This window comes from Pseudomonas rubra (assembly GCF_028656935.1).
Classification (GTDB): Bacteria; Pseudomonadota; Gammaproteobacteria; order Pseudomonadales; family Pseudomonadaceae; genus Aquipseudomonas; species Aquipseudomonas rubra.
Genome location: NZ_JAMDGZ010000025.1, coordinates 1 through 57,671, shown reverse-complemented (window position 1 = coordinate 57,671; position 57,671 = coordinate 1). Strand labels below are relative to the sequence as shown.

Genomic DNA, 57,671 nt, shown 5'->3' with positions numbered 1-57,671 from the left:
GGCCATCACCGACCTGGTTCGGGAGCTGACTGCGGATGAGCGCAGCAGTCTCGACACTTTGCCAAGTCATTGAGTCGTGATGATTTTTTGTGAATTAGTGGTTGTAACTTGGCTTGATGCCGGTACAATGGCGCGGCTCATCACCAGATGAGCTGCGTTATGGTGGCCCCATCGGTCCCCCCGCATTGATTACCCGTCAACCTGGTCAGATCCGGAAGGAAGCAGCCACAGCGGGAACATCGAGTGCCGGGGTGTGGCTGGTGGGGTTGCCACCCATCTCCAAGTCCTTGAGTCCTCAAGGCATTGTCAAAAAATTCTTGAAGTACGCAAGCGTTCAGGTAAACGATACCTGTATGGCTTCCCTGTGCATGCCGCTTTGTCCAAATCCACGGATTGTGGGCCTGCTCGCGCTTCAGGGCGGTGTGACCTGAAGCGGTAGTACTCTTGTAGCGCAGTCAGTGCCCGTCGTCATCCTAAGCTCCTGAGCCTTTCTCGTTCAGGAGTAGCCCCATGACAGAGTCCCCCACCGTTCAGGATGCCGCTACAGCGGACGACACCACGACGGATTTCTCCGCTGCCAATCACAACCTGGCATTCATTCGTGAGCGACTGCGGGTCGCCTTGCACGGCGCGGACACGGCATTGTTGAAACAGCTGTCCGACAGCCTCTTCAATAGCTTGCAAAGCCATGCCCGGCGCCGGGCGTTTCTTGAGCGGCTTGAGCCCCTGCAGGTGTTCGTCGAGCCCCGTTTCAACAAGGCGCTGGCGGCGCATTTCGGTGCCAGGCTGGATGCGCAGGCGGATGTCTGGTCGCAGTCCCACCTGAGTCTCAAGAGCTTCAGCTTTGCCGTGCGCCAGCCGGTATTCAAGCGAACCTTCAGCTCGCAAAGCCTGTTGCAGGCCGCCTTGCATAATTTCAGCGAGGCGGATGGCGCCCAGGACAGCGAGTTGTCGCAAAAGGCACGCTTGTTGCGCCAAGGCTGGCCGCTCGAGGCCGTGAGCGCGGCGGAGTTCGTGTTGTTCTGCCGGCAGTTGGATTTGGGCGGGCAGTATCAGAAGCATATCGATGCGCTGTTCAAGCCTGGGGGCGAGGCAGAGGTGGCGTCGGTCACACGCAAGTTGTTCACCGATTGCGACCGTTACGGTTTGCAAGTCGATGCGCATCTGGCGTTGATGAACAAACGCATCAGCGATGCCATGCATACCTGCATGATGGAGGTGTGTGCTGGCAAGCCAGGCATCACCTTCCAGGCGTTGCCCTTGCGGTTACGCTGCCTGGCGCTGGAGGGTATCAAGCTGCCGGGGATCGGCGTGTTTGAGTTCGCCTTCACCCCGCTCGGGCCGCTGGCCGCCGCGCAGTCGCCCTGGACCCGGTTGCTGGTGCATATCCCCAATGACCCGCAGTCGCCCTTGAAGGAGTACGACAGCTGGCAAGCGTTTGCCAAAGATCTGCTGCACAAGCTGGCGGATCATGAGTACCGGCGGTTCTTCCTCAACTTCGCACGTAAACGCGACCAGCCTGGGTTGTTGCGGCACCTGCAAGGCGCGCGGTTCATCATTGAAGACGATGGCATGCAGCTGCGGTTTGCACCTGACCTGTCACTGGATTCGAGCTTGCGTACGCAGGACTACTTCAATGACGTCTTTGCCCAGCGTCTGGCACAGTTGCAGGACGATGGGCGTTTCTGTGCAGTCCCGACCGCAGAGCAGGACAGGGCGCAACGTCGGGCTGCCCTGGAGCAGGCAGTGGAAATCGGCCTGGATATCCTCAGTGTCGGCGCCTTGTTTATGCCTGGCTTGGGCGAGGTGCTGTTCGGGGTGACAGTGGCCCAGTTGATGAGCCAGGTGTTTACCGGCGTCGAAGACTGGGCCGAAGGCGACCACTACGAGGCCGCTCACTGCTTGTCCCAGGTGGCGGCGGAGCTGGCCGGGCTGGCGGCAGGTGCGCTGGTGGTCAGTTCGGCTGCGGCGCTGGTTCGGCGTTCGGCATTGTTCCAACGCTTGTTGCAGGTCCAGGTCGGTGACCGCGCCTATCTCTGCCAGCCTGACCTGCAGCCCTATGCTTGCAACCTGCATGCGCAAGAGCTGGGCGCGGCGGACAGTCGTGGCATCTACCGGCTGGAAGGCGAGCAGTTCATCAATGTACAGGGTCGTTACTACAACCTGTACAAGGATGAACAAACCGGCGGTTTGCGCCTGCGTCATCCCTCGCGCGACAAGGCCTGGGCGCCGCCGATGCTGGACAACGGCCAGGGTGGCTGGTGGGCGGCCTGCGAACGCCCGCGGCAGTGGCCTGGCGGGGCCACCTTGTTTCGTCGCGCAGGGCCGGTGGCCGAGGGCTTGAGTGATCAGGAGATCGAAGCGCTCATGGCCATTGCCGGACGCGATGATGCACATTTACGGCAACTGTTCGAACGGCGTCGCCCCTTCGATGGCGACCTGCTTGATGCCTGTGCACGCTTGCGCTGGTATCGCCGCCTGCAGCACTTCAACGCCGACCTTGCGACTACGGCCGAGGCCGTGGATGTCGAACTGGTCAGGGGCTTGATGCAAGCGATGCATGAGGGGCGTGCGGCGCGCACGTTCGAGCTGGTCGAACACTTGGCCGAGCAAACGTCGCAGCGCGTGCAGTTGCTCAAGGCTAATGTCGAGCGTGACGGCCTGCTGGCGAGCCTGTTGGCGGTGCTGGATGAGCGTGAGCGAACGCTGCTGATGCCCACTGTCGATGCTGCCGGACGGACAGCGCAGCAATTGGGTTTCAGCATGAGCGACTGGTTGGGCAGTCACTGGCAGCTGTTCTTCGACCGTTGCCTGGAAGGTGAGGCCAGCACTGCTCCCGGCGTGCTGCGCAGCTTCTTTCCCGGGCTGTCGGCGCCGCGGGCGGCGGCACTGGAGGCATCGCTGGATGCACCCGAGTTCAAGCGCCTGAACAGTGACCGGCGTCTGCCGCTGCGCCTGGGCGAGCTGGCGCGCACCGGGTTGCGTGATCAGCGCCTGGGCCGGGCATTGGAAGGCTTCTTCTGGCCGCGCCTGGCCAATGAGGATAACCATCGCTTGTTGCTGCACTTTCTTGCGCTGGACCCGCGCTGGCCATGGGCATTGAAGCTGACGCTCGACGGCACGGCTGATGGTGCCACCCAGCTGTTGCGGCGTGGCGATCTGTTCGTCTCTGCGGGTACTCCGGCTGCCCGGCCCAAAAGCCTCTTGGACCTTGCCCTGGAACTGGGTGGCATGACCGCGCCGCAAGGGGTGGAAAATCTGCGTCGGCAGTTGGGGCTGCAGGCCGCTGCTCAGCGCCAGACCAGTCGTAATGTACTGGCCATCGGTGAGCGCAAATGGTGGACACCATTGCAACGATTCGACGATGGACGATTGGGTTATGCACTGAGTGGCAACGGCATACCGCTGGGAGGTAGTGGTGATGTCAGCGAGCTGATTCTGGAGCTGTACCCAGACTTCACCGAGCGGGATATCAGTGCCTTTATCCAGCCTTACGCGACACGTCCTCGGGCGCTGCATACCTTGCTGGCAACGCGAAGAAGCCAGTTGCTGCGCTTGCGTGAGTCGTTGGCGCGCTGGCAGGCGCAGCCCGGTACCGTGCGCCAGGGTGCCTATCGACAGGCATTCGCCGAACGTCTGGAGGATGTCTGGCGACGCCGGGGGCGCTCGATCAATACGGCCTTCGGTCAGCACCTGGGTTATTCGTTGTCGCTGTCAGGCTTGCATGTTGGTGAATTGCCCAGCCTGGCGGGGGTGGACCTCAGTCATGTCGTCGAACTCGATTTGTCGGATATGAACCTGGCCACGAGCATCGATGGTTTTATCCAGAAGTTGCCACGTTTGCGTATGCTCGACCTGTCCAACAACCACTTTACTGAGCTGGCGCCGGGGCTTGAACAGCTAGTGGCGTTGCGCAACCTGCGCCTGCGCAACAATGGTGGCGGCTTGAATGTAACCGGGGTGATGCAATTGCAGCGCATGAGCATGCTCGAAACCCTGGACCTGACCGGGACGTCCCTGGCGCAAGCGCCGGACTTCAGTCTGCTGGTGCAATTGCACCGCGTGCAGTTGCGCTATACGGCGTTGCGCGAAGTACCGGCGGGTATGCGCGACTTGCCACAACTGCGCAGCATCGATCTGCGCGACAATCAAATCACTACGCTGCCAGCGACCTATTTGGAGGAGCCTGGCGCGTTCCTGCGCAGTATCAGTCTCGACAACAATCCCTTGGCCGCGGGCACTTTCCGGGAGTTTTTGCGTTTGCAGGCCATGGAGTCGGTGCCGGCAGGTTCAGGGCGTCAGGGCTCTCTGAGCGAGCAGTTCTGGATCGCCCCGGTGGCTTTGCATCCCCGGGCTCGGGAGCATTGGCACTTGCTCGAGCAGGAGCCTGGCAGCCAGGCGCTGTTCCGCTTGCTCGACCAGTTGTCCACCACGGACCAGGCGCTGGATTACACCGAGGCGCTGCGTGCCCGGGTCAGGGCACTGCTGCAAGCGGCGGTCGATCATGGCCTGGGTCGCGAGTTGATGATCATAGCGGCTGAGCCGGTGTTGTCAGGGCAAAGCCCGCTGCGCAGTTTCGTGAGCCTGGAAAACCGCGTGCTGGCGTTGCGCGCCCTGCATGAGGGTATTCAAAGTGGCGCGCCAACCGCATTGCTGACCTTTTCCCGAGCCTGGTTCAGGCAGCGGCGCCTGGATGCATTCGTTCGCCAGCAGGTGCAGGCCAGTGCCGCGCTACGCCAGGCGGGTGAAGATGTCACCCTGGCCTATCGACATCAGTTGCATGATCGCCTCGACCTGCCGGGCACGCGTCTGGTCGACCGCCTCGAGGGCCTGGTGCTGGACAGCGCGCAGTTGACCCGCGCCATCGAACATGTGCGGGCGGCCACCGATGAGCAGTTCGTTGAGTTCCTGGCGCAACAGGACTACTGGATCATGTACATCCTGCAAACCCGCCAGCATAACCTCAATGATCTGGAAGCCAGATTCCAGGCCAGGCTTAGCCTCGAGCGTGCGAATTGGGCCGGTTTGCCTGCGCCGCAACGCGCGGAGTTGGAGCTTGTGCAGCAGCAGCGCCAGGCGGATGCCGAATGGCAACTGCTCAGGCGCCTGACCCGTGAAGCCCTGGGCTTGCCTGGCCTACCGTCGCGCGGGTCGGCCTGAGAGGGCGGCTGGCAAGGGCGGGGTGCAATTTTGCCCCCGCTCCGCTAGCATTAGCCCTTTCCAGCTTGCCAGGCGCGACGGTTTTCGATGAGTTATCAGGTTCTTGCACGTAAATGGCGTCCGCGCTCGTTCCGCGAAATGGTCGGCCAGGCCCATGTGCTCAAGGCCTTGATCAACGCGCTGGACAACCAGCGCCTGCACCACGCCTACCTGTTTACCGGTACCCGCGGGGTGGGCAAGACCACCATTGCGCGGATCATCGCCAAGTGCCTCAACTGCGAAACCGGCATCACCTCGACCCCGTGCGGTACCTGCTCGGTATGCCGGGAGATTGACGAGGGGCGCTTCGTCGACCTGATCGAGATCGACGCCGCCAGCCGCACCAAGGTCGAAGACACCCGCGAGTTGCTCGACAATGTGCAATATGCACCGAGCCGTGGACGCTTCAAGGTCTACCTGATCGACGAAGTGCACATGCTCTCCAGCCACTCGTTCAACGCCTTGCTCAAAACCCTGGAAGAGCCGCCGCCCTACGTCAAGTTCATCCTTGCCACCACTGATCCGCAGAAGTTGCCAGCGACCATCCTCTCGCGTTGCCTGCAGTTCTCCCTGAAAAACATGACCCCTGAGCGGGTGGTCGAGCACTTGAGTCATGTGCTCGGCGCTGAAAACGTTCCGTTCGAGGACGACGCCCTGTGGCTGCTGGGCCGTGCGGCCGACGGTTCCATGCGCGACGCCATGAGCCTGACCGACCAGGCCATTGCATTCGGTGAAGGCAAGGTGCTGGCTGCCGATGTGCGGGCGATGCTCGGCACGCTCGATCATGGCCAGGTCTACGGTGTGCTCCAGGCACTGCTGGAGGGGGATGCACGGGCCTTGCTCGAAGCCGTTCGGCATCTTGCCGAGCAGGGGCCGGACTGGAGCGGGGTGCTGGCTGAGATGCTCAACGTGCTGCACCGCGTGGCCATTGCCCAGGCGTTGCCGGAGGCCGTCGACAACGGCCAGGGCGATCGTGACCGGGTCCTTGCCCTGGCCCAGGCATTGCCGGCCGAAGATGTGCAGTTCTACTACCAGATGGGCCTGATCGGTCGACGTGACCTGCCCTTGGCACCGGATCCGCGTGGCGGCTTTGAAATGGTCCTGCTGCGCATGCTGGCGTTCCGGCCCGCCGATACCGACGATGCGCCCAAACCACTGCTAAAGCCGGTGGGGATCAGCCAGGCCACAGCTGATTCTGCAAGCGCAGTGGCAGCAGCCTCCGAGGCCGCGCCGGTCGTGGCGGTTGCGGTGCCAGCGCCAGTGGTTGCCGAGCCAGAGCCCGTTGCAGAGCCTGAGCCCGAGCCCGCAGAGGCCCAGGCGCCCGAGCCGGTGGTCGATCTGCCCTGGAACGATCCCGCCGCCGACGAGGCAGAGGTCGAGCCGGCGATGGATGCCGTCGAACCGCCGCCCGAACTCGCCGCAACGCCCGCGCCAATTCAGAAGGTTGCGCCACCGGACCTGCCTGCGCCCGACGATGGCATCGGCTACAGCCCGGCCGGCATGGACCGCGACGACGAACCACCGCTGGATGAAGACTATTACGAGCCGGAAATGGACCCGGCCAGCTACAGTTATCTGGATGAGCTGGCCATTGAACATGCCCATGAGGTCGATGCGCCGCCGGCCGAGCCGTTGCCTGCTGCGCAACCGGCCACGGGCCTTGCGCTGAAATGGCTGGAATTGTTCCCGCAGTTGCCGATTTCCGGGATGACCGGCAGTATCGCCGCCAACTGCACGCTGATCAGCGCCGAGGGCGATGATTGGCTGCTGCACCTGGATCCGGCCCACAGCGCCCTGTTCAATGCCACCCAACAGCGGCGCCTGAACGATGCATTGAACCAGCACCTGGGCCGTACGCTCAAACTGAGCATCGAGCTGATTCGTCCGGAGCAGGAGACCCCAGCCCAGGCTGCGGCGCGCAAGCGTGCCGAGCGTCAGGGCCAGGCCGAAGCCTCGATCCAGGATGATCCGTTGATCCAGCAGATGATCCAGCAGTTCGGCGCCATGGTCCGCCACGATACAATCGAACCTGTCGATGTCCAGGTTCCAATGACCGAATAACACCAGTGGCCCGGGCCAGGCCCGCGCTGCACCCCGTAACGTAATACTTGAGGTGATCCCCATGATGAAAGGTGGCATGGCCGGCCTGATGAAGCAGGCCCAGCAAATGCAGGAAAAAATGGCCAAGATGCAGGAAGAACTGGCCAACGCCGAAGTGACCGGCCAATCCGGTGCCGGCCTGGTCAGCGTGGTAATGACCGGTCGTCACGACGTCAAGCGCATCAGCCTGGACGACAGCATGATGCAGGAAGACAAGGAAGTGCTTGAAGACCTGATCGCCGCCGCTGTCAACGACGCGGTGCGCAAGGTCGAAGCCAATAGCCAGGAAAAAATGGGCGGCATGACCGCCGGCATGCAGCTGCCGCCGGGCTTCAAAATGCCGTTCTGAAGCGCTGCTTCAGTGAAAATGCCAGGCTTGTGCCTGGCATTTTTTTGCCCGTGTTTTCAGTTGTAGGTCATGGTGAAGCTGGCCTGGCCCTGGGCGTTACCGGGCCGAACCTGCGAGCCGGTCTGGATGAACCGGGCGCGCAAGGGGATGTTGAAGCTGGACGTGCCGACAGCGACTGTCCCGGCGTGCTGCTGTTGACCGAGGAAAATCACATTGTTATCGGCCTTCAGTACCTGAATGCCGATGCCGCTTGACTGAGAGCCTGGCGCCAGGCTGAGGATGCTGGAATTGTTGTTCGCCGCATGGATGTCCCTGAGGGTGTAGTTGACGGAAAGTCGCCCACCCGATCCTCCACCTGAGCAGTTCAGGCGAATATTGAAGGGAACAGGGGCGGTGGTTTTGTTGACCTGATTGAAAAACTGTTGAGCGTGGCTGCCCAGTGCTACTCGAGGGTTCTGCGAGTCTGGGGCCACGCTACAGGTTGGATTGGGCGTGACGATCTGTACTTGGGTATTGGGAAGTATCAGGGTTTCCGGTATCAGGTTGGCCAGAGTTCCATGTGCCAATTGGGAGGGTAAACGGATACTGCCGCCTGAGACTGTGCCGGTCTTGATCAGGCTGAGGGTAAAGCTTGGCGTGTAGGAGCTGTTGCCGCCTCTGGGAGTGGTGCCATTGAATCTGGGCCAGCTCATGTATTCGTAGTCCCCACCCTCGATCAGCACGCGAATACCGATGCCGGGTGCCGTTGTCTGATAGATGTAACCATTGTGCCGGTTGATCGGGTTGGAGAAACCCAGGGAGTAGGGCACGCGTGACGCACAGTTCAGCGTCATGAGAGCACCGCTTTGCCTGCGCTCGAAGAGCACGCTGCCAATTGCGGCGTTTGCCGGAACGCTCAGTTGCGTAGGCAGGTTGATGCTCACCAGCTGGGGGCGGGAACTGCCGGTATAGCGACAGGTTGTTTTACTGTCATCGGCATGGGCCTGTTGCAGGGTGGTGATGACCGGAAGGGCCAGTGCTACCCGGAGAAGTCGTTCAGCAGTCGTGCACTTATTCATTGGCGTCAGGCTCCCTGCCTTGGGAAGATTCACAGGTGGCTGCGGCAGTGCGCAGGCCTGAGGGTGAGTGCTGCGTCAGGCTGTAGGTAGCAGTACAGCTCTGTTGCGGGCTGTTTCCCCAGCTTACCCCGAGAGTGCCGCGCTCCTTCAGCCCGCGTACGAACGCTTGGCTACCCTGGCCGACGATGCCTAGTTCAATCCCGTCTTCATCCTTCACGACACTACCAAAAGCAATTGCCCGGCCATCTGGTTTGAGCAGGTGGATCACGGCGGAACGCCCTGAGACGGTCTGAAACTCCAGCAGGGGGATAGCGCCTGCCCGTGGTACGGTCTGTTGTACCGTGCCCTGTAGTTCTATATCGGTCGACAGTCCCTTGGGATCGAGCTCGACCCTGTTGCTTCGATACGGTGTCAGGCTTGGTATTACCGCGTAGCCGTGGCGGTCGACAGTGGCTGCCGTGAACGAGCTAAGTCGGGCGCCAGTGGCATGCTCAGCTCTGGCCAGGCCAAATGTTTCGCCCAGAGGCTGGGACAGCGTGATACCGCCCTCATGGGCGACAACGGCGCCACGGGCACCGAATGAGCTCTGTGCGAGGTTTTTGCCGTGGCTGAGGGAGCCGCTTAATTCCGCGACCGGGCTGCGGTAAAGCAAGTTGCCGCTCAGGTTGCTGTTGCCTTCGCCATGATGGCGGTCGTGGCTGGCGGTCACGCCGTAGCTCAGTCGATTCTCTGTGTCGGCAATGCCGCTCAAGGTGGTCTGCATCTGGCTGTGGCCCTGCTGGCTGCGTGAGGCACTGGTGTTGAGGGTTTTGGACCGATCGGGCCCCAGTGGCAGGGAGAAGGTCAGGTTGAGAACATTGTCGCGCCGACCGGAGGCGCTGCGCTCCCTCGCGGCTGACAGCCCATAAGTCAGACGTTTGAAGTGGTTGCTGTAGCCCAGTGAGTAGTTGACGTCGGTGCCGGAGTAGTTCCAGTAACGCGTTGCCGAGGTTGTCAGGTGCACTTGGCCATAGCGCTCAGCCAGGGGCTGGCCGAGGGTCAGCGCACTGCGGCTGCGTTGATGGAGAAAGTCCAGGCTGTGGCTCGTGCCGCGCCAGTATTGGCGGTTGAGAAAGGCGTCTTCGAGATTGAAGTAACCTTGGGTGGAATAGCGGTGAGTGGCCAGGGCGACTTGCGTATCGGTAGCGTTCAGGGTCTTGGCATAGCTCACGCGCAGGCTTTGGCCCTGTTGGCTGCCCAGTCCTGGTAGATGGGTACGAGCCTGGGTGACATCCAGGCCGAAGGCACCCAGGCTGGTGTTCAGTGCTCCTCCCAGCAGGAGCGCGCCGTAACCGGAGGCGAAAGTAAGACCGCTGTAGGAACTGAGCAGATTGTTCAGGCCATACTGCCAGTTGCCTTCAACGAATACCGGCTCGCTCACCAGAAGTGGGTTCTGCAGGGTGCCGAAGGTTGTACTGTAGCGTTGCTGCCCAGGGCGCAATGACAGCGGCACAGCGGTATAGGGAACCGAGAAGCTGCGCACCTGACCATCGGCTTCGGTAATCTCGACGCCGAGGTCACCGCCGTAACCTGTGGCTTGCAGGTCGTCGATCTCGAATGCGCCAGGTGCGACGGTGGACTCGTGCAAAATGACCCCGCGCTGGCGCACCACTACCCGCGCATTGCTGTTGGCAACGCCTCGGACCACCGGAGCAAAACCGCTTTGCGAGTGGGGTAGCATACGGTCATCACTGGCCAGGCGCGCCCCTATGAAGCTGACCGAATTGAAAAGATCGCCCGGCGTGTAGGTCTCTCCCAGGGTCAGTTGTGATGACCAGGGGGTGATGTCCCGCTGCGCATAGCTGGAATGGCTCTGGTAGTGTTGTAGGCCCTGGTTGCTCCAGCTCAGGGCACCATCATGGCGCAGGCGCCAGTTGCCGAGGTTGACCCCGCTGTTCAGGCCCAAGTATCCCTGGGTTTGTAGTTTCTCCTGTTGGTTGCGGGGTTTGAGGTTGTAGACGTTCAGGTTGTAGCCAATGAAGCCTGCGGAGACGCCGCTGTCCCATTGGCCAGGGTCGACATAGTCGAGGCTGGCGCGTTTGAGCCAGATTTGTGGAATGCTCAGGGAGAGCTGCTGGCGGCTGAAGTCGAACTCACTGAAGGCATCGGCCAGTATGGCCTCGATGTGCAGGCAATGGCCGCTCGCTAATTGCACAACGTGTTCGCTGGCAAGTCGGTCGGTGGCAATGCCCAGCCTGTGCAGCAAGGCTTGGTCAAAACAGGCGAAAGCATCCTGGCCTGCCCCTTGGCTTTCGAAAGCAACATCCAGGCGGCCTTGCCATTGCTGGTTGATGAACACTTCAACGTTGTGCGCGCCAGCGGCAACGATGTTGCGCTTCTCGAAGCGCGACAGGTCAACCGCCAAGGCGGTGCCGTTGCTGAGAAACGCCGATTCAAATTGTATTGCCAATGGTTCCGGTGTCTCGGCCATGGCTAACGGCGGCAGGCTGACGAAGCTGAGCGAACCCAGGAATATAGTGGTTCGCCCACGGGTCAACCCGCCCGGGAAGTCAAAAAGTGGGCAAGTGCGAGTCATGGGGGTCTGTAATATTAAACAGTAATAAAAGCGCGCCGCAGTCAGTAGCGTGCCCGCGCGGTGGTCGCGGGGAGTTCAACCGCCGGGCGCATAGGGTTCAAAGGGGTTTTGAATAAACCGCAGTAGCAGCATTGTCTTCGCCGGCACCGTGATCATTGATGCTGGTGAAGTTCACCTTGATGGGGCTGGTTGGCGGTGTTTTCAGTTGTTCCGATGCACTGAAAGTTTCACTGGCAAAGGGCGCGATATGACCACTTCCAAATGCCAGCTTATGGCCGTTGGAATCAATTTCAATATGACCGATATTGACGAAGTAAGCAGTGGGGTTGTCTGCTTTCAATGTCCATTTGTCGTTGCTTCTAACTAACGTCCAATTGATGGCGTTGGCTGATTCGTTAACATGACCTGGTAATTTGGCTGGACGATAGAGCACTTTGATGCGGGAGCGAAAGGCAAATTGCAAGTAATTCTCGCCCTCTGCCTTGGGAGGAACTTCGAGTAGGTTGAACCAGTACAGGGTCTCGCGATCTTGCGCCATTTTCGTGCCATTGTGCAGCAGGCGGACGGTCTGTCCCTTGCCGCCCTCGATACGGGCTATGGCAGGCGTGACGATGAACGGTACCTGGATGGTCTCCGGGGTTGCCTTGCTGTCCCCGTCGTCGAGCCAGGCTTGAACCAGGGTCGGATTCTTTGCCTTGTTTTCCAGGCCAATGGTGGCTTCACCTTGTTCGGCTGGAAAGATGATGCGGGTGTTGGAGATGACAACACTGGCTTGAACGGTGGCGATGCAGCTCAGCCAGGTCACTGCCAGGAGTAACAGTTTGGTGATTGAGGTCATGTGCAATCAGTCGCGTGAGGGCCGTCGAGAGGAGTGGGGCAGCTGCCGGGGCTGCTGCCCGCATGGCTTAGATGTAGCGGATCAGGTATTCCACCCGGGTAGCGATTGGCCCGGCGCTGGCTGTGCCGGTGGCGTAGTAGTGGGCCGAGTAGTTGAAGGTGGCTGCGCCGTTGGCCAACTGGACAGGGATGGTGTTCTGCTCACCCTGTGGCCGGCCGATATGGATTGCACCATTGTTGGCGTTGCGCAGCTGTACCTGGACGTTGGCGGCACCACCGGCATCGGCTTTCAAGCGGCCGCTGGCAGGGTCGACGCTGCTGCCGGTGAGGAACTCGATGTCGATACGCCCGGCAGGTGGGTTGCACCCGGTCAGCCTGATCTGAAATGCACTCCCCAGGTAGGTGTTGCCCGCGGAGCCCAGGTCATCGGTGCGCGCCGGGCGCATGGGGACGGTAAAGTTGTTGGCGCCAGAACCGCCGTTAATCGTGCACGTCTGAGCAAACACGTTGCCGGTGAACTCGATGCGGCCGTCTGAAGCCTGGGCGGTAGTTGTAATGCCTGCAAGCAGTGACAGGGCAAGTACTGCGCCAAGTTTGGATGTGATCATGTGGGTACCGTATAGCGATGTTTAATGGGTGTTTGAGTAATCCGGTTTGGCTTTCAAGTAAACAACCCGTAAAAGTTGTAGAGGTTGAAAGTGCGGTGATTATGGGGCTGGGCGCACGGTTTTAATGTAGGAGCGCCTCGGTGAGAAACTGTGGCTTGAATTGTCAGTGTTTGTAGGAATAAAGGAGCGTATTAACGGTTGTTGTAATACCGTGTTGATGCTAATGCCGGTGCTTGAGCGGTAGCTTATATCCAGGCGTGTTTTTGCTGGGAAGTGCAGAATGTAAAGGCAGCATGGGCATGGGTTTGACGCTGGCCCATGGGGGGGGTATAAACCGCCTTTATTTGCATCCAGGCCTTTTTCCATGAGCTTCAGCCCACTTATCCGCCAGTTGATCGACGCACTGCGCATTCTGCCCGGCGTTGGCCAGAAAACCGCCCAACGCATGGCCTTGCAGCTACTTGAGCGCGACCGCAGTGGCGGTACCAGGCTGGCTCAGGCCTTGAGTCAGGCCATGGAAGGTGTTGGGCATTGCCGCCAGTGCCGGACCCTGACCGAGCAGGCACTCTGCCCGCAATGTTCGGACCCGCGTCGGGACGATACCCTGCTGTGCGTGGTGGAAGGGCCGATGGATGTCTATGCCGTGGAGCAGACGGGCTATCGTGGCCGCTACTTTGTGCTCAAGGGGCACCTGTCGCCGCTCGATGGCTTGGGTCCGGACGCCATTGGCATCCCGCAGTTGATGGCGAGGATCCAGGAGCAGGGCAGCTTTACCGAAGTGATCCTGGCCACCAACCCGACGGTGGAAGGTGAGGCGACCGCCCATTACATCGCCCAGTTGCTGGCCGACAAAGGTCTGGTCGCTTCGCGAATTGCTCATGGTGTGCCGCTGGGTGGTGAGCTGGAACTGGTCGATGGCGGCACCCTGGCGCACTCGTTCGCCGGGCGCAAACCAATCTCGCTGTAACCATCGAACTTCAATCGCGGGGCAAGCCCGCTCCTACCTGTCCGGTGGGAGCGGGCTTGCCCCGCGATGCTTTCAATACTCGCTCAGCGAAAACCCGGTCAGGCAAAAGGTCGGCACACCGGCCTCATTCAGCCGCTGTGAACCACCCAACTCCGGCAGGTCGATGATTGCCGCCGCCTCGAACACCTGCGCACCCATGCGCCGTACCAGGTTGGTAGCGGCCAGCAAGGTACCCCCGGTGGCGATCAGGTCGTCGAAAATCAGTACCGAATCACCTTCACAGAGGCTGTCGGCGTGCACTTCGAGGAAGGCTTCGCCGTACTCGGTCTGGTAGCCTTCGGCGAGCACGTCGGCCGGTAGCTTGCCTTGCTTGCGAAACAGGATCAGTGGCTTGTTCAGCTGGTGGGCGATGATCGAGCCGATCAGAAAGCCGCGCGCATCCATGGCAGCGATATGGCTGAAGTCGGTTTCGACATAGCGTTCGATAAAGGCATTGGCGACATGGCGCAGGCCCCGCGGTGACTGGAACAGCGGGGTGATGTCGCGAAAGATAACGCCCGGCTTGGGGAAGTCCGGTACCGGGCGGATCAGGGCTTTGAGGTCGAAAGTGGCGCTGGGCATGAGGCGAGTATCCTGAAAAACCAATGCCCGCCAGTATACCTGTTATGCGCAGGCTCAGCTGTCCAGCGAGCCGCCGGCCAGGGCGCACAGCTGGATCGGGTCAAGGATGTGGATCTCCTTGCCCTCGGCCTGGATCAGGCCGTTTTGCTGGAAGCGGGTGAACACCCGAGACACGGTTTCGACCGCCAGGCCCAGGTAGTTGCCGATCTCGTTGCGCGACATGCTCAGGCGGAACTGGTTGGCCGAGTAACCGCGAGCACGGAAACGTGCCGAAAGGTTGACCAGGAAGGTGGCGATGCGCTCGTCCGCGGTCTTTTTCGACAGCAGTAGCATCATCTGCTGGTCGTCTCGGATCTCGCGGCTCATGACCCGCATCAGCTGGCGGCGCAGCTGTGGCAGTTGCACCGACAGCTCATCCAGGCGTTCGAAGGGGATTTCGCAAACTGAGGTGGTTTCCTGGGCCTGGGCCGACACCGGGTAGGCTTCGGTGTCCATGCCCGACAGGCCGACCAGTTCGCTGGGCAGGTGGAAGCCGGTGATCTGCTCCTCGCCACTGTCGCTGAGACTGAAGGTTTTCAGAGCGCCGGAACGCACCGCGTAGACCGAGCCGAAATTGTCGCCCTGGCGGAACAGGAACTCGCCTTTTTTCAGCGGACGCCCCCGTTTGACGATTTCATCCAGTGCATCCATGTCTTCCAAGTTCAATGACAAGGGCAGGCACAGCGGCGCCAGGCTGCAATCCTTGCAATGGGCCTGGTTGTGGGGGCGCAGTTTGACTGGCTCGGACATTTCTTCAATCCTTGTGGGAAAGCACACATAAGCCGTAAGGGTAACTCAGGGCAGGGTGTTTCGGCCAGCTTGTACGCTAGTGGCGTACGCTGGCGCCAGAAAAACCGCGATGTGCTTGAAGGTGCGCAGCCTGTGCGCTGTAGAGCCGTTCAGTGCTGTTTGGTCCCGGTTTCATTGGCCCAAACCCAGGTGCGCTGCGACAAAAAACCTCAGCAGTCAGATGACCCGGGAAAAGCGCTGGCGGTTGTGCAGGTCCAGATACGCGTCGAACACCATGCACACCGAGCGCACCAGCAAGCGTCCGGCGGGCAGCACCTTGATGCCCTCGTTGCTCAGTTCGATCAGTCCGTCCTTGTGCATCGCTTGCAGGGCAGGCCACTGATCATTGAAGTAGCCACGAAAATCGATGGTGAAATCGCGCTCGAAGGTCTGGAAATCCAGTTCGAAGTGGCAGATCAACTGCTGGATCACCGCCCGGCGCAGTCGGTCGTCCTGGGTACAGATCAGCCCGCGGCTGGTGGCCAGCTGGGCGGTGGACAAGGTGTCCTGGTAGGTATTGAGGTCGCTGCTGTTCTGGCAATACAGGTCGCCGATCTGGCTGATGGCCGAGACGCCGAGGCCGATCAGGTCACAATGGCCATGGGTGGTATAGCCCTGGAAGTTGCGCTGCAGGGTCGACTCTTCCTGGGCAATTGCCAGCGCGTCATCGGGCAGGGCGAAGTGGTCCATGCCGATGTAGACGTAGCCGGCGGCGGTTAGCTGTTCGATGGTGTTGTGGAGCATTTCCAGTTTTGCAGCCGGGGCCGGCAACTCATTGCTGTCGATGCGTCGTTGCGGCAGGAAGCGTTCGGGCAGGTGGGCGTAGTTGAATACGGAAAGACGATCCGGCTGCAGCTTGATCACTTCTTCGACGGTGCGGGCAAAACCTTCCGGGGTCTGCTTGGGCAGGCCGTAGATCAAGTCAAGGTTGATCGAGCGAAACTGCAGGGTACGCGCCGCTTCGATGATCGCCCGGGTCTGCTCCAGGCTTTGCAGGCGGTTGATTGCCCGTTGCACCAGTGGATCGAGGTCTTGCACGCCCAGGCTGACGCGGTTGAAGCCCAGCTCGCGAAGCAGGCCCATGGTCGACCAGTCGGCCTCGCGTGGGTCGATCTCGATGCCATAGTCACCGGAGTCGTCATCGAGCAGATTGAAGTGCTGGCGCAGGTGGGCCATCAGCTGGCGCAGTTCTACGTGGCTGAGGAACGTCGGGGTGCCGCCGCCAAAGTGCAGTTGCTCGACGGTTTGCTTGGGGTCCAGGTGGCAGGCGATCAGCTGGATTTCCTGCTCCAGGCGTTGCAGGTAGGGCGCGGCGCGGCCCCGGTCCTTGGTGATGACCTTGTTGCAGGCGCAGTAGTAGCAGATGTTGGCGCAGAACGGCACATGCACGTAGATCGACAGCGGGCGTACGGCGCGACGGCTGTCACGCAGGGCGTGCAGCAGGTCGAAGGAGCCGACTTCGCTGTGCAGTTGCACCGCGGTCGGGTAGGAAGTGTAGCGTGGGCCGGCCAGGTCGTAGCGGTGAATCAGGTCGGAGTCCCAACGAAGAACGTCGAGCATGCGGGCAGTCCCCAGAAAGAGCAGCAGTGTCCGGAGTCTAGGGAGCGCGGGGCAACCCCGTGTTGATTTGTATCAACGCCGCTTCAGTGGCCCATCAGCCAGTGCTGGTGCGGGCCTGGCAGGGTCCACAGGCCGAACAGCATCACCAGCACGCCACCGGCGACGCGCACGCTGCGCTGGCGCAGCAAGGCGCTGGTGCGTTCGGCGGCAAGGCCGGTGGCCAGCAACACCGGCCAGGTGCCAAGACCGAAAGTCAGCATCAACAGCGCGCTGTCGGCGGCATTGCCCTGGCTCGCTGCCCAGAGCAGGGTGCTGTACACCAGGCCGCAGGGCAACCAGCCCCACAGTGTACCTAGCAGCAGTGCGCGAGGCAGGCTGGAGACCGGCAGCAGGCGGTTGGCCACGGGCTGGATATGCCGCCACAGGCCGCGCCCCAGGCCCTCAATGCGGGTCAGGCCGCTCCACCAGCCGGCCAGGTACAGGCCCATGCTGATCAGTAGCAGTGCGGCGAGCACGCGCATGGCGGTGGCCACCGGGCTGTTGGCGACTGCCCAGCCGGCGAGCCCGAGCAGCAAGCCGGCCAGGGCATAACTGAGGATGCGCCCCAGGTTGTAGGCCAGCAGCAGGCGAAAGCGGCGGCTACGTTGCTCTTTGGGGATGGCCAGGGTCAGGGCGCCCATCAGGCCGCCGCACATGCCCAGGCAGTGACCGCCGCCGAGCAGGCCGAGGATCAATGCCGAGCTGAGCAGGGGTAAAAGGTCAGTCACGGGGCGGCTTGCCGTTGTCGGGTTTCTTGCCGTCGGCCTCATCCATGGCGGCGGTGTGCTGCGGATCCTGGTCGTCGAAGAGGATGCTGTGCGCCGGGCCGTCGAGGTCGTCGTACTGGCCGCTGTCCACTGCCCAGAAGAAGATGTAGATGGCGATAGCGACGATCAGCAGGGCGGCCGGGATCATGATGTAAAGCGCGGGCATGGAGGCTCCTGGTCAGGCCGTCGCGGGATGCGCGGCGGGGGCTGGCGTGTAGTTGGCCGGCAGGCCGCTGGCGCGGGTCAGGCGCAGGGCATTGAGGACCACGATCAGCGAACTGACCGACATGCCGACCGCCGCCCAGATTGGCGTGATCCAGCCCAGCGCGGCAAACGGCAGCATGACGCCATTATACGCCGAGGCCCACAGCAGGTTCTCGATAATGATCCGCCGGGTGCGGCGGGCCAGGCTAAAGGCCTGCACCAGTGCTTCCAGGCGATTGGACAGCAGGACCGCATCGGCGCAGGTTTTGGCCAGGTCGGTGGCCGAGCCCATGGCGATGCTGATATCGGCGGCGGCCAGCACCGGCACATCGTTGACCCCGTCACCGAGCATCAGCACCTTGCGCCCTTGCTGCTGCAGGGCCTTGAGTTTTTCCAGCTTGTCGTCAGGGCGCAGGCCGCCGATGGCCTGGTCGATCTGCAACTCGGCAGCCACGCTGTGGACCATCGGCGAGCTGTCGCCGGACAGCAGCAGGGTGTGCCAGCCGCGGGCGCGGCAGGCGGCCAGGAGGTCGGCGGCGTCAGAGCGCAGACGGTCATCGAGGACGAACCAGGCCAGCGGGCCCTGCTGGTCACCGAGCAGCAGCCATTGCCCGGCTTCGTCGGGCATTGCCGGGGCGTTGGTGGCACTGAGGGCGCAGACGAAACCTGCCTCGCCGATGCGCAAGTGCTGCTGGCCAACCTTGCCTTCCAGGCCCAGGCCGGGTATCGCCTGAACCTCGTCGGCAGCCTGGCTGGCGCGGCCGAAGGCACGGGCAATGGGGTGTTCGGAGCGGTTCTCGAGGGCGGCGGCGAGCATCAGGCAGCGGTCGGCATCGCTATCGCGTAAGGGGCGGATCGCCCGTAGGGTCAGCCGGCCCTCGGTGAGGGTGCCGGTCTTGTCGAAGATCACCGTGTCGATCTGGTTCAGGCCTTCGAGCACATGACCACGGGTCAGCAGCAGGCCGAGTTTGTGCAGGGTGCCGGTGGCCGCAGTCAGCGCAGTCGGGGTGGCCAACGACAGGGCGCAGGGGCAGGTGGCAACCAGCATGGCCAGGACAATCCAGAACGCCCGCGACGGATCTATCTGCCACCACAGCAGGCCGATGGCCGCCGAGGCCACCAGGGTAAACAGCAGGAACCATTGCGAGGCGCGGTCGGCGATTTCCGCGAGGCGTGGTTTTTCCGACTGAGCCCGCTCCAGCAGGCGCACGATCGCCGACAGGCGCGTGTCCTGGCCCAGGGCCTGGACCTCGACGGTCAGTGCGCTCTCGACGTTGAGGGTGCCGGCAGTGACCGCGTCGCCAGCGCTGCGCGGTTGCGGCAGGTATTCACCGGTCAGCAGCGATTCGTCGATACTCGACTGGCCGCTGACGATACGCCCGTCGGCGGGGACTACATGCCCAGGCGGGATCAGCACGCAGTCCTTGAGGTGCAATTCACTGAGCAGGATGCGCTCGCTCTGCCCGGCGGCGCCCAGGCGCAGGCACGAGGCCGGCAGCAGGTTGACCAGTTGCGCGGTGGCAGCGGCAGTGCGCTCGCGGGCGCGGCGTTCAAGGTAACGTCCGGCCAGCAGGAACAGGGCAAACATGCCCACGGCGTCGAAGTACAGCTCGCCGCTGCCAGTGATCGCGGTCCAGATCCCGGCGCCATAGGCCAGGCCGATCGCCAGGGATACCGACACGTCCATGGTCAGGTGGCGGGTGCGCAGGTCGCGGGCGGCGCCACGGAAGAATGGCGCGCAACTGTAGAACACGATCGGTGTGGTCAGGAACAGCGCCACCCAGCGCAGGATGGTGTGCAGTTCGGGACTAAGGTCGATGTTGAATTCCGGCCAGGTGGCCATGGTCGCCATCATCGCCTGGAACCACAGCAGCCCGGCGACGCCGAGCTGGCGCAGGGCCGTGCGGTTCTCGCTGGCCAGCTGTTCGGCGGCGCGATCGGCCTGGTAGGGGTGGGCGGCGTAGCCGATATGGCGCAGTTCGGCGAGCAGTTTCGACAGCGCCAGCTCACTGTCGGCCCAGCTCACCTGCAGGCGGTGGTTGGACAGGTTCAGTCGCGCCTCGGCCACGGCCGGCAGGTTGCGCAGATGTTTCTCGATCAACCAGCCGCAGGCTGCGCAACTGATGCCTTCGATCAGCAGGGTGGTTTCGGCCAGCTCGCCGCTGTGCCGGACGAAGGGTTTTTGCACGTCGGCGCGGTCGTACAGGGCCAGTTCGTCGACCAGTTGCTGGGGCAGGGCATCGGGGTTGGCGCTGGCTTCGCTACGGTGCTGGTAATAGCTTTCCAGGTTGCCGGCGACGATGGCCTCGGCAACGGCCTGGCAGCCGGGGCAGCAAAACGCCCGTGGCTGGCCGAGCACCACGGCAGTGAAGTGGCTGCCGGCAGGTACGGGCAGGGCGCAGTGGTAGCAAGGCGTGGGGCTGGTCATGGTAGTCGTCGCAGGTTTTAGGGTGGCCAGCATCGCTGGCAAGCCAGCTCCCACAGGCTAAGTGCAACCTGTGGGAGCTGGCTTGCCAGCGATAGGGGCGACTCATTTATCGAGGTGTTCAGCCCCTTGCAGCGCCTCGTCACCGAGTACCAGGGTCTTGTCGTGGGCAACTTCTTCTTCCTCGAACAGGCGCCATACATGCTCATCCTGGCTGCCCAGCAGCTCGACGAAGCGCCGGCCTTCGACCTTGTCGCTGAGCTGGCCCAGGTAGCGCCCGGCTTCGCTGTCACTGCGGGTCAGGACGATCTTGCGGTCCTTCTGCGGCTGGGTCGGCGAGATCAGGTTCAGTTCCAGGGTCTGCGGCTGGCTGTTGCCGGTCAGGCGCAGGTCGACTTCACCGGTCAGCTCGTCCAGGTGCACGCTGGCCTTGAGGTTGAGGGTCTGGGCCAGCAGTTCGCGGTCCAGCGAGCGGTTGATACCTTTGCCGGCCTCGTAGTAGTTGTCGTTGACCAGGTTGTCGGGGTTGTTCACCGCGATGGTCACCATGGTCAGGCTGAGGGTCACCGAGGTGGCCAGCACCCCGATGATGATCCACGGCCAGAGGTGCTTGTACCAGGGGCTAGCGGCAGTTGCAGAAGGCATAGGCTCAGTCTCTTATCGAATTTGCGGGCCGATGAAGCGGCTCTTGGCTTCAACCTGGGAGGCGCTGTCGTCAGCGTCCTTGAGGGTGAAGATGACTTCGTTGGTGGTTGACGGCAGTTGCTCTGGGGCCATCGACAGCTGCACCGGCAGGCTGACGATATCACCGGCGGCGACGCGGATTTCCCGCGCGCCTTCAAGCTTGAGGTCTGGCAGGCCACCGGCTTCGAGCACGTAGACGTGGTCGCGCTGGTCCTTGTTCATGACCTTCAGGCTGTAGACGTTCTCGATCCGCCCCTGGGCGTTCTCGCGATAGAGCACGCGGTCCTTGCTGACGTCGAAACCGACCAGCGGGCGCAGGACAAAGGCGGTGGCCAGCAGGCCGATCATCGCCAGCAGGACCACGGCATAGCCGATCAGGCGCGGGCGCACCATGTGGGTTTTCTGCCCCGACAGGTTGTGCTCGGTGGTGTAGCTGATCAGGCCTTTGGGGTAGTTCATCTTGTCCATGATGGTGTCGCAGGCATCGATGCAGGCGGCGCAGCCGATGCACTCGATTTGCAGGCCGTCACGGATGTCGATACCGGTCGGGCAGACCTGGACGCACATAGTGCAGTCGATGCAGTCGCCCAGACCCTTGGCCTTGTAATCCATGTCCTTTTTGCGCGGTCCACGGGTCTCGCCGCGGCGCGGGTCGTAGGAGACGATCAGGGTGTCCTTGTCGAACATCACGCTCTGGAAGCGCGCGTAGGGGCACATGTATATACACACCTGCTCGCGCAGCCAGCCGGCGTTGCCGTAGGTGGCGAGGGTGAAGAAGCCGACCCAGAAGTACGCCCAGCCATCGGCCTGGCCGGTAAAGAACTCGATCACCAGTTCGCGGATCGGCGAGAAGTAGCCGACGAAGGTCATGCCGGTGACAAAACCGATGCTCAGCCACAGGCTGTGCTTGGCCAGCTTGCGCAGGAACTTGTTGGCGCTCATGGGCGCCTTGTCGAGTTTCATGCGCTGGTTGCGGTCACCTTCTGTGACTTTTTCGCACCACATGAAAATCCAGGTCCATACGCTTTGCGGGCAGGTATAGCCGCACCAGACGCGGCCAGCGTAGACCGTAATGAAAAACAGGCCGAAGGCGGCGACGATCAATAGGCCCGAGAGCAGGATGAAATCCTGGGGCCAGATGGTGGTACCGAAAATATAGAACTTGCGCTCCGGCAGGTTCCACCACACGGCCTGGTGGCCGCCCCAGTTCAGCCAGACCGTACCGAAATACAGCAGGAACAGGACGGCGCCGCCGACCATGCGCAGGTTGCGGAACACGCCGGTGAAGGCTCGGGTGTAGATCTTTTCTCGGGAGGCGTAGAGATCGACGCTGCTGTTGTCTTTACTGGCAGGCGGGGTGACGTCATGTACCGGAATCTGCTTGCTCATCATTGAGTCCCACGGCAGTGGAGAAGTGCCGCGGCCAGTACATGCCGGCCGCAGTCGAAAGCTTGCTGCTCTAGGGCGCATGATACGCCTGTCCTGCGGGTAGGGGGGAGGGGTGCGACCTTTGGCCGCGTTGGGGAATTGCGGGTAATAGTGTATTGGCCCATGTCAATTGACGCAGGTCATGGGTAGGGGCGGGTCTATAAAAAAGCCCCGTCAGGTTCACTGACGGGGCGTTTGCCAGCTGGGCGAATTACTTCGCTTGGGCGGCCTTCTCAGGCTGGTGCGACAGGCTGTAGACATAGGCCGCCAGCAGGTGGACCTTGTCGTTGCCCTGGATTGCTTCCTGGGCAGGCATCTGGCCCTGACGGCCGTAACGGATGGTCTGCTGCAGTTGCGCAAAACTCGAGCCGTAGATGAACGCGGTCGGGTGGGTCAGGTTCGGTGCGCCCATGGCCGGGGTGCCCTTGCCTTCAGGTCCGTGGCAGGCCACGCAGTTGGCGGCAAACAGCTTCTGGCCGTTGGCCGGGTCGGCCTTGGCATCTTTAGGCAGGGTGCGGCCATCGAGGTTGGTCAGCACGTAGGCTGCAACGTCGGCCACGCCTTGCTCGCCGATGACTTCGGCCCAGGCCGGCATCACCCCGTGACGACCGCCCATGATGGTGGCCTTGATGGTTTCCGGCTCGCCGCCCCAGCGCCAGTCGTTGTCGGTGAGGTTTGGGAAGCCGTAGGAGCCTTTGGCGTCGGAGCCATGGCACACCGCGCAGTTGGAGGCGAACAGGCGGCCACCCATTTTCAGCGCTTGAGGGTCTTTGGCCACTTCTTCAATGGGCATCGAGGCGAACTTGGCGAAGATCGGCCCGAACTTGGCGTCCGAGCGAGCCATTTCCTTTTCCCATTCGTGCACGCCGGTCCAGCCAGCTTCGCCGTTGGCGAACTCGGTTTTCTTGTCGCTGTCCAGGTATTGGTAGCCGGGCAGCAGGCCTTTCCAGTTACCCAGGCCCGGGTACAGCACCAGGTAGCCAAGGGCGAAAACGATGGTGCCGACGAACAGCATGAACCACCATTTTGGCAGCGGGTTGTCGTATTCCTCGATGCCGTCGTAGGCATGGCCCACGGTTTCTTCGGTGGTTTCGCTGCGCTGGCCCTTGCGGGTGGACAGCAGCAGCCAGGTCAGGGCGAAGATGGTGCCCAGACTCAAAACGGTGACGTACAGACTCCAGAAGGTAGTCATTCGTTGTTACTCCTAGACGCTTTCGCTTTCGCTTGCTCGACGTGCTTGCTGGCTTCGGGATCATCCGCGAAGGGCAGCAAGGTCGCTTCGTCGAACTCGGACTTGCGCCGAGAACTGAACACCCACAACGCCAGGCCGATAAAGGCCACCATCACCACGACGGTGCCCAGGCCACGAATCATCCCGATATCCATCAATGTCACCGTTTGCTTTTGATGATGGTGCCCAGGCCTTGCAGGTAGGCAACCAGAGCGTCCATTTCAGTCTTGCCCTTGACCGCGTCGCGGGCACCGGCGATGTCTTCATCGGTGTACGGCGTGCCGAGGGTACGCAGGACTTCCATCTTCTTCTTCGTGTCCTTGCCGTCGAGCTTGTTCTCCACCAGCCATGGGTAGGACGGCATCTTCGACTCGGGCACAACGTTGCGCGGGTTGTACAGGTGAGCACGGTGCCAATCGTCGGAGTAACGACCGCCAACACGGGCCAGGTCCGGGCCGGTACGCTTGGAACCCCAAAGGAACGGGTGGTCCCAGACGCTTTCACCGGCGACCGAGTAGTGTCCGTAACGTTCGGTTTCGGCGCGGAACGGACGGATCATCTGCGAGTGGCACTGTACGCAGCCTTCGCGGATGTAGATGTCGCGGCCTTCAAGTTCCAGCGCGGTACGCGGCTTCATGCCTTCGACCGGCTTGTTGGTGACGTCCTGGAAGAACAGCGGGACGATCTGGGTAAGGCCGCCGATGCTCACGGCGATGACCATGAAGAAGGCCATCAGGCCGATATTCTTCTCGACTGTTTCGTGCTTCATCAGTGAGCTCCAACTACAGCGATCTGAGCGGCGGCTTCAGCTTCGGCCGGCTTCGAGGCGCGTACGGTACGGAAAACGTTGTACGCCATCAGCAGCATGCCGGAGGCGAAGAACGCACCGCCCAAGGCACGGACGATAAAGCCCGGGTGGCTGGCTTGCAGGGCTTCGACGAAGGAGTAGGTGAGGGTGCCGTCATCGTTGATCGCACGCCACATCAGGCCCTGGGTGATGCCGTTGACCCACATCGAGGAGATGTACAGCACGGTGCCGATGGTCGCCAGCCAGAAGTGCGCGTTGATCAGGCCGGTGCTGTGCATCTGCTCGCGGCCATAGACCTTCGGAATCATGTGGTACAGAGCGCCGATCGAGATCATCGCAACCCAGCCCAAGGCGCCGGCGTGGACGTGGCCGATGGTCCAGTCGGTGTAGTGCGACAGCGAGTTGACGGTCTTGATCGCCATCATCGGGCCTTCGAAGGTCGACATGCCGTAGAACGCCAGGGAAACCACGAGGAAACGCAGGATCGGGTCGGTGCGCAGCTTATGCCAGGCGCCCGAGAGGGTCATCATGCCGTTGATCATGCCGCCCCAGCTTGGCGCCAGGAGAACGATCGACATGGCCATGCCCAGCGACTGTGCCCAGTCCGGCAGGGCGGTGTAGTGCAGGTGGTGAGGGCCGGCCCAGATATACAGGGTGATCAGCGCCCAGAAGTGCACGATCGACAGGCGATAGGAGTAGATCGGACGTTCGGCCTGTTTCGGCACGAAGTAGTACATCATGCCCAGAAAGCCGGTGGTCAGGAAGAAGCCCACGGCGTTGTGGCCATACCACCACTGGATCATCGCGTCAGTTGCGCCTGAGTACGCCGAGTAGGACTTGAACAGGCTGACCGGCAAGGAAGCGTGGTTGACGATGTGCAGCATCGCGGTCACCACGATGAAGGCACCGTAGAACCAGTTACCCACATAGATGTGCTTGGTCTTGCGCTTGACGATGGTGCCGAAGAACACCACACCGTAGGTGACCCAGACAATCGCCAGCAAAATGGCGATCGGCCATTCCAGCTCTGCGTATTCCTTGGTCGTGGTGTAACCCAGCGGCAAGGTGACCAGTGCGCCGACGATCACCGCTTGCCAGCCCCAGAAGGTGAAGGCCGCGAGGCTGTCGGAAATCAGTCGCGTCTGGCAGGTTCGCTGCACGACATAGTAGGAAGTGGCGAACAGTGCACAACCACCGAAGGCGAAAATCACCAGGTTGGTGTGCAAGGGGCGAAGGCGTCCGAAGCTCGTCCACGGCAGGTCCAGGTTCAGCTGGGGCCAGACCAGTTGCGAGGCGATGAAGACACCAAGCCCCATGCCAAGGATCCCCCAGACCACCGTCATGATGGCGAACTGGCGGACGACCTTATAGTTATAAGCAGTCGGACTGATTGCTGTGCTCATTCTAAGGTTCCACGGTTTGGGTGTTTTTATAGGGTAAAAATCGGCGCAAGTATGTATAAACCGTGTGGTTATTGCAACGCGATGGCGCCCGCGCCGATCCTTGCCAAAGCCTGTTCCACAGCGGTTTCGGGCCTTTGTGGCGGGCGAATTGTACACAATTAATTATTTTATATGTGTACGAAAAGTTTGTTTTTCGTCCAGGACAAAGACTTCTGCTGAGCCCTTGCTCAGTGCCGTTCATCACGCGCTTATCGGCGCTTGAGTCGGCCCCATCAGCCTTTGCGCAGAACCGCTGGCGAAAAATGCCCTAAAAAGGTGCAAACACACCGGCTATTTCAGTCGCTGTGGCAACAAGCTTAGTTGTGATCGAAGGGGGTGCAAGGCGCGGGCAGGGCGGGGTGCGACACTTGGTCGCAACAGGGAAGGGGAACCACCGCATCAGTGCTGATGCGGCGGTTTGAGTCAAGGCTCAGTTACCTCTTCATTTTACTTGGCAGACAGGGTTTCGCCTTGCGCTGCCTGGTCCTGGGACAAACTGTAGACATAGGCCGCCAGCAGGTGGACTTTGTCGTTGCCCTGAATCGCTTCCTGGGCAGGCATCTGGCCCTGACGGCCGTAACGGATGGTCTGCTGCAGTTGCGCGAAGCTCGAACCGTAGATGAACGCGGTTGGATGGGTCAGGTCCGGTGCGCCCATGGCCGGGGTGCCCTTGCCTTGCGGGCCATGGCAGGCAACGCAGTTGGTGGCGAAGAGTTTTTCACCGTTGGCCGCGTCGGCCTTGGCTTCTTTGGGCAGGCTGCGGCCATCGAGGTTGGTCAGCACGAACGCGGCGACGTCGGCCACGCCTTGCTCGCCAATCACATCGGCCCAGGCCGGCATCACCCCGTGACGACCGCTCATGATGGTGGCCTTGATGGTTTCCGGATCGCCGCCCCAACGCCAGTCCTTGTCGGTGAGGTTGGGGAAGCCGTAGGCGCCCTTGGCGTCGGAACCGTGGCAGACCGCGCAGTTGGAGGCGAACAGACGGCCGCCCATTTTCAGCGCCTGCGGGTCCTTGGCCACTTCTTCCACCGGCATGGCGGCGAATTTGGCGAAGATAGGTCCGAACTTGGCGTCAGCCTTGTTCATTTCCTTTTGCCATTCGTTGGTCTGGGTCCAGCCGTCTTCATAGCCCGGCAGGATGCCTTTCCAGTTGCCCAGGCCCGGGTAGAGGATCAGGTAGCCGACCGAAAACACCAAGGTGGCGACGAACAGCCAGAACCACCACTTGGGCAGCGGGTTGTCGTACTCCTCGATGCCATCGAAGCTGTGGCCCATGGTCTGGTCGGTGGTGCCTTTGGATTCGCCCTTGCGGGTGCCCAGCAGCAGCCAGGTCAGGCCGATCAGGCTACCGATGGTCAGTACGCTGATGTACGTACTCCAGAAGGTGGTCATTGCCCGTTACTCCTCGGTTCGGGTTCGTTGGCGACAGGTGCCAGACGCTCGTCGGCGAACGGCAAAAGGCTGGCTTCGGCGAATTCACGGTTACGCCGGCCGCTGAACACCCACAGCGACAGGCCAATGAAGGCAATGGCCACCAGCAGGGTGCCCAGGCCTCGCACTTGGCCGATATCCAGTGTGAAGTCCATGGCGCTTACCTCTTGTTCTTGATCGCGGTGCCGAGCACCTGCAGGTAGGCGACCAGCGCGTCCATTTCGGTCTTGCCCTTGATCGACTCCACTGCGCCGCTGATGTCGGCATCGGTGTACGGCACGCCGAGGGTGCGCATGGTGCGCAGCTTGGTCTCGGTGTGACTGCTGTCGACCGGGTTGGCAACCAGCCACGGATAGGCCGGCATCTTCGACTCGGGCACGACGTTGCGCGGGTTGTACAGATGCGCACGGTGCCAGTCATCGGAGTAGCGGCCGCCGACGCGGGCCAGGTCCGGGCCGGTACGCTTGGAACCCCAGAGGAACGGGTGGTCCCAAACACTTTCACCGGCGACCGAGTAGTGGCCGTAGCGCTCGGTTTCAGCGCGGAATGGACGGATCATCTGCGAGTGGCACTGCACACAGCCTTCGCGGATGTAGATGTCACGGCCTTCCAGCTGCAGCGCGGTGTAGGGCTTCATGCCTTCGACCGGCTTGTTGGTAACGTCCTGGAAGAACAGCGGGACGATCTGGGTCAGGCCGCCGATGCTGACGGCAAACACCATCAACAGCACCAGCAGGAAGACGTTCTTCTCGATTACTTCATGTTTCATCAGGGTCTCCTCAGGCCAGTTGCGCGGCGGCAGGGGCGGTCGCGGCCACCGGAGCACGCACGGTGCGCCAGGTGTTGTAGGCCATCAGCAGCATGCCGGTGAGGAAGATCGCCCCGCCGACGAAGCGCACGATGAAGCCAGGGTGGCTGGCCACCAGGGTTTCGACGAAGGAGTAGGTCAGCGTGCCGTCTTCGTTGACTGCGCGCCACATCAGGCCCTGGGCGATGCCGTTGACCCACATCGAAGCGATGTAGAGCACGGTGCCGATGGTCGCCAGCCAGAAGTGCGCGTTGATCAGGCCGAGGCTGTACATCTGCTCGCGACCGAAGACTTTCGGGATCATGTGGTACAGGGCGCCAATCGAAATCATCGCAACCCAGCCCAATGCGCCGGCGTGGACGTGACCGATGGTCCAGTCGGTGTAGTGCGACAGGGCGTTGACGGTCTTGATCGCCATCATCGGACCTTCGAAAGTCGACATGCCGTAGAACGCCAGGGAGACCACAAGGAAGCGCAGGATCGGGTCGCTGCGCAGCTTATGCCAGGCACCGGAGAGGGTCATCATGCCGTTGATCATGCCGCCCCAGCTGGGTGCCAGCAGGACCAGCGACATGATCATGCCCAGCGACTGTGCCCAGTCGGGGAGGGCGGTGTAGTGCAGGTGGTGAGGGCCGGCCCAGATGTACAGGGTGATCAGCGCCCAGAAGTGCACGATCGACAGGCGATAGGAATACACCGGACGTTCGGCTTGCTTGGGCACGAAGTAGTACATCATGCCGAGGAAGCCTGCGGTCAGGAAAAAGCCTACGGCGTTGTGGCCGTACCACCACTGGACCATAGCGTCAGTGGCGCCACCGTACAGCGAATAGGACTTGGTCAGGCTGACCGGGATTTCCAGGTTGTTGACGATATGCAGGATCGCCACGGTGATGATGAATGCACCGAAGAACCAGTTACCCACATAAATGTGCTTGGTGGTGCGCTTCATCAGGGTGCCGAAGAACACCACGGCATAGGCCACCCAGACAATGGTGATCAGGATGTCGATCGGCCATTCCAGTTCGGCGTACTCCTTGGTGCTGGTATAACCCAGCGGCAGGGTGATGGCAGCCAGCAGGATCACCAATTGCCAGGCCCAGAAGGTGAAAGCCGCCAGGCGTGGCGAGAACAGGGTGGTCTGGCAGGTACGCTGGACCGAATAGTAGGAAGCGGCGAACAGTGCGCAACCACCGAAGGCGAAGATCACCGCGTTGGTGTGCAGCGGTCGCAGGCGGCCGAAGCTGGTCCAGGGGAGGTCGAAGTTGAGCGAAGGCCAGACGAGTTGCGCGGCGAGAAAAACGCCGAGCCCCATCCCGACGATTCCCCACACCACCGTCATAATGGCGAATTGGCGGACCACCTTGTAGTTGTAGGCGGTACTGCTGGTTGTGTTCATGTATGGGTTCCCATCCACGGTTATAGGCAGACTAAACAGCGAGGCAAGCATGAGTAATGGGCAACTGGCCGGTATTGACGGGGATCAATGGGCGCGGCTGGTCGAAAGTTGTGGCTGGCTGTGGAATGCCCCGCAAAATCAGGGGGATGGCCAGCATTCGCGGTGCCTGATTCTGGCCCACGGCGCGGGTGCGCCGATGGACAGCGGGTTCATGGAAGAAATGGCCCAAAGGCTGGCAGCACAAGGGCTGGGCGTGTTGCGCTTCGAGTTTCCCTACATGGCCCAGCGCCGCCTCGATGGTGGCAAAAGGCCGCCAAACCCCCAGGCAAAGCTGCTGGAGTGCTGGCGCGAGGTGTATGCGCAGGTGCGACCATTGGTCACTGGGGGGCTGGCCATCGGCGGCAAGTCCATGGGCGGGCGCATGGCCAGTCTGTTGGCCGATGAGCTGGGTGCCGATGCGCTGGTGTGCCTGGGCTATCCGTTCTATGCCGCAGGCAAACCGGAAAAACCACGGGTGGCGCACCTGGCCGAACTGCAGACGCCGACCCTGATCGTTCAGGGGGAACGCGATGCCCTGGGCAATCGGCAGACGGTGGAGGGTTATGCGCTGTCGTCAGCGATCGAGCTGTACTGGCTGCCGGCGGGGGATCATGACTTGAAGCCGCTGAAGGCTTCCGGGTTCAGTCATGGCGATCATCTGGCGACGGCGGCGGACAGGATTGTGGCGTTTCTGAAGTAGCGGGGCTGCTATGCAGCCCATCGCTGGCAAGCCAGCTCCCACAAGGATTGCAGTGAACACCTGTGGGAGCGGGCTTGCCCCGCGATGAGTTCAGTTGCTTAGCCGCGATACTCGCACAGGTAAGCCGTATCAACCGCCACCTTGAGCTGGAACTTGCTGTTGGCCGGGACATTGAACTGGCTGCCGGCGCTGAAGGTTTCCCAGTTGTCGCTCTCAGGCAGCTTGACGGTCAGGGCGCCGGAGACCACGTGCATGATTTCGCGTTGAGCAGTACCGAACTCGTATTCGCCCGGGGCCATTACGCCAACAGTGGCCGGACCTTCAGCGGTACCGAAAGCAATCGACTTGACCGTGCCATCAAAGTACTCGTTGACTTTAAACATGGGCGACTCCTGGAAAAGGGGCTGAAAAGGCTGGCCAGTATGCCCAAGCCCCGGAGCGCCGTCATCCGCTTTCAGGCACCCTAGGCCGGCAGTGTCAGCGGCAGCAGGCGCGCGGTATTGCGGGCATCTTCCAGGGCCCGGTGCTGGCGGCCGCTGAACTGCAGGCCAGCCAGTTGCAAGGCGCCTCTGAGGCCCAGCGGGCGTTGCAACTGGCGGGCTTTGGCAAAGTGTTGCTTGAGGTTGATGTGCGGCAGGGTCTGCAGCAGGCTGGCGAGCTGATACTGTCGCCACTCCTGCAGCAGTTGCTTGTGGTCATAGTCGCCCCAGCTGACCCAGCCCTCCAGGTGCTGGGCATGATGCCCGAGCCAGCGCTCGAACTGTGCCCAGACCTCGGGCAAGGGGTGGGCTGTGTCGACATTGGCCTGGCTGATGTGGGTCAGTTCGCGGCAGAACGGGGTAAGTTGCGGGCGTCGCCGAGGGCGTACGAAACGCTGGAAATGACTCAGTTCACGGTCCTGGCGGTCGACCAGCACTGCACCGATTTCGATGATTTCCATATCCGTGACCGGCCAGCCGCCATCATCTGTGGTTGCTTCAAGGTCGATCACCAGCCAATGGCCCATAGTAGGCTCCCATGCAAGACTGCCAAGAGCGTAGCCAAACTCGGGCGCATCGGGTATCCCTGGCATTTTGCCTGTGCAGCTTGGCGCAACCGGCAGTTGTGCAACGCCCTGAAAACGCCTAGCTTAAGCGGATTCCGGTTTCAATCCGCAAAGAGTGTGTTGCTTTGAGTTCAACGCCCATGCCACAGAAGATGCCCTTGCTGTTCATGCTTGCCGTGATGGGGCTGGCGCCTTCGGCCTGGGCGGCAGCGGAAATCGAAGTCAAGGTCGGCGCGGCGCATTTCCCTCCCTACACCGTGCGCCCCGAACAGGGCGCCGACACTGGTCTGTTGCCACAGTTGATCGAGGCGCTCAATTCAACCCAGCAGCGCTATCGTTTCGTCCTCGTGCCGACCTCGATCCCCCGTCGTTTTGGCGACTTCCAGCAGGGGCGCACCGACATGGCGATCTTCGAGAACCCTGAGTGGGGATGGCAGCAGATTCCCCATCAAAGTGTCGATATGGGCCTGGAAGACGCCGAGGTCTTCGTTACCCATCGTCAGGCCGGACGCGGTCAGGAGTATTTCACTGACCTCAAGGGAAAGCGTCTGGCTTTATACAGCGGTTATCACTACGCCTTCGCCAATTTCAATCCTGACCCCAAGTACCTGGCCGACACTTACAGCGCGACCCTGACCTATTCACATGACAGCAACCTGCTGATGGTTCAGCGTGGCCGCGCTGATATCGCCCTGGTGACCCGTTCCTACTTCAGCGATTTCCTCGCGCGTAACCCGAAAAGCGCCGAACAATTGCTGGCATCCGACCGCGTCGATCAGGTCTACCATCATTACGCACTCCTGCGCCCTGGCGCGCCGATCGGCGGACCAGAATTTTCCAGGTTGTTGCAGTCCCTGCGCAACAAGGGCGAGTTGCTGAAAATCTTCCAGCCCTACCGCATCACGGTCAGCGCCCCCAAGCACGACTAAATTTGCCGATGCCGGCGACGTTCACAAGGGTGAGCCGAACATTCCCTTCGTGAGCCCAGATCATGCCATTCGATTCCGCTACGCCGACTTTGTCCTTGCCACGCTGGCGCAACCTTAGCGCCGATGAAGGGGAGTGCCACTTGAGCCTGGTGCTCGAGGGTAAGCCGTTGGCGCGTGTACGCCTGCAGCGCGGCGAAACCTTGCAGGTCGGGCTTGAAGAGGTTGATCGCGAGCGTGTGCCACAAGCCCTGTGGGCCGTCTGTTACTGGTTGTTCGCGCGCGATCCAGGCATTGCCCGCCTGACCTGGCAGCTCGATCAGCCGCCGCATTCAGCCTTGAGCAGCGGCCTGCTGGTCAGCGCAACGAAGTCGGGCGAGTACCTGTGCGAACGCAGTTTGTTCTGGCAGTTGCCCCAGCCCTGGCTTGGCCAGCCGTTCGAAGGGGTGTACCCGCAGCAGATGCAGATCAGTGATGGCAAGCGTCATCCCCGGCGTGCGCCCAAGCCCCGTGGTGAGGTGTACCGGCGTTTCGATGCGCGCCTGGGGGCCTGGATATCCTTGCGGACCCTGGAAATAGACCAGGACCTGGAGCGTTTCAACCGCTGGCAGAACAACCCGCGGGTGCTGAACTTCTGGCAGGAGGGCGGTAGCCTCGAGCAACATCGGGACTACCTGGGCAAGCTGCAAGCCGATCCGCACAACCTGACCTTGATCGGCTGTTTCGATGATCAGCCGTTCGCCTATTTCGAGGCGTATTGGGCCAAGGAAGACCGCATCGCGCCGTTCTATGCGGTGGATGATTACGATCGTGGCATTCACATGCTGGTCGGAGAAGAGCAGCACCGTGGCCCACACAAGGTGGCCAGTTGGCTGTCAGCTTTAGTGCACTACCTGTTTCTCGATGATCCGCGTACCCAGCGAGTGGTCGCCGAGCCACGGGCCGACAACGGCAAGATGATCGGCTACATGCACGACCAGTGCTTTCACTGCGAAAAGGAATTCGATTTTCCGCACAAGCGCGCGGCACTGATGATTCTGGGGCGGGAGCGGTTCTTCGAGGACTGCAAGCTGGTCTGATCCGCAAGCGGCAAGCGGCATCACAGCCCTCTTGCCGCTTGAAGCTTGCCGCGCTCAAGCCCTCTGGCTTGAGACCTTGCGACAATGTACCAGGGCATCGCGGATCATGAAGTTGACCAGGGTCGGCGAGACGCCCAGTTCCTTGGCGATGTCCTTTTGCGGTACGCCATGCAGGCGATACATTTCGAAGGCATAGCGGGTGCGCTGAGGCAGTTCGCCCAAGGCGTCGGCAATATGTTCAAGGGTGGCGAAGTTGATGTGCGTGGCTTCTGGCGAGGCGCCTTGAATGACCACATTCAGGCCCTCCTCTTCGCTGCCGGAATACTTCAGTTCCATCGCCTGTTTGCGGTAGTGGTCGATGGCCAGGTTGCGCACGATCTGGAACAGGTAGCTAAGCTGGGCCTTGAACGAGGAGGTGATCTGCGGCGCTGAACTGAGCCGGAAGAACGCATCCTGGACCACATCTTCGGCCCGTGAGCGACAGCCGGTGATACGAGCGGCAATCTTCACGAGGATGCTACGGTTGTCGACAAACGCCTGGAGTAACGGTGAATCGCACTTACTTGTGGATAGTTGTTCCGCCATGGAAATCACCTTATCTCTAAGAGGGAAGTGGAGCACTCCAAATCCGGAGGCTTCCTACGACGTGCGACAAATTATTCGTAATGATAATTATTGTCAAATGCGAAAGTTAATAAGACTCTATGCTTTTTGGTTCTAAGCTGCCGCTTTGTGACCCTCTTCAAACTTCGTGTTTTCTCACCCAGCCCGATGCACGGCCCGGGCATTAATTATTTCCTCCGGCCATCCGTTCCTCTCTGTACATCCTCGGCTCTGGCAAGGCGCAATTGGCCGCCCGCATGCCCTCCCTGCACGCCAACCGAGACCTGATTTCAAGTACAGACTCTGGCAGGAACCCCATGACGGACGCCTTCGAACTCCCGGTTACGCTGGTCCAGGCACTGGCTCAACGTGCCGCCAAAACCCCGGATCGGGTAGCCTTGCGCTTTCTGGCCGAGGACCCGTGTGACGAAGCCGTGCTTTGCTATCGTGACCTCGACCAGCGGGCACGGAGCATTGCTGGCGCCTTGCAGGCGTGCACCGAGGTGGGCGATCGCGCGATCCTGTTGTTCCCCAGCGGCCCGGATTACGTCGCAGCGTTTTTCGGCTGTCTGTATGCCGGGATCATCGCTGTGCCGGCGTACCCGCCAGAGTCTTCGCGCCGTCATCACCAGGAACGGCTGCTGTCGATCATCGACGATGCCGAGCCGCGTCTGCTGCTGACCACCAGCGCCCTGCACGACAGCCTGCAGGCCCTCGAAGTGCTGGGCGAACCCGGCGCCCCGCAACTGCTGGCGGTCGATGGCCTGGCCGCCGAGCGTGCCGACAGTTGGCAGATGCCGAATGTGCAGGCCGATGACATTGCCTTTTTGCAGTACACCTCCGGCTCCACCGCCTTGCCCAAAGGCGTACAGGTCAGTCATGGCAACCTGGTTGCCAACGAAGTGCTGATTCGCCGTGGCTTTGGCATCGATGTGAATCCGGACGATGTAATCGTCAGCTGGTTGCCGCTGTATCACGACATGGGCCTGATCGGCGGGTTGCTGCAACCCATCTTCAGCGGCGTGCCCTGCGTGCTGATGGCGCCCGCTTATTTCCTCGCCCGGCCGCAGCGCTGGTTGCAGGCGATCAGCGATCATGGCGGCACCATCAGCGGCGGGCCGGACTTCGCCTACCGCTTGTGCAGCGAACGGGTCAGCGCCGCGGCACTGGCAAGCCTCGACCTGAGCAAATGGCGGGTGGCCTATTCCGGCTCCGAGCCGATTCGCCAGGACAGCCTGCAGGCCTTCGCTGACAAGTTCGCGGCGTGTGGTTTTGTGCCGCAGAGTTTCTTCGCCAGTTACGGCCTGGCCGAAGCCACGCTGTTCGTCAGCGGCAGCACCCGCGGCCAAGGGATCGGCGTGCTGGAGCTGGATACCCTGGCCCTGGCGCACAATAACGCCGAAGCCGGCAAGGGCACGGTGCAGATGAGTTGCGGACGCAGCCAGCCCGGGCATGCGCTGCAGATTGTCGAGCCGCAGCACCTGACGTTGCTGGCCGATAACCAGGTCGGTGAGATCTGGGCCAGCGGCCCGAGCATCGCCAAAGGCTACTGGCGCAACCCGCAAGCCACAGCCGCCACCTTTGTAGAGCAGGGCGGACGGACCTGGTTGCGTACCGGTGACCTGGGCTTTTTGCGCGAGGGCGAACTGTTCGTCACCGGTCGCCTCAAGGACCTGTTGATCGTGCGCGGGCACAACCTCTATCCGCAGGACCTGGAAAAGACCCTGGAGCGTGAAGTCGAGGTTCTGCGTAAAGGCCGGGTGGCGGTGTTCGCCGTCGATGACCGGGGCGAGGAGGGCATCGGCGTTGCCGTTGAGGTCAGCCGTAACGTGCAGAAGATCATCACGCCGGCGAACCTGATCAAGACCCTGCGCCAGGTCATCGCCGATGCCTGCCAGCAGGCGCCGGCCGTGGTCTTGTTGCTCAACCCCGGCGCCTTGCCGAAGACTTCCAGCGGCAAGCTGCAACGCTCGGCCTGTCGCTTGCGCATGGACGACGGCACCCTCGATTGCTACGCCCGCTTCCCCGATCAGCATGTCGTGGCCGTGCCCGATCACAATGTGTCGACGAGCGCCATGCAGGCCCGGATTGCCCGCCTGTGGTGCGACGTGCTGGGTCTTGAGCAGATTGCCGGTGACGAGCACTTCTTCCTGCTCGGTGGCAACTCTATCGCCGCGACTCAGGTCTGCGCACGCCTGAGTGATGAGCTGGGCCTTGAGCTGGGTGTACGGGTGCTGTTCGAGTCACCTGCCCTAGCCGCATTCAGTGCGGCAGTGGCGGCGTTGCAGGGCGAGGGCGGTGTCACCCGTGGCGCAATCAGCCGCCTCGACCGCGCGCAGGCCTTGCCGCAATCGTTGGCGCAAAACCGCCTGTGGCTGACCTGGCAACTGGAGCCGTACAGCGCGGCGTACAACATTCCCGGCGCCCTGCGCCTGCGTGGCGAACTGGATGAGGCGGCATTGCAGGCCAGCTTCCAGGCGCTGGTCGAGCGTCACGAATCCCTGCGCACGTTGTTCGCCGAGAAGGATGGCCAGGCGCTGCAGCACATCCTGCCGAGCCTGGGCTTTACCTTGCAACGCCTGGATCTGTCCGCTGCCAGTGCGCAAGAAGTGCTGGCGCAGCGCGAAGCCGAAGCCATGCAGCCCTTCGACCTGCAACAGGGGCCGATGCTGCGGGTGACTCTGGTGCGACTGGACAGCGACGACCATCAGCTGTGGGTGACGATGCACCACATCGTCGCCGACGGCTGGTCGATGAACATTCTCATCGACGAGTTCTCGCGCCTGTACGCCGGTCACTGCCAGGGCCAGCCGGCCAGCTTGCCGGCTCTGAACCTGGAATACGCCGACTACGGCAACTGGCAGCGCCAATGGCTGGCCGAGGGCGAGGCGGCCCGGCAACTGTTGTACTGGAAGGACCGACTGGGCAAGCAGGCAGGGGTGCTCGACCTTGCCACCGACCACCCGCGCTCATCGCGAACCAGCAACGCCGCTGCGCGTTTTAGCGTGCGCCTGCAGCCGAGCTTGGCCGAAGCCTTGCGCAGTGTCGCCCGGGCCCATGAGGCGACGCTGTTCATGGTATTGCTGGCCAGCTTCCAGAGCCTGTTGCACCGCTACAGCGGGCAGGCCGAAATCCGCGTCGGCGTGCCCAATGCCAACCGCGCGCGCCTGGAAACCCAGGGCCTGGTCGGCTTTTTCATCAATACCCAGGTGTTGTCTGCGCAGTTGGACGGGCGTTTGCCGTTCACCCAGTTGCTGGCTCAGGTACGTCAGGCCACGCTCGAAGCCCAGGCTCATCAGGACCTGCCGTTCGAGCAACTGCTCGAAGCCTTTCCCGAGGCCCGCGATCAGGGCCTGTTCCAGGTCATGTTCAACCACCAGCAGCGCGACCTCAGTGCCCTGCGCCGACTGCCAGGCCTGCTCGCCGAAGAGCTGCCGTGGCACAGTCGCGAAGCCAAGTTCGATTTGCAGTTGCACAGCGAAGAGGACCATCAGGGGCGGGTGACACTGTCGTTCGACTACGCCGTGGCGCTCTTCGAGGAGGCGACCGTGCAGCGGCTCAGCGCCCAGCTGGTCGGTTTGCTCGAACAGCTCAGTGCCCGACCCGAGCTGGCCATCGGTGCGGTACAACTGCTCGATGATGATGGCCTGGCGCAACTGCGCAACTGGGGCCAGGCCCCGGCACCGCAGGCTCGGCAGTGGATCGTCGAACAGCTCAATGCACAAGCGCGACTGACCCCGGAGCGCACCGCCCTGGTGTGGCAGGGTGGCAGCCTCGACTACGCCAGCCTGCACCAGCAGGCCAACTGCCTGGCCCATTACCTGCGCGACAAGGGCGTCGGCCCGGATGTGTGCGTAGCCATCGCCGCCGAGCGTTCGCCGCAACTGCTGATCGGCCTGCTGGCGATTCTCAAGGCCGGTGGTGCCTATGTACCGCTGGATGTCGATTACCCGTCCGAGCGCCTGGCCTTCATGCTCGCCGACAGTGGCGCCAGCCTGCTGCTCAGCCATAGCGATGTACTGGAACGCTTGAGCCTACCGGCGCAAGTGAGTGCCATCGCCATGGATCGTCTCAAGCTCGACAGCTGGCCAAGCCAGCCGCCGGGCCTGCACCTGCACGGCGACAACCTGGCTTATGTGATTTACACCTCAGGCTCCACCGGCCAGCCCAAAGGCGTCGGCAACACCCACGCGGCACTGGCTGAACGCCTGCAGTGGATGCAGGACAGCTATGCCCTGGACGAGCGCGACGTGCTGATGCAAAAGGCGCCGATCAGTTTCGACGTATCGGTGTGGGAGTGCTTCTGGCCGTTGCTCAACGGTTGCCAACTGGTACTGGCCGGCCCCGGCGAGCACCGCGACCCGCAACGCATCGCCGAGTTGGTCCGCGAACATGGCGTGACCACGCTGCACTTTGTCCCGGCCTTGCTCCAGGTGTTTGTCCAGGAACCGTTGGCCGCCCAGTGCAGCAGCCTGCGCCGGTTGTTCAGCGGTGGTGAAGCACTGTCGGCGGCCCTGCGTGATCGGGTACTGCAGGTATTGCCGCAGGTGGCCCTGCACAACCGTTACGGCCCGACCGAAACCGCCATCAACGTCACCCACTGGCAGTGCAGCGATGCCGATGGTGCGCGCTCACCTATCGGCCGGCCATTGGCCAATGTGCTGTGCCGGGTGCTCGATGATGAGCTTGAACTGACTCCACCCGGCGTACCCGGCGAGCTGTACTTGGGCGGAAACGGCCTGGCCCGGGGTTACCTGGGGCGCGCGGGGCTGACGGCCGAACGTTTCGTGCCGCAGCCCGATGGCGACGGCCAGCGTCTGTACCGTAGTGGCGACCGGGCGCGCTGGTTGGCTGACCTGGGGGCGCTGGAGTACCTCGGCCGCCTCGATCAGCAAGTCAAGCTGCGCGGCTTTCGGCTCGAGCCGGAAGAAGTCGAGGCCTGCCTGCTGGCGCAAACGGGCGTCGAACAGGCCCTGGTGATGGTACGCGACACCGTCGCCGGCCCGCAGTTGCTCGGCTACTACAGCGGTGTCCAGGCTGATGCCCCGTTACTGGCGGCACTGTCTGCGCTTCTGCCCGCCTATATGGTGCCGGCGCAGTTGATCCACCTGGCGCAGATGCCGCTGGGCCCGAGCGGCAAGATTGAACGCAAGGCCTTGCCCGAGCCGCAGTGGCAATCACGTGAGCACCTGGAACCGGGTACTGCCCTGCAACAGCAGATTGCCGCGATCTGGCGCGAGGTACTGGGCAGCCAGCGGGTCGGCCTGCAGGACGATTTCTTTGCCCTTGGTGGCCACTCGCTGCTGGCCACTCAGATCATTTCCCGCACCCGCCAGGCATGCAACGTCGAGTTGCCCTTGCGTACCTTGTTCGAGGCCAGTGAGTTGGGTGCTTTCGCTGCTGCGGTCGAAGCGATCCAGCACAGTGGCGCTCACAACCTGCAAGGTGAAATCTTGCGCATCGACCGGCGCCAGGCGGTGCCGCTGTCCTACTCTCAGCAGCGCATGTGGTTCCTCTGGCAGATGGAGCCGGACAGCCCGGCCTATAACGTTGGCGGTATGGCGCGGCTGCGCGGGGTGCTGGATGTCAGCCGCTTCGAGCAGGCGCTGCAAGCGTTGATCGTGCGACACGAAACCCTGCGCACCACCTTCCCGAGCATCGATGGCGTGCCGTACCAGTGCGTGGCCGAAGACAGCCAATTGCGCATGAGTTGGCTGGACCTCTCCAGCGTCACCGCGCAGGCCCGCGAGCAACAGTTGCAAGCCTTCGCCGACGAGCAGGCGCATCAACCCTTCGACCTTGAGCGCGGGCCGCTGTTGCGCGCCTGCCTGGTCAAGGCCGGCGAGCGTGAACACTACTTCGTCCTGACCCTCCATCACATTGTCACCGAAGGCTGGGCCATGGATATCTTCGCCCGCGAGCTGGGCGAGCTCTACGAGGCCTTTGTCGACGAGCGCGAATCGCCGCTGCAAGCCTTGCCGGTGCAGTACCTGGACTACAGCGTATGGCAACGGCAGTGGCTGGAGAACGGTGAACGTCAACGTCAGTTGGACTACTGGAAAGCCAAGCTGGGTACTGAACATCCGCTGCTCGAGCTGCCCACCGACCGTCCACGTCCGGCGGTGCAGAGTCATCGTGGTGAGCTCTATCGTTTCGACCTGAGTCCGGAACTGGCCGCGCGAGTACGTGCCTTCAACGCCGAACGCGGTCTGACCCTGTTCATGACCATGACCGCAACCCTGGCCGCGCTGCTCTACCGCTACAGCGGCCAGACCGACCTGCGCATCGGTGCACCGGTGGCCAACCGCATTCGCCCGGAAAGCGAAGGCCTGATCGGTGCCTTCCTCAATACCCAGGTGCTGCGTTGCCAACTTGATGGCCAAATGAGTGTCGGCGAATTGCTCGAGCAGGTGCGCCAGACCGTGATCGATGGCCAGTCCCATCAGGACCTGCCTTTCGATCATCTGGTCGAGGCCCTGCAGCCGCCGCGCAGCAGCGCCTACAACCCGCTGTTCCAGGTGATGTGCAACGTCCAGCGCTGGGAGTTTCAGCAGAGCCGCAGCCTGGCTGGGATGCAGGTGGAGTACCTGGTCAACGATGCCCGTGCGACCAAGTTCGACCTCAACCTGGAAGTCACCGACCTCGACCGTCGCCTGGGTTGCTGCCTGACCTACAGCCGTGACCTGTTCGACGCGCCGCGCATCGCGCAAATGGCCGCGCACTGGCAGAACCTGTTGCTGGCCGTGCTGGGCGATCCCGAGCAATGCTTGGGTGAATTGCCATTGCTGGCGGCTGTCGAGCAAAAGGCGCTGTGTGATTCGCTCAAGGGCGACAGTACCTTGATGCTGGAGAACAATATTCACCAGCTGTTCAGCGAACAAGCGGTGCGCCAGCCCGATGCCCTGGCCCTGACCTTCGCCGGCCAGCACCTGAGTTATGCCCAGCTCGATGCCCGCGCTAATCGGTTGGCCCGGGTGCTGCGTGAGCGCGGCGTTGGTCCGCAGGTACGCGTCGGCCTGGCCCTAGAGCGCTCGCTGGAGATGGTGGTCGGCCTGCTGGCGATCCTCAAGGCCGGTGGCGCCTATGTGCCGCTAGACCCGGAATACCCCCTGGAACGCCTGCACTACATGATCGAGGACAGCGGCATCGCGCTGTTGCTGGGCCAGCGGGCCTTGTTCGAAACCCTCGGTGAGTTGCCCGCCAAGGTCGGTCGCTGGTGCCTGGAAGAGGACCGCGATGCGCTCGTGGCGTACAGTAGCCAAGCCTTGCCATCGCTGACCTTGCCCGGCCATCAGGCCTACCTGATCTACACCTCCGGCTCCACTGGCAAGCCCAAGGGCGTGGTGGTCAGCCATGGCGAAATCGCCATGCACTGCCAGGCGGTGATCGAGCGCTTCGGTATGCGCAGTGACGATTGCGAGCTGCACTTCTATTCGATCAACTTCGACGCGGCCACCGAGCGGTTGCTGGTGCCGTTGCTCTGCGGTGCGCGCGTCGTTCTGCGTGGGCAGGGGCAGTGGGGCGCAGAAGAAATTTGCACACTGATCCGCGAGCAGCGGGTGTCGATTCTCGGCTTTACCCCAAGCTACGGCAGCCAGTTGGCCCAGTGGCTGGCCAGCCGCAACGAGCAGTTGCCGGTGCGCTTGGTGATCACCGGTGGCGAGGCACTGACCGGTGAGCACCTGCAGCGCATTCGCCAGGCGTTCACGCCGCAGCAGTTCTTCAATGCCTATGGGCCGACTGAAACCGTGGTCATGCCCCTGGCATGCCTGGCCCCGGAGCAGCTTGAAGCCGGCGCTGGCAGCGTGCCGATCGGCAGCGTGGTCGGTGCCCGTGTGGCGTACATTCTCGATGCCAACCTGGCCCTGTTGCCGCAAGGCGGTACAGGCGAGTTGTATGTCGGCGGCGCGGGGCTGGCCCAGGGTTACCACGAGCGTCCGGGCTTGAGCGCCGAGCGCTTTGTCGCCGACCCGTTCAGCAACCAGGGCGGGCGCCTGTACCGCACCGGTGACCTGGTGCGCCAGCGAGCCGATGGTCTGGTGGAGTATGTCGGGCGTATCGATCATCAAGTGAAGATTCGCGGCTTCCGCATCGAGTTGGGCGAAATCGAAACCCGTCTGCTCGAACACCCGGCAGTGCGCGAGGCCGTGGTGCTGGCCCTGGACATGCCCGGTGGCAAGCAACTGGCTGGCTATCTGCTCTGCGATCAGGTGCTGGCCGATGCCGCCGAACAGGCGGCCCTGCGCGATGCGCTGAAGGCGCAACTGCGCTTGCACCTGCCGGACTACATGGTGCCTGCCCACCTGGTGCTGCTGGCGAACATGCCGCTGACCGGCAATGGCAAGCTTGACCGCCACGCCTTGCCGGCGCCGGACCTGGAGCAGGGCCGCCAGCACTATGAAGCGCCGCAAAGCGAGCCGGAACAGCAACTGGCGACGATCTGGCGCGAAGTGCTGAACGTGCAGCAGGTTGGCCTGCAGGACAACTTCTTCGAACTGGGCGGCGACTCGATCCTGTCGATCCAGGTGGTCAGCCGCGGACGTCAGGCCGGGCTGCATTTCACCCCGCGCGACCTGTTTCAGCACCAGACCATCCAGACCCTGGCGACAGTGGTCAGCTGCAGTGAAACTGTCCAGGTCGATCAGGGGCCGTTGACCGGCCGTGCGGCATTGACGCCGATCCAGCACTGGTTCTTCGACAGCGACGTGACGCAACCCCAACACTGGAACCAGGCGGTGTTGCTGGCGCCGGTCGAGCGCCTGGATGGCAAGACTCTGGAGCAGGCGCTGCAGCACTTGCAGCAGCATCACGATGCCTTACGCCTGCGCTTTGATCAGATGGCTGGCCAGTGGCTGGGCGAATACGCTCAAGGCGAGCACCGTGAACTGCTCTGGCAGGCCTCGGTTGCCGAGCTGGGCGACTGCCAGGCGTTGTACAACGATGTACAGCGCAGCCTCGACCTGGCCCAGGGGCCATTGTTGCGCGCCTTGCTGGTTGAAGACAGCGAGGGTCAACAGCGCCTGCTGCTGGCGATCCATCACCTGGTGGTCGACGGCGTTTCCTGGCGGGTGTTGCTCGAAGACCTGCAAGCGCTATATCGCGGCCAATCACTGGCGGCCAAGACCCGTGCGATGAGCGACTGGGCGGCGCGCCTGGTGGCCTATGCCGGCAGTGACTCCTTGCGTGACGAGCAAACCTGGTGGCAGACGCAACTGAGCAGCGCCAGCCGCGAACTGCCGTGCGATCATCCACAAGGGGCGAACCTGCACCAGCAGGCGCAGACCCTCAGTGTGCGCCTGGACGCGACCCGTACCCGGCAACTGCTGCAGGAGGCGCCCGGGGTCTATCACACCCAGGTCAACGACCTGCTGCTGACCGCCCTGGCCCGGGTCTTGTGCCGCTGGAGCGGCGACAGCTCGGTGCTGGTGCAACTGGAAGGCCACGGCCGCGAGAACCTGTTCGAGGACATGGACCTGACGCGCAGCGTTGGTTGGTTCACCAGTGCCTACCCGCTGAGCCTGAGCCCGCTGAACCTTGAGCTGGCCACGGGGCAGGGCGCTGCGATCAAGGCTATCAAGGAGCAATTGCGCACGGTGCCGCACAAGGGGCTGGGCTACGGTGTGTTGCGTTATCTGGCCGATGCGCCGGTGCGCGAGGCCATGGCCGCGCTGCCCCAGGCGCGTATCACCTTCAACTACCTGGGCCAGTTCGACCAGCAGTTCCAGGCCGATGCGCTGTACCAGCCGGTGGACGAAAGCGCCGGGCTAGCCCATGACCTGGAGGCACCGTTGCCCAACTGGCTGAGCGTCGATGGCCAGGTGTATGGCGGTGAACTGCAATTGCGCTGGACCTTCAGTCGCGAGCGCTATGACCAACAGACTCTCGAGGCGCTGGTCGAGGCCTATCGACGTGAACTGATCAGCCTGATCGAGCATTGCCTGAGCCCGGATGCCGGCAGCTTCACGCCTTCGGACTTCCCGCTGGCGCAACTGAGCCAGGAGCAGATTGATACCTTGCCGGTCGCTGCGGCCCAGATCGACGACGTCTATCCGCTGACGCCGATGCAGGAGGGCCTGCTGCTGCATACCCTGCTGGAACCTGGTACCGGCATCTACTACATGCAGGACCGCTACCGGATCAACAGCGCACTCGACCCGCAGCGTTTCGCCGCCGCCTGGCAGGCCGTGGTCGGCCGTCATGAAGCCTTGCGCGCCTCGTTCAGCTGGAGCGCCGGCGAGGCCATGCTGCAGATCATTCACAAGCCTGGCTCGACGCCGGTCGACTATCAGGACTGGTCGGATATGCCTGACACTGATCAGGAAGCGCGCCTGCAAGCCCTGCATAAGCAGGAGCGCGAGGCCGGTTTCGATCTGCTCCAACAGCCACCGTTCCACCTGCGCCTGGTGCGAGTGGGCGAGGACCGCTACTGGTTCATGATGAGCAACCACCACATCCTCATCGATGCCTGGTGCCGTTCGCTGCTGATGAATGATTTCTTCGAGATCTACCTGGCCATGGGCGAGGACCGCCAAGCGCAATTGCCGGTGCCGCCACGCTACCGCGACTACATCAGCTGGCTGCAGCATCAGGACCTGGATGCCGCGCGCCAGTGGTGGCGCAGCAACCTCGAAGGCTTTGAGCGCAGCACAGCGGTACCTACCGACCGGCCCTTGCTGCGTGACCACGCGGTGGAGAACGCCGGGATGGTCGTCGGCGACTGCTACACCCGCCTCGATGCCGTCGATGGCGCCCGTCTGCGGGAACTGGCCCAGGCCCATCAACTGACCATCAACACCTTTGCGCAAGCGGCCTGGGCCCTGGTGCTCAGTCGCTACAGCGGTGATCGCGACGTGGTCTTCGGCGTCACCGTGGCCGGGCGGCCAGTGAGCATGCCGCAGATGCAACGCACGGTCGGGCTGTTCATCAACAGCATTGCCTTGCGGGTGAAGCTGCCCACAGCGGGCGAGCGCTGCAGCGTGCGCCAGTGGTTGCAAGGCTTGCTGGAACGCAACATGGAGTTGCGCGAGTACGAATACCTGCCCCTTGTGGGCATTCAGGAATGCAGCGAGCTGCCCAAAGGCCAGCCGCTGTTCGACAGCCTGTTCGTGTTCGAAAACGCGCCGGTGGAAGTCGCCGTCCTCGACCGTGCCCAGAGCCTGAACGCCAGCTCCGACTCCGGGCGTACCCATACCAATTTCCCGTTGACCGCCGTCTGTTATCCGGGCGACGACCTGGGCTTGCACCTGTCCTTCGACCAGCGCTATTTCGACACCGCCACGGTCGAGCGCTTGCTGGCCGAGTTCAAACGCCTGCTGCTGGCCTTGGCCGAAGGCTTCCACGGCGAGGTCAGTGAACTGCCATTGCTCGGTGAAACGGAGCGACGTTTCCTGCTGGAGGACTGCAACCGCAGTGAGCAGGCCTACAGCCTGGAGCAGAGTTACGTTGAGTTGTTCGAAGCACGCGTCGTAGCGCATCCACAGCGCGTTGCCGCGCGCTGCCTTGAGCAATCACTGAGTTACGCCGAGCTCAACCGCCAGGCCAACCGCCTGGGGCATGTGCTGGTTGCTGCCGGGGTGGCGGTCGATGAGCCGGTGGCATTGCTGGCCGAACGCGATCTGCCGCTGCTGGGCATGATCATCGGCAGCTTCAAGGCCGGCGCCGGTTACCTGCCGCTGGATCCGGGGCTGCCGCTCACCCGTCTACAACGTATCGTCGAACTGAGTCGCACCCCGGTGCTGGTGTGCAGCCAGGCCTGTGCCGAGCAGGGGCGGGCCTTGCTCGACGAGTTGCCGTGTGGCGGGCGGCCGAAGCTGTTGGTCTGGGAGACGATCCAGGCCGCCGCCGGGCCGGACGCCAACCCCGGTATCTACAGCGGGCCGGAAAACCTTGCGTACGTGATCTACACCTCAGGCTCCACCGGTTTGCCCAAGGGGGTGATGGTCGAGCAGCGTGGCATGCTCAACAACCAGTTGAGCAAGGTGCCGTACCTGCAACTGGATGAGCAGGATGTGATTGCCCAGACCGCCTCGCAAAGCTTCGACATTTCGGTCTGGCAGTTCCTCGCCGCGCCGCTGTTCGGTGCCCAGGTGGCGATTGTGCCGAACGCTATTGCCCACGACCCCCAGGGGTTGCTGGATCATGTGCAGGCGACCGGCATCACCGTGCTGGAAAGCGTGCCGTCACTGATTCAGGGCATGCTTGCCAACGAACAGCAACCGCTCGATGGCTTGCGCTGGATGCTGCCGACCGGTGAGGCGATGCCGCCGGAGCTGGCCTGGCAGTGGCTGCAACGCTATCCGCAGATCGGCCTGGTCAATGCCTACGGCCCGGCCGAGTGCTCCGATGACGTGGCGTTCTTCCGCGTCGATGCCGCCTCGACCCGTGGCAGCTACCTGCCGATCGGCACGCCGACCGACAACAACCGCCTGTACCTGATCGGTGATGACCAGGAACTGGTGCCGCTGGGCGCCGTGGGCGAGCTGTGTGTGGCCGGTACCGGCGTTGGCCGTGGCTATGTCGGCGACCCGCTGCGCACTGCGCAAGCTTTTATCCCGCATCCATTCGGGGCGCCAGGTGAGCGTCTGTACCGTACTGGCGACCTTGCGCGCCGACGTGCCGACGGGGTGCTGGAATATGTCGGGCGTATCGACCATCAAGTGAAGATTCGCGGCTACCGCATCGAGTTGGGCGAAATCGAAGCGCGCCTGCACGAGCAAAGCGAGATTCGTCATGCCGCCGTCGGGGTGCAGGAAGGGGTCAATGGCAAGCACCTGGTCGGCTACCTGGTGGCCAGCAACGCAGGCGTCGATACCAGCTTGTTGCTGGAGCAGGTCAAGCAGCGCTTGCGTGCTGAGTTGCCGGAGTACATGGTGCCGTTGCACTGGGCCTGGCTTGCGCAACTGCCGCTTAACGCCAATGGCAAGCTCGACCGCAAGGCCTTGCCGGCCATCGATATTGGTGCCCAGCACAGCCAGGCGTACCTTGCGCCACGTAACGAACTGGAAACGACCCTGGCCGGTATCTGGGCCGAGGTACTCAAGGCCGAACGGGTCGGGGTGCGCGACAACTTCTTCGAGTTGGGCGGGCACTCGCTGTTGGCGACCCAGATTGCTTCGCGGGTGCAGAAGGTGCTGCAACTGAACGTGCCGCTACGGGCCATGTTCGAGTGCAGCACGGTCGAGGCGTTGGCAACCTATGTCGAGGGCCTGAAGGCCAGTGAGTTGAGCGACGACAAGGTCGACCGGCTCAGTGACCTGATGGCTGAGCTGGAAGCGCTGTAGGGCTGTCGGCCGGGGCGGGGTGGGTACGCAGCAGATCGTGCTTGAGCAAGGCGATGGAGGCGGCCAGCAGTACGGCGTCCTTGATCAGAAAGGACGTCGCCCCGCCCATGGCCGGAAAGCCCCCGGCACTATTCTCCCAGCCGCCTGGGGTGGTGACGATCAGGGTCAGGGTGGTCAGGTAGGTGAGGGTTGAACCGAGCGCGCCGATCACCGCTATCCTGGGTTGCCAGATACCGGCCAGCAAGGCTGCACCAATCGCCCATTCCGCCACGCCCAGCGCATAGCTGGCGCCATGGACGCCAAAGGCCAGATGCAGCCAGGAAAGGATCGGGCTGTTATCGATCAGCGGGATCAATGCCTGGGCTTCGTAGTCGAACCATTTGGCATAGCCAAAGCCGAAGAAGATCAGGATCAGGCTCCAGCGCAGCAGCTGGATGTCCAGGGAGGAATGGATGAAACGGTCAAGGTAGGCAGGGCGGGTCATGGCGAAGTCCTGTAGGTGGATGAGGCAGGTATCCTCCAGACGCCGTGACCGCCCTGTTGTTACATCGGTCGGTGCTTAACGCTTGCCGAGGATCTTGCCCAGCAGCTCCGGTCGTGGGGCACCCTGTTGGGTTTGCAGTTGCAGCTGTTCGTCCAGGTAGAAGATTGCCGGTGTCGCTGACAGGCCGAGTTCTTCCATGATCGCAAGGTTGGCGTCGAGCTTGGCTTGCACCGCTTCGGGAATTTTGTCCAAGGCCTTGAGGGTGCTGGCCTTGCCGGCTTTCTCATGTTGCGCCAGGGCCTTGGCCGGGTCGTTGCTGGCCAGCAACGCGGCGGACTTGCCGGGGCTGTCTTCACGAATGATACCGACCATGATATGGCGCAATTGCACCTTGCCCGACTCGACCCAAGGCCGCGCCTGCTGCCAGAACATATTGCAGTACGGGCAATTGGGGTCGCTGAACAGGTAGACAATTCTCGGTGCATCGGCCTTGCCGTCGGCAATCCAGGCGGTTTTTTCCATCTTCGCCCAGACTTCCTTGGCCATCGGCGCATACACCAGCTTTTCCAGCGGCGCCTGGCTCAGGTCCTTGCCCTGTTCGTCAAACAAGCTGCCCACCAGCACATGCTTGCCATCGGCCGTCAGGTACAGTGCCAGGCCACGGTTCTGGTACTCGGCAGCGTAGCCACGCAGGCCATCGGGCGCGTCGAAGCTGCCTTTGATTTTCGCGCCTTTGGCTTCCATCTGCTGGATCGCCTTGGGCAGCTCTTGAGCCACCACCATCTGACTGGTGAGCAGGCCCAAGGCCAGGGTGAGTGGCAGTTTCAGCACAGATCGCATGCAACGTTCCTTGTGGGAGAGGGGGCGGAAGGCGCGGGTGGGCGCTCGAAGGATTGCAGGGCGTGGCTGAGGCTGGCCCGCGACAGCTCGCCCAGGTGGCTGCCGACCAGGCGGCCTTCGGTGTTGTAGAACAGGGTGGTGGGCAGGGCCATGGAGCCGACCTTTTGCGCCAGCTGGCCACCGCTGTCGAACAGCACGTGGGACAGGTTCAGACCGGTGGTGGCAAGAAAGGTCACCACGGTTTGTGGCGCCTCGCCCTGGTTGACGAACAAAAAGGTGATGTCCGGGTAGTCGCTCTGGGCTTGTTGCAACACTGGCATCTCCCGTCGGCACGGTGGGCACCAGGTCGCCCAGAGGTTGATCACCAGTGGCTTGCCACGATACTCGCCAAGTTGCACGGCCTGGCCGTTGGCCTTGCGCAGGCTCATTTCGGGCAGTTGCGTGCCCTGGTCATACAGGTGGCTGGCGAGGCTGCCGAGCAACCAGAACAGCCCGCCGCTCACCAGCCCCCAGGCCAGTGGCCGGCGCATGGCCGGGCGCCGATAACCCTGGGCGAGGGCGCCGAGGGCAACCGCCAGCAGTGCTGGCCACAACAGGAAACCGCCATCGCGCAGGTCGATGATCTGCACCAGGTCTTCGCGGTACATCGACCAATAACTGATGACAAAGCCCAGGCGGGCGCTGAGCAGGCCAAGCAAAAACAGGCCGAACAACACCGACTCCGGGTTGTCGCCGCCGCGCTTGGCCACCCGCCAGCCGACCAGGCTGGCCAGGGTCAGGGCGCAGATCAGCAGCAGATGGCTGAGGGCCATGGTCAGCGGTCCGAGCGAGACAGTCAGCATCAGCCTTGGCTCCGTGTGGCGGTCCAGTGTTGGAGGAAGTTCGTGGCATTGATTTCGCCGGTGATGCGCTGGCCCCGGCGCTCGTTGCCTTCCGGGCCGATCCAAATCAGGCTGGGCGGCCCTGGTACCTGGTAACGCTGCAGCAGTTCACGGCTGGCGGCGCCTTCGGCGGTGACATCCAGGCGCAACAAACGTACGCCGTCCAGTGCTGCCAGTACATCGGCGCGGGCGAAGACCTGTTTTTCCATGACCTTGCACGACACGCACCAGTCGGCATAGTAGTCGAGCATTACCCATTGGCCCTGGGCCTTGGCCGCCTCCAGCTCACGCTGCAGGTCAGCCGGCTGGCTGACAGTGGTGAAGGCGTCGCGGTGTGCGGCAAGCGGGGCCGCGCCACTGCCGGCGATGAACGGTTGCAGTGGTTGCCACGGGTCATCGCCGCCAGCGGCTGCGCCGACGATCAACAGGCTGCCCCACAAACCCACCAACAGTGACAGCGCCCGCAACGGACGCAGTGCCTGCAAGGCTGGCCACGCGGCCCAGGCCAGGGCAATCAGCCAGGCACCGGCAAGCCCCAGCCACAGCGAAGGCGCGAGCACGGCGCGCAAGGTATAGAGCGCCATGGCCAGGAACACGAAACCGAACAGGCCCTTGACCCGGTTCATCCAGGCACCCGGGCGCGGCAGGTAGCGATTGCCCAGGGTCACCAGCAACAGCAGCGGCAAGCCCATGCCCAGGCCCAGGGTGAACAGCACCAGGCCGCCGTGCACGGCATTGCCGCTCTGGGCGATATACAACAGTGCACCGGCCAGCGGTGCGGTCATGCACGGACCCATCAGCAGGCCCGACAAGGCGCCGAGCAGCGCCGCACCATACAGGTTGCCGCCGCGGGTGCCGTGGCCGGCGCGCTCCAGGCGGTCACGCAGCCATGCCGGCAGTTGCAGTTCGAAGGCGCCGAACATCGGCAGGGCCAGCAGCACGAACAGGCCGGCCAGGGTGCCCAGCAGCCAGGGTTGCTGCAGCCAGGCCTGGAAACTTGCGCCCAGCAGCGCCGCGACCACTCCCAGGGCGGCATACACCAGGGCCATGCTCAGAACATACACGCTGGCCAGCAGCCAGCCACGGCGGGTGCTGGCACCACTGCCCAGCACCAGCCCTGCGAGAATCGGCAGCATGGGCAGCGAGCAAGGGGTGAACGCCAGCAGCAGGCCCAGGCCGAGGAACGCCAGCAGGCTCCAGGCCAGGTTGGACTGCTGCAAGCCGCCGGCCAGGGCCTGGTCGCTGGCTTGGGTATCGACGGCATTGCCGCCCAGGCTGACCGGGCTGGTTTGTGGTGGATAGCACAACCCGGCATCGGCGCAGCCCTGCCAGCCCATGCGCAGTTCACCGCTGGCACTGGCCGGCAGGATCAGCTCCAGCTCGCCGCGGTACACCTGGGTTTCACCAAAATACTCGTCACTGTGCGGCAGGGCGGCGGGCAACTGGGGGTGCTGCTCGGGCATCAGGCCATCGAACTTCAGGCGCTTCTGGTACAGGTAGTAGCCATCGGTAATCTGCCAGTGCAGGCGCATCTGCCCGGAGTCGAGGCGTTCGCTACTGAACACGAAGGCCTTGTTTACCGGCAGGAAATCGCTCTGGGCAAAGGGGTTGGCCTGGCTCAGGCCGCTTAGCAGGAACATCAGGGCAAACAGAAAAACGCGCATGTCGAAGCCTTGGCAATGCGATGAAGGGCAAAGCTTGGCCCAGCCCGATTAACCGAAAGTTAACCAATCGGCCAACGGCTGTCGCCAAGGCCGCGACGGCTGCGGCCTGGCGCGGCATAATCTTGGGTTAATCCGCCTGGGCTTGAATAACGCCTTTCATGATTGAGACCCGACCATGCACGTACTGCTCTGCGAGGATGATGACCTGATCGCCAGCGGCATCAGCGCCGGCTTGACCGCCCAGGGCATGACTGTCGATCGGGTGGCCAGCGCTGGCGCGGCCCAGGCCTTGCTGCAGGCTGCAAGTTTCGATGTCATGGTGCTCGACCTGGGCCTGCCCGACGAGGACGGCCTCAAGCTGTTGCAGCGCTTGCGCCAGCAAGGCCAGACCTTGCCGGTGCTGATCCTCACCGCGCGCGATGCCGTCACCGACCGGGTCGACGGCCTGCAGGCGGGAGGCGACGACTACCTGCTCAAGCCCTTCGACCTGCGCGAGCTGGCGGCGCGCCTGCATACCTTGCTGCGCCGCGCCGCTGGGCGGGCGGTCAATGTCATCGAGCATGGCCTGCTGAGTTATGACCCCAGCAGCCGCGAAACCTGCCTGGCTGGCCAGCCGGTCGACCTGTCGCGGCGTGAACAGGCGCTGCTGCAGGCACTGCTGCACAACCGTGGCCGGGTGCTCTCCAGCGAGCAGCTCAAGGACAGCGTCTACGGCTTCGGCGACGAGGTCGAGAGCAATGCGCTGAATGTGCATATCCATCACCTGCGCCGCAAACTGGGCAACGGTATCGTCGAAACGGTGCGCGGCCTGGGTTATCGCCTGGGGCCTGCGCAGGTGCCGCCGGAGCCGCGAGCATGACCTTGCGTTTGCGCCTGACCCTGATCCTGGGCACCGCCTTCATCGTCATCTGGGTGCTGGCAGCGGCGTGGATGCTGCGTGATTTGCGCATGCAGATGATGTTCTCCCTCGACCAGCGCCTGGTGGCGTCGGCGCGCATGGTGGCCGGCCTGGTCGACCAGTTGCCGCAGCCATTGTCGAGCAAAGGCGAGGGCACACGCCTGAGCGCTGACCAGCTGAGCGTGGACGGCATGGCCTGCCAGGTCAGCTCGCTGCGTGGCGAAATTCTCGCCCGCAGTCATAACAATGAACAGACCCTCGACGATCAGCGCAGCGGTTTTCACGACCAGACCATCGACGGTGCCCGCTGGCGCAGTTTCACCTATGCCCATGGCGATGTACGCATCACTACCGCCGACCGTCATCAGGAGCGCGAAGCCCTGAACCGCTCAATCCTGCTGGCGGCCTCGGCGCCGGTACTGATGGCCCTGCTCGGCAGCCTCGGCCTGCTCTGGCTGGGGGTCGGCAAGGGCCTGGAGCCGCTGAACCGCATGCGCGATGCCTTGCGCAGGCGCAGCCCCGACGCCCTCGAGCCGCTGCAGGTGCGCGGCCTGCCCAGTGAACTGCAACCCTTGCTGGACACCCAGAACCAGCTGTTCCTGCGGATCGGCCAGACCCTCGAGCGAGAGCGCCGTCTCACCGATGACGCCGCCCATGAACTGCGCAGTCCGCTGACCGCCATCAAGACCCACTTGCAGGTGGCGCGCATGACCGATGGCGAGGTGCGCGAGCAGGCCCTCGAGCACGCCGAACAGGGCGCTGACCGCCTGCACCGGACCCTTGAGCAGCTGTTGCTGCTGGCGCGGGTGGAGGGCCGGTTGTCGTTCGAGGACGGCCTGCAGTGCAGCGCTGAACAGATCGCTCGCCAGGCGATCCAGGACACCGGTATCGACAACGCCCGGCGTATCGATCTGCACCTGGCGCCGGGTGCGGCCCAGGTTTACCTGGGCATGCCGACGCCACTGGCGGTGACGGCCTTGCGCAACTTGCTCGACAACGCCCTGCGTCATACTCGTGGCACGGCGCCGGTGGAGCTGGCGGTACAGATGGAGCAGGGCCGGGTCGCGTTCATGGTCCGCGATCACGGCCCCGGCATTGCCGAGCAGGACCTGGAACACCTGACCGAACGCTTCTGGCGCAACAGCCAGAGCGGCGGTTGCGGGCTGGGCCTGGCGATCGTCCAGGCGATTGTCCAGCGTTGCGCCGGCAGCTTGCGCTTCGACAGCCGCAGCGATGGCTTGCGGGTGCTCTTGCACATACCGCTGCGGGCAACCCCCTGATGACGGCCCGCGTGCGCCGGGCTGTTGAAAAAAACCTCGGCAGAGCAGGGGTGGTGGCTAAATCCGCGGGGCGCTGAAGCGTTTTTCAAGCGATAACAACCCGCACACATCTGGTGACAGGCGCGTGACGGGCACATCCGCTTGCTTGCGAGGGTTTCCCCAGATGTCAGTCGCTATCAGCCTTGCCCAGGCCCTGCCGGTGTCGTCAGCCGATGCAGCTGAAACACTGTACCAGTTCGATGAGTCGCCGCTGCTGGCGCGGCAGAAACAGCAGGAGTCCAATGCCCGCAGCTACCCGCGGCGTATCCCGCTGGCGCTCAAGCGCGCGCGTGGCATTTATGTCGAGGACGTTGAAGGGCGTCAGTTTATCGATTGCCTGGCCGGTGCCGGCACCTTGGCCCTGGGGCACAACCATCCGGTGGTGATCGAGGCGATCCAGCAGGTACTGGCCGATGAGCTGCCGCTGCACACATTGGACCTGACCACACCGGTCAAGGACCAGTTCGTCCAGGACCTGTTCAGCCTGCTGCCGGATGCATTGCGCAGCGAAGCGAAGATCCAGTTCTGCGGGCCGACCGGTACCGATGCGGTGGAGGCCGCGTTGAAACTGGTACGCACGGCTACCGGCCGCAACACCGTGCTGTCGTTTCAGGGTGGCTACCACGGCATGTCCCAGGGGGCCCTGAGCCTGATGGGCAGCCTGGGGCCGAAAAAGCCTCTGGCCGCATTGCTCGCCAATGGCGTGCAGTTCCTGCCTTACCCGTATGACTACCGCTGCCCGTTCGGGCTCGGCGGCGCAGCGGGGGTGAAGGTCAACCTGCACTACCTGGAGAATCTGCTCAGCGACCCGGAAAGCGGCGTGCAGTTGCCGGCGGCGGTGATCGTTGAAGTGGTCCAGGGCGAGGGCGGCGTGATCCCGGCCGACATTGAATGGCTGCGCGGCCTGCGGCGCATCACCGAAAAGGCCGGGGTGGCGTTGATCGTCGACGAGATCCAGAGTGGCTTTGCCCGCACCGGCAAGATGTTCGCCTTTGAACACGCCGGCATCACCCCAGACGTAGTGGTGCTGTCCAAGGCCATCGGCGGCAGCCTGCCGCTGGCGGTGGTGGTGTATCGGCAGTGGCTCGACACCTGGCAGCCGGGCGCCCACGCCGGGACCTTCCGTGGCAATCAGATGGCCATGGCGGCGGGTTCGGCCGTCATCAATTACCTCAAGGAACATGACCTGTGCGCCCATGCCCAGGCCATGGGTGAACGGCTTGCCGGGCATTTGCGCCGCTTGCAGCAGGAGTTCGCGCAGTTGGGTGATATCCGTGGCCGGGGCCTGATGCTGGGGGTCGAACTGGTCGATCCGGTAAGTGCGGTGGATGCCCAGGGCCACCCCGCAGCTTGCCCGCGCCTGGCGCCGCTGGTGCAGCGCGAATGCCTCAAGCGCGGCCTGATTCTCGAACTGGGTGGTCGCCAGGGAGCGGTGGTGCGCTTTTTGCCGCCGCTGATCATCACGGCCGAGCAGATTGACGAAGTCGCTGCACGCTTTGCCCGGGCGGTGCGGGCGGCGGTTGCCAGTCTGTAAAGGTTCAAGGCAGGCCCAGGCCCGGCGCGTTGCGTCGGGCTTTTCTGCGGCTCAGTCGAAGGTTCGCCCTGCGCGCCAGTACCCCATCAAGGTCAAAGCACTACGGTCCAGCCCGCGTTCGCTGATCAGGTAGCGGCGGATGTTCATCACCGCTGCCGACTCGCCGGCAATCCAGGCATAGAACTCGCCGTTGCAGGGTTTGGCCAGCTCCCAGAGAATCTGCCGGTCGATGTCGACCTCTTCCAGTTTGACGTTATGACCCACGCCGGCCGTTGTTGGCGGCAGCTGTGCCAGCTCGCGGATGGCATGGATCATCGCCTCGCCGTGGGTGCAATGCAGCACATCGCGCGGCAACCAGTTGAGTCGGGTTGCCGGGCTGCAGGTAAGTTCAAGGCAATCGGCTTCGCCAGGGACCTCGATGAAGGCCTGTACCGGGACCTCCGGCAGGTCCCTGGCCAGTTGCTCGAGGATCCCGGCGATGGCGGGCAGGGCGGTCTCGTCGCCGATCAGCAGCAGGTTGCGCAAGTTTTTGGGTGGGCGCCATTCGTAGCCGCCTGGATCGCCGTCGTAGGCCAGGTTCGGCGCGACCATCTGCAGGCGATCGCCAACCCTGGCCTGGGTCGCCCAGGCCGAGGCCGGGCCATTGACGCCGTGCAGGACGAATTCGACATCGACCTCCCGCGCCTCGCGGCGCAGTTGGCGAATGGTATAGGTGCGCATGGGCGGGCTCTGCTCGGCGCTCAAGGCCCGGCGGGCATCCTGCCAGGCGCCATGCTTGGGCAACTGCGGTGGCTGGCCATCTGCCGAGGGGAAGAACATCTTGATGCGCTGGTCGGCGGCCAGGGTGTGCATCTGCGCGACATCCTCGCCGCCGAACACGAACCGTGTGAGGGACGGGCTCAGCGGCACGATGGCTTTGAGCTGCACATCGAACATGCGGTAGGCGCTGGCTTTGGCGGGTTTGCCGACCAGCTTGCGCAGACCATTGCCCAAGGCGTTGGTCAGGGAAGTGGAGGCGGACATGGGCGGTACCTCTGACAAGGGGGATACCTTGGAAACGAAGGCGCGGGCTGCTGAATTAGCCCTGGGCCGCGCGGGTTAAATTTCCCCCTCGCCGATACGTCCTAGCTTGGATAAAGCCTGCTTCATGGCTGATACGGGTAGGACGATGACGATTTCGCGAAGAGGATTCATAGCAGGCCTGGCAGTGGCGGGCGCGACCGTGCCGGCAGCCTATTACGCGCACAAGCAACTGACCCATGATCCCGAGGACGACATCGTTACCCCTGGCGAGGCCAGCGTCGAGCTGGCCGATACGGCCGGCCAGCATTTGGCGGATCAGTTGCGCGGGGTCTGGGAACTGCGCTTTAGCGGTGCCGACGCAGGCCTGGCCGGTTTGCCCAAGGAAGGCGTGGTGATGTACCTGGACGTTGCCACCAAGGGCCGTGGCCTGCGTGGTTACGTCGATCGTGAAAGCGTCTTGCGTGGTGACGGCCCGGCAGCCTATCGGGTGCTGGGCGACCTGGTGGGCGCCTCCAGCGCCACGGTGCGCTGGCGGCTGCTGGACACTCAGGGCGGCCCCGGCTATGAATGCACGGCCAGCCTGGACGAAGTCTGGGGCAGTTTTGCCAACGCCGGCAGTGGCACGCTCAGTGGTCGCTTGCAGCCGCTGGATCGCTCCATGGCCTTGCCACTGGTCGACAGCCGCTTTGTGGCGCTCAAGCGCCTGTTCCCCGAGGCCCGTGAGCGGCTGCCCTACACCCCGCAGTTGCAGGCCTGGCTGATCAGCGCCGAACACCGATTGTTCCATCAGCTCTGGCATGCGACCCGTGACAAATGGCACAAGCTGTCACCAGAGAAGCACGGTGCCTTGCGTGGTCTGGGCTGGCAGCCGGGGCCGCGGGACAAGGAACGCGATGCCCGTGGGCCGCGCAAGCATCGCAACGGCTCTGGCGTGGACTTTCTGTTCATGCACCGGCACATGCTCGGCACAGCCCGCTCGATGCAGCCCTTGCCATCATGGCCGCACTTTCCTTTGCCGCAACCGAGCGTTGAGCACGATCGCCAGGGCTTTGCTCGCTACCACGACAATCACGACGGTTACTGCGTGCCGCCCGGTTGGCGAGCACCGGGTGATGAGGCTTATGGCCAGTGGGTGTCGGCGATCAAGGCAGGCGAGACCTTTTGTAGCAACTTCCAGGTCTGGGAGTCGCAATACCAGGACCCGCTGTACCTGTCGAAGCTGACCCTCGGTGCGTTCGGCTCGGAGCTGGAAATGAACCTGCACGACTGGTTGCACATGTGCTGGGCCTCGGTGCCGCGTGATCCGGTCAACGGCGCGCCAGTGCCCTTTGCCCGTGATCCGGCCGACTTTGCCGGGCGCTGGTACGAGGTGCAGAACGACTTTCTCGGCGATCCGTTCTCATCCCATGTGAGCCCAGTGTTCTGGGGTTTTCATGGCTGGATCGATGATCGCATCGACGACTGGTACCGGGCTCATGAGCGCTACCACCCGGGGCAGGTACGGCGCCTTGAGGTCAATGGCGTGCCGTGGTTCGCTCCGGGGCGCTGGGTCGAGGTCGATGACCCGTGGCTGGGGGCGGTCACGCACGGTTGCAGCACCACGCCGGGGATGTTCCCTGGCAAGTCGGTGGAGATGGATGTGGAGACCATGAAACTGGCCCTGCGCATCACCTTCGGCGAGGACGACAAGATCGCTGACCTGCTGCGGCGGGTGCCGCAGCGGCCGTGGTATGCGCGGCATCTGTCGTTGCGCGGGATTACGTCCTGATTGTTACCCTTGTAGGAGCGGCGATGCGGCGACCCGACTTGCCCCGCGATGGGCATAGGTATCTACACATCTCGCGATTGCGTGTAGACCGCCGGTTTGTGGCCTCGACAAGCACTCCCGCCATGCACCAAGGCTGACAACGCCGTTCTCACAGGCCATGGCACGTTGCAACAACTGTGGGAGCCGGCTTGCCGGCGATGCGCCGCGCGGGCGGCGCTCG

The 57,671-nt window shown here is 62.9% G+C and carries 41 protein-coding genes and 1 other RNA gene (1 of these 42 running past the window's edge); 14 read left to right on the top strand and 28 right to left on the bottom strand.

Annotated elements, in window-relative coordinates; genetic code table 11:
• The 5 genes from M5G17_RS13175 to M5G17_RS13155 all read left to right on the top strand — a co-directional run.
• Nucleotides 1-73, top strand: partial view of an NEL-type E3 ubiquitin ligase domain-containing protein gene (locus tag M5G17_RS13175; protein WP_273893348.1) — the end only. The gene continues 4,166 nt to the left of window position 1, outside the view; the window shows 73 of its 4,239 coding nt (coding positions 4,167-4,239); the start codon falls outside the window, past its left edge; the stop codon is at nucleotides 71-73.
• Nucleotides 74-169: 96 nt separating this feature from the next.
• Nucleotides 170-266, top strand: an RNA gene (gene ffs / locus M5G17_RS13170) — signal recognition particle sRNA small type.
• Between the two features lie 244 nt (nucleotides 267-510).
• The gene (locus M5G17_RS13165) at nucleotides 511-5,160 is read left to right on the top strand and encodes a dermonecrotic toxin domain-containing protein (RefSeq protein WP_273893347.1); all 4,650 of its coding nucleotides are present in this window, start codon (nucleotides 511-513) and stop codon (nucleotides 5,158-5,160) included.
• Nucleotides 5,161-5,247: 87 nt separating this feature from the next.
• On the top strand, nucleotides 5,248-7,260 hold the full coding sequence (gene dnaX, locus M5G17_RS13160; RefSeq protein ID WP_273893346.1) for a DNA polymerase III subunit gamma/tau: 2,013 nt from the start codon (nucleotides 5,248-5,250) through the stop codon (nucleotides 7,258-7,260).
• A 61-nt stretch (nucleotides 7,261-7,321) separates the two neighbouring features.
• A complete protein-coding gene (locus tag M5G17_RS13155; protein WP_273893345.1) occupies nucleotides 7,322-7,648 on the top strand; it encodes a YbaB/EbfC family nucleoid-associated protein in 327 nt (108 codons plus the stop codon).
• 56 nt (nucleotides 7,649-7,704) lie between these two features.
• Here the strand turns inward: M5G17_RS13155 and M5G17_RS13150 are convergent, their stop codons facing one another.
• The 4 genes from M5G17_RS13150 to M5G17_RS13135 all read right to left on the bottom strand — a co-directional run bounded on the left by M5G17_RS13150 (nucleotide 7,705) and on the right by M5G17_RS13135 (nucleotide 12,726).
• Entirely contained in the window at nucleotides 7,705-8,739 is a 1,035-nt protein-coding gene (locus M5G17_RS13150; protein WP_273893344.1) for a fimbrial protein, read from the bottom strand.
• Nucleotides 8,699-11,281 (bottom strand): fimbria/pilus outer membrane usher protein, encoded by a 2,583-nt coding sequence (locus M5G17_RS13145; RefSeq protein ID WP_273893343.1) that lies wholly within the window; start codon nucleotides 11,279-11,281, stop codon nucleotides 8,699-8,701. Before M5G17_RS13145 ends, M5G17_RS13150 begins: the two co-directional genes overlap by 41 nt.
• 97 nt (nucleotides 11,282-11,378) lie before the next feature.
• The gene (locus tag M5G17_RS13140; RefSeq protein WP_273893342.1) at nucleotides 11,379-12,119 is read right to left on the bottom strand and encodes a fimbrial biogenesis chaperone; all 741 of its coding nucleotides are present in this window, start codon (nucleotides 12,117-12,119) and stop codon (nucleotides 11,379-11,381) included.
• Nucleotides 12,120-12,186: 67 nt separating this feature from the next.
• Nucleotides 12,187-12,726 carry a fimbrial protein gene (locus tag M5G17_RS13135; protein ID WP_273893341.1) on the bottom strand — a complete coding sequence of 180 codons (540 nt, stop codon included), beginning with the start codon at nucleotides 12,724-12,726 and terminating at the stop codon, nucleotides 12,187-12,189.
• A 364-nt stretch (nucleotides 12,727-13,090) separates the two neighbouring features.
• Between M5G17_RS13135 and recR the strand changes: the two genes are divergently transcribed.
• A complete protein-coding gene (gene recR / locus M5G17_RS13130) occupies nucleotides 13,091-13,693 on the top strand; it encodes a recombination mediator RecR (protein WP_273893340.1) in 603 nt (200 codons plus the stop codon).
• Nucleotides 13,694-13,765: 72 nt separating this feature from the next.
• Here recR and M5G17_RS13125 read toward each other — a convergent pair whose 3' ends face one another.
• From M5G17_RS13125 to ccoN (M5G17_RS13050), 16 genes are all read right to left on the bottom strand, one after another.
• Nucleotides 13,766-14,314: an adenine phosphoribosyltransferase gene (locus M5G17_RS13125; protein WP_273893339.1), complete on the bottom strand. Its 549-nt coding sequence runs from the start codon at nucleotides 14,312-14,314 to the stop codon at nucleotides 13,766-13,768.
• A 54-nt stretch (nucleotides 14,315-14,368) separates the two neighbouring features.
• A complete protein-coding gene (gene fnrA, locus M5G17_RS13120; protein WP_130263849.1) occupies nucleotides 14,369-15,103 on the bottom strand; it encodes a Crp/Fnr family transcriptional regulator FnrA in 735 nt (244 codons plus the stop codon).
• A gap of 216 nt (nucleotides 15,104-15,319) precedes the next feature.
• A complete protein-coding gene (hemN, locus tag M5G17_RS13115) occupies nucleotides 15,320-16,702 on the bottom strand; it encodes an oxygen-independent coproporphyrinogen III oxidase (RefSeq protein WP_273893338.1) in 1,383 nt (460 codons plus the stop codon).
• Nucleotides 16,703-16,785: 83 nt separating this feature from the next.
• Nucleotides 16,786-17,469 carry a sulfite exporter TauE/SafE family protein gene (locus M5G17_RS13110; protein WP_273893337.1) on the bottom strand — a complete coding sequence of 228 codons (684 nt, stop codon included), beginning with the start codon at nucleotides 17,467-17,469 and terminating at the stop codon, nucleotides 16,786-16,788.
• On the bottom strand, nucleotides 17,462-17,674 hold the full coding sequence (ccoS, locus tag M5G17_RS13105; RefSeq protein ID WP_273893336.1) for a cbb3-type cytochrome oxidase assembly protein CcoS: 213 nt from the start codon (nucleotides 17,672-17,674) through the stop codon (nucleotides 17,462-17,464). Before ccoS ends, M5G17_RS13110 begins: the two co-directional genes overlap by 8 nt.
• 12 nt (nucleotides 17,675-17,686) lie before the next feature.
• Nucleotides 17,687-20,140, bottom strand: coding sequence for a heavy metal translocating P-type ATPase (locus tag M5G17_RS13100; protein ID WP_273893335.1), 2,454 nt, complete (start codon nucleotides 20,138-20,140; stop codon nucleotides 17,687-17,689).
• Between the two features lie 102 nt (nucleotides 20,141-20,242).
• A complete protein-coding gene (locus M5G17_RS13095) occupies nucleotides 20,243-20,782 on the bottom strand; it encodes a FixH family protein (protein ID WP_130263854.1) in 540 nt (179 codons plus the stop codon).
• A 12-nt stretch (nucleotides 20,783-20,794) separates the two neighbouring features.
• Nucleotides 20,795-22,210 (bottom strand): cytochrome c oxidase accessory protein CcoG, encoded by a 1,416-nt coding sequence (ccoG, locus tag M5G17_RS13090; RefSeq protein ID WP_273893334.1) that lies wholly within the window; start codon nucleotides 22,208-22,210, stop codon nucleotides 20,795-20,797.
• Between the two features lie 250 nt (nucleotides 22,211-22,460).
• A complete protein-coding gene (gene ccoP / locus M5G17_RS13085; protein WP_273893333.1) occupies nucleotides 22,461-23,441 on the bottom strand; it encodes a cytochrome-c oxidase, cbb3-type subunit III in 981 nt (326 codons plus the stop codon).
• A complete protein-coding gene (locus M5G17_RS13080; RefSeq protein ID WP_273893332.1) occupies nucleotides 23,438-23,635 on the bottom strand; it encodes a cbb3-type cytochrome oxidase subunit 3 in 198 nt (65 codons plus the stop codon). The genes ccoP (M5G17_RS13085) and M5G17_RS13080 overlap by 4 nt, the downstream gene beginning before the upstream one ends.
• Nucleotides 23,636-23,640: 5 nt before the next feature.
• On the bottom strand, nucleotides 23,641-24,249 hold the full coding sequence (ccoO, locus tag M5G17_RS13075) for a cytochrome-c oxidase, cbb3-type subunit II (RefSeq protein ID WP_273893331.1): 609 nt from the start codon (nucleotides 24,247-24,249) through the stop codon (nucleotides 23,641-23,643).
• A complete protein-coding gene (ccoN, locus tag M5G17_RS13070; protein ID WP_273893330.1) occupies nucleotides 24,249-25,691 on the bottom strand; it encodes a cytochrome-c oxidase, cbb3-type subunit I in 1,443 nt (480 codons plus the stop codon). The genes ccoO (M5G17_RS13075) and ccoN (M5G17_RS13070) overlap by 1 nt, the downstream gene beginning before the upstream one ends.
• A 486-nt stretch (nucleotides 25,692-26,177) precedes the next feature.
• A complete protein-coding gene (gene ccoP, locus M5G17_RS13065; RefSeq protein ID WP_273893329.1) occupies nucleotides 26,178-27,125 on the bottom strand; it encodes a cytochrome-c oxidase, cbb3-type subunit III in 948 nt (315 codons plus the stop codon).
• Entirely contained in the window at nucleotides 27,122-27,319 is a 198-nt protein-coding gene (locus tag M5G17_RS13060; RefSeq protein WP_273893328.1) for a cbb3-type cytochrome oxidase subunit 3, read from the bottom strand. The genes ccoP (M5G17_RS13065) and M5G17_RS13060 overlap by 4 nt, the downstream gene beginning before the upstream one ends.
• A 5-nt stretch (nucleotides 27,320-27,324) precedes the next feature.
• Nucleotides 27,325-27,933 (bottom strand): cytochrome-c oxidase, cbb3-type subunit II, encoded by a 609-nt coding sequence (gene ccoO, locus M5G17_RS13055; RefSeq protein WP_273893327.1) that lies wholly within the window; start codon nucleotides 27,931-27,933, stop codon nucleotides 27,325-27,327.
• A 10-nt stretch (nucleotides 27,934-27,943) separates the two neighbouring features.
• Nucleotides 27,944-29,368: a cytochrome-c oxidase, cbb3-type subunit I gene (gene ccoN, locus M5G17_RS13050; protein ID WP_130263862.1), complete on the bottom strand. Its 1,425-nt coding sequence runs from the start codon at nucleotides 29,366-29,368 to the stop codon at nucleotides 27,944-27,946.
• Between the two features lie 49 nt (nucleotides 29,369-29,417).
• Here ccoN (M5G17_RS13050) and M5G17_RS13045 point away from each other — a divergent pair, with 49 nt between their 5' ends.
• Nucleotides 29,418-30,107 carry an alpha/beta family hydrolase gene (locus M5G17_RS13045; protein ID WP_273893326.1) on the top strand — a complete coding sequence of 230 codons (690 nt, stop codon included), beginning with the start codon at nucleotides 29,418-29,420 and terminating at the stop codon, nucleotides 30,105-30,107.
• A gap of 98 nt (nucleotides 30,108-30,205) precedes the next feature.
• Here M5G17_RS13045 and ppnP read toward each other — a convergent pair whose 3' ends face one another.
• Complete coding sequence (ppnP, locus tag M5G17_RS13040) at nucleotides 30,206-30,490, bottom strand: pyrimidine/purine nucleoside phosphorylase (RefSeq protein WP_130263864.1); 285 nt, start codon at nucleotides 30,488-30,490, stop codon at nucleotides 30,206-30,208.
• 80 nt (nucleotides 30,491-30,570) lie between these two features.
• Nucleotides 30,571-31,113, bottom strand: a complete 543-nt coding sequence (locus M5G17_RS13035) for a 3'-5' exonuclease (protein WP_273893325.1) — start codon at nucleotides 31,111-31,113, stop codon at nucleotides 30,571-30,573.
• A gap of 206 nt (nucleotides 31,114-31,319) precedes the next feature.
• Between M5G17_RS13035 and M5G17_RS13030 the strand changes: the two genes are divergently transcribed.
• Together M5G17_RS13030 and M5G17_RS13025 are read left to right on the top strand one after the other, a co-directional pair.
• Nucleotides 31,320-32,081 carry a substrate-binding periplasmic protein gene (locus M5G17_RS13030; RefSeq protein ID WP_273893367.1) on the top strand — a complete coding sequence of 254 codons (762 nt, stop codon included), beginning with the start codon at nucleotides 31,320-31,322 and terminating at the stop codon, nucleotides 32,079-32,081.
• A gap of 62 nt (nucleotides 32,082-32,143) precedes the next feature.
• Entirely contained in the window at nucleotides 32,144-33,157 is a 1,014-nt protein-coding gene (locus tag M5G17_RS13025; protein ID WP_273893324.1) for a GNAT family N-acetyltransferase, read from the top strand.
• Nucleotides 33,158-33,211: 54 nt separating this feature from the next.
• On the opposite strand, the gene M5G17_RS13020 is transcribed toward M5G17_RS13025, so the two are convergent.
• Nucleotides 33,212-33,742 carry an RNA polymerase factor sigma-70 gene (locus M5G17_RS13020; protein WP_130263867.1) on the bottom strand — a complete coding sequence of 177 codons (531 nt, stop codon included), beginning with the start codon at nucleotides 33,740-33,742 and terminating at the stop codon, nucleotides 33,212-33,214.
• 335 nt (nucleotides 33,743-34,077) lie between these two features.
• Between M5G17_RS13020 and M5G17_RS13015 the strand changes: the two genes are divergently transcribed.
• Nucleotides 34,078-47,040: a non-ribosomal peptide synthetase gene (locus M5G17_RS13015; RefSeq protein ID WP_273893323.1), complete on the top strand. Its 12,963-nt coding sequence runs from the start codon at nucleotides 34,078-34,080 to the stop codon at nucleotides 47,038-47,040.
• On the opposite strand, the gene M5G17_RS13010 is transcribed toward M5G17_RS13015, so the two are convergent.
• The 4 genes from M5G17_RS13010 to dsbD form a co-directional block, all read right to left on the bottom strand.
• Entirely contained in the window at nucleotides 47,006-47,524 is a 519-nt protein-coding gene (locus M5G17_RS13010; protein WP_273893322.1) for a YkgB family protein, read from the bottom strand. The two genes, M5G17_RS13015 and M5G17_RS13010, sit on opposite strands and share 35 nt — an antisense overlap.
• Before the next feature lie 75 nt (nucleotides 47,525-47,599).
• On the bottom strand, nucleotides 47,600-48,364 hold the full coding sequence (dsbG, locus tag M5G17_RS13005) for a thiol:disulfide interchange protein DsbG (RefSeq protein ID WP_273893321.1): 765 nt from the start codon (nucleotides 48,362-48,364) through the stop codon (nucleotides 47,600-47,602).
• Nucleotides 48,349-49,206, bottom strand: coding sequence for a TlpA disulfide reductase family protein (locus M5G17_RS13000; protein WP_273893320.1), 858 nt, complete (start codon nucleotides 49,204-49,206; stop codon nucleotides 48,349-48,351). Before M5G17_RS13000 ends, dsbG begins: the two co-directional genes overlap by 16 nt.
• Entirely contained in the window at nucleotides 49,206-50,909 is a 1,704-nt protein-coding gene (gene dsbD, locus M5G17_RS12995; protein WP_273893319.1) for a protein-disulfide reductase DsbD, read from the bottom strand. The genes M5G17_RS13000 and dsbD overlap by 1 nt, the downstream gene beginning before the upstream one ends.
• A gap of 175 nt (nucleotides 50,910-51,084) precedes the next feature.
• On the opposite strand from dsbD, the gene M5G17_RS12990 reads away from it, so the two are divergent.
• The 3 genes from M5G17_RS12990 (at nucleotide 51,085) to M5G17_RS12980 (ending at nucleotide 54,660) form a co-directional block, all read left to right on the top strand.
• The gene (locus tag M5G17_RS12990) at nucleotides 51,085-51,768 is read left to right on the top strand and encodes a response regulator (RefSeq protein ID WP_273893318.1); all 684 of its coding nucleotides are present in this window, start codon (nucleotides 51,085-51,087) and stop codon (nucleotides 51,766-51,768) included.
• Nucleotides 51,765-53,087: an ATP-binding protein gene (locus tag M5G17_RS12985; protein WP_273893317.1), complete on the top strand. Its 1,323-nt coding sequence runs from the start codon at nucleotides 51,765-51,767 to the stop codon at nucleotides 53,085-53,087. Before M5G17_RS12990 ends, M5G17_RS12985 begins: the two co-directional genes overlap by 4 nt.
• Nucleotides 53,088-53,250: 163 nt before the next feature.
• Complete coding sequence (locus M5G17_RS12980; RefSeq protein ID WP_273893316.1) at nucleotides 53,251-54,660, top strand: aspartate aminotransferase family protein; 1,410 nt, start codon at nucleotides 53,251-53,253, stop codon at nucleotides 54,658-54,660.
• A 51-nt stretch (nucleotides 54,661-54,711) separates the two neighbouring features.
• Here the strand turns inward: M5G17_RS12980 and M5G17_RS12975 are convergent, their stop codons facing one another.
• Nucleotides 54,712-55,683, bottom strand: coding sequence for a siderophore-interacting protein (locus tag M5G17_RS12975; RefSeq protein WP_273893315.1), 972 nt, complete (start codon nucleotides 55,681-55,683; stop codon nucleotides 54,712-54,714).
• A gap of 145 nt (nucleotides 55,684-55,828) precedes the next feature.
• Between M5G17_RS12975 and pvdP the strand changes: the two genes are divergently transcribed.
• Complete coding sequence (gene pvdP / locus M5G17_RS12970; RefSeq protein WP_273893314.1) at nucleotides 55,829-57,451, top strand: pyoverdine maturation tyrosinase PvdP; 1,623 nt, start codon at nucleotides 55,829-55,831, stop codon at nucleotides 57,449-57,451.
• Nucleotides 57,452-57,671 lie beyond the last annotated feature (220 nt).

Excerpts from the sequence above, each read along its gene's own strand:
- M5G17_RS13165 (WP_273893347.1), top strand. The coding sequence starts at position 511 with ATGACAGAGTCCCCCACCGTTCAGGATGCCGCTACAGCGGACGACACC.
- dnaX (WP_273893346.1), top strand. The coding sequence starts at position 5,248 with ATGAGTTATCAGGTTCTTGCACGTAAATGGCGTCCGCGCTCGTTCCGC.
- M5G17_RS13155 (WP_273893345.1), top strand. The coding sequence starts at position 7,322 with ATGATGAAAGGTGGCATGGCCGGCCTGATGAAGCAGGCCCAGCAAATG.
- M5G17_RS13145 (WP_273893343.1), bottom strand. The coding sequence starts at position 11,281 with ATGACTCGCACTTGCCCACTTTTTGACTTCCCGGGCGGGTTGACCCGT.
- M5G17_RS13140 (WP_273893342.1), bottom strand. The coding sequence starts at position 12,119 with ATGACCTCAATCACCAAACTGTTACTCCTGGCAGTGACCTGGCTGAGC.
- M5G17_RS13135 (WP_273893341.1), bottom strand. The coding sequence starts at position 12,726 with ATGATCACATCCAAACTTGGCGCAGTACTTGCCCTGTCACTGCTTGCA.
- recR (WP_273893340.1), top strand. The coding sequence starts at position 13,091 with ATGAGCTTCAGCCCACTTATCCGCCAGTTGATCGACGCACTGCGCATT.
- M5G17_RS13125 (WP_273893339.1), bottom strand. The coding sequence starts at position 14,314 with ATGCCCAGCGCCACTTTCGACCTCAAAGCCCTGATCCGCCCGGTACCG.
- fnrA (WP_130263849.1), bottom strand. The coding sequence starts at position 15,103 with ATGTCCGAGCCAGTCAAACTGCGCCCCCACAACCAGGCCCATTGCAAG.
- hemN (WP_273893338.1), bottom strand. The coding sequence starts at position 16,702 with ATGCTCGACGTTCTTCGTTGGGACTCCGACCTGATTCACCGCTACGAC.
- ccoS (WP_273893336.1), bottom strand. The coding sequence starts at position 17,674 with ATGCCCGCGCTTTACATCATGATCCCGGCCGCCCTGCTGATCGTCGCT.
- M5G17_RS13100 (WP_273893335.1), bottom strand. The coding sequence starts at position 20,140 with ATGACCAGCCCCACGCCTTGCTACCACTGCGCCCTGCCCGTACCTGCC.
- M5G17_RS13095 (WP_130263854.1), bottom strand. The coding sequence starts at position 20,782 with ATGCCTTCTGCAACTGCCGCTAGCCCCTGGTACAAGCACCTCTGGCCG.
- ccoG (WP_273893334.1), bottom strand. The coding sequence starts at position 22,210 with ATGAGCAAGCAGATTCCGGTACATGACGTCACCCCGCCTGCCAGTAAA.
- ccoP (WP_273893333.1), bottom strand. The coding sequence starts at position 23,441 with ATGACTACCTTCTGGAGTCTGTACGTCACCGTTTTGAGTCTGGGCACC.
- M5G17_RS13080 (WP_273893332.1), bottom strand. The coding sequence starts at position 23,635 with ATGGATATCGGGATGATTCGTGGCCTGGGCACCGTCGTGGTGATGGTG.
- ccoO (WP_273893331.1), bottom strand. The coding sequence starts at position 24,249 with ATGAAGCACGAAACAGTCGAGAAGAATATCGGCCTGATGGCCTTCTTC.
- ccoN (WP_273893330.1), bottom strand. The coding sequence starts at position 25,691 with ATGAGCACAGCAATCAGTCCGACTGCTTATAACTATAAGGTCGTCCGC.
- ccoP (WP_273893329.1), bottom strand. The coding sequence starts at position 27,125 with ATGACCACCTTCTGGAGTACGTACATCAGCGTACTGACCATCGGTAGC.
- M5G17_RS13060 (WP_273893328.1), bottom strand. The coding sequence starts at position 27,319 with ATGGACTTCACACTGGATATCGGCCAAGTGCGAGGCCTGGGCACCCTG.
- ccoO (WP_273893327.1), bottom strand. The coding sequence starts at position 27,933 with ATGAAACATGAAGTAATCGAGAAGAACGTCTTCCTGCTGGTGCTGTTG.
- ccoN (WP_130263862.1), bottom strand. The coding sequence starts at position 29,368 with ATGAACACAACCAGCAGTACCGCCTACAACTACAAGGTGGTCCGCCAA.
- M5G17_RS13045 (WP_273893326.1), top strand. The coding sequence starts at position 29,418 with ATGAGTAATGGGCAACTGGCCGGTATTGACGGGGATCAATGGGCGCGG.
- ppnP (WP_130263864.1), bottom strand. The coding sequence starts at position 30,490 with ATGTTTAAAGTCAACGAGTACTTTGATGGCACGGTCAAGTCGATTGCT.
- M5G17_RS13035 (WP_273893325.1), bottom strand. The coding sequence starts at position 31,113 with ATGGGCCATTGGCTGGTGATCGACCTTGAAGCAACCACAGATGATGGC.
- M5G17_RS13030 (WP_273893367.1), top strand. The coding sequence starts at position 31,320 with ATGCTTGCCGTGATGGGGCTGGCGCCTTCGGCCTGGGCGGCAGCGGAA.
- M5G17_RS13025 (WP_273893324.1), top strand. The coding sequence starts at position 32,144 with ATGCCATTCGATTCCGCTACGCCGACTTTGTCCTTGCCACGCTGGCGC.
- M5G17_RS13020 (WP_130263867.1), bottom strand. The coding sequence starts at position 33,742 with ATGGCGGAACAACTATCCACAAGTAAGTGCGATTCACCGTTACTCCAG.
- M5G17_RS13015 (WP_273893323.1), top strand. The coding sequence starts at position 34,078 with ATGACGGACGCCTTCGAACTCCCGGTTACGCTGGTCCAGGCACTGGCT.
- M5G17_RS13010 (WP_273893322.1), bottom strand. The coding sequence starts at position 47,524 with ATGACCCGCCCTGCCTACCTTGACCGTTTCATCCATTCCTCCCTGGAC.
- dsbG (WP_273893321.1), bottom strand. The coding sequence starts at position 48,364 with ATGCGATCTGTGCTGAAACTGCCACTCACCCTGGCCTTGGGCCTGCTC.
- M5G17_RS13000 (WP_273893320.1), bottom strand. The coding sequence starts at position 49,206 with ATGCTGACTGTCTCGCTCGGACCGCTGACCATGGCCCTCAGCCATCTG.
- dsbD (WP_273893319.1), bottom strand. The coding sequence starts at position 50,909 with ATGCGCGTTTTTCTGTTTGCCCTGATGTTCCTGCTAAGCGGCCTGAGC.
- M5G17_RS12990 (WP_273893318.1), top strand. The coding sequence starts at position 51,085 with ATGCACGTACTGCTCTGCGAGGATGATGACCTGATCGCCAGCGGCATC.
- M5G17_RS12985 (WP_273893317.1), top strand. The coding sequence starts at position 51,765 with ATGACCTTGCGTTTGCGCCTGACCCTGATCCTGGGCACCGCCTTCATC.
- M5G17_RS12980 (WP_273893316.1), top strand. The coding sequence starts at position 53,251 with ATGTCAGTCGCTATCAGCCTTGCCCAGGCCCTGCCGGTGTCGTCAGCC.
- M5G17_RS12975 (WP_273893315.1), bottom strand. The coding sequence starts at position 55,683 with ATGTCCGCCTCCACTTCCCTGACCAACGCCTTGGGCAATGGTCTGCGC.
- pvdP (WP_273893314.1), top strand. The coding sequence starts at position 55,829 with ATGACGATTTCGCGAAGAGGATTCATAGCAGGCCTGGCAGTGGCGGGC.